This window comes from Litchfieldia salsa, from assembly GCF_900104555.1.
Taxonomy (GTDB): Bacteria; Bacillota; Bacilli; order Bacillales; family Bacillaceae_L; genus Litchfieldia; species Litchfieldia salsa.
Map to the genome: position 1 here is coordinate 1 of NZ_FNJU01000016.1, position 56,273 is coordinate 56,273.

General features: G+C 37.6%; 71 protein-coding genes and 2 other annotated features (1 of these 73 running past the window's edge). Of the genes, 3 read left to right on the top strand and 68 right to left on the bottom strand.

Annotation, left to right across the window (positions count from 1 at the left end; genetic code table 11):
* Window positions 1–166: 166 nt before the first annotated feature.
* Window positions 167–388, bottom strand: coding sequence for a hypothetical protein (locus BLQ56_RS20240; RefSeq protein ID WP_090858902.1), 222 nt, complete (start codon window positions 386–388; stop codon window positions 167–169).
* 147 nt (window positions 389–535) lie between these two features.
* On the opposite strand from BLQ56_RS20240, the gene pdaB reads away from it, so the two are divergent.
* Window positions 536–1,300, top strand: coding sequence for a polysaccharide deacetylase family sporulation protein PdaB (gene pdaB / locus BLQ56_RS20245; RefSeq protein ID WP_090858904.1), 765 nt, complete (start codon window positions 536–538; stop codon window positions 1,298–1,300).
* A gap of 102 nt (window positions 1,301–1,402) precedes the next feature.
* Here pdaB and BLQ56_RS20250 read toward each other — a convergent pair whose 3' ends face one another.
* The gene (locus BLQ56_RS20250) at window positions 1,403–2,002 is read right to left on the bottom strand and encodes a KinB-signaling pathway activation protein (RefSeq protein ID WP_090858907.1); all 600 of its coding nucleotides are present in this window, start codon (window positions 2,000–2,002) and stop codon (window positions 1,403–1,405) included.
* A gap of 170 nt (window positions 2,003–2,172) precedes the next feature.
* Between BLQ56_RS20250 and gerD the strand changes: the two genes are divergently transcribed.
* On the top strand, window positions 2,173–2,751 hold the full coding sequence (gene gerD / locus BLQ56_RS20255; protein WP_090858910.1) for a spore germination lipoprotein GerD: 579 nt from the start codon (window positions 2,173–2,175) through the stop codon (window positions 2,749–2,751).
* 203 nt (window positions 2,752–2,954) lie between these two features.
* Here the strand turns inward: gerD and BLQ56_RS20265 are convergent, their stop codons facing one another.
* The 4 genes from BLQ56_RS20265 to BLQ56_RS20280 all read right to left on the bottom strand — a co-directional run bounded on the left by BLQ56_RS20265 (window position 2,955) and on the right by BLQ56_RS20280 (window position 6,317).
* A complete protein-coding gene (locus tag BLQ56_RS20265; protein WP_090858915.1) occupies window positions 2,955–4,004 on the bottom strand; it encodes an Mrp/NBP35 family ATP-binding protein in 1,050 nt (349 codons plus the stop codon).
* 101 nt (window positions 4,005–4,105) lie between these two features.
* On the bottom strand, window positions 4,106–4,819 hold the full coding sequence (cwlD, locus tag BLQ56_RS20270) for an N-acetylmuramoyl-L-alanine amidase CwlD (protein ID WP_238457333.1): 714 nt from the start codon (window positions 4,817–4,819) through the stop codon (window positions 4,106–4,108).
* 92 nt (window positions 4,820–4,911) lie between these two features.
* Entirely contained in the window at window positions 4,912–5,355 is a 444-nt protein-coding gene (locus BLQ56_RS20275; protein WP_090858918.1) for a YbaK family protein, read from the bottom strand.
* A gap of 89 nt (window positions 5,356–5,444) precedes the next feature.
* Entirely contained in the window at window positions 5,445–6,317 is an 873-nt protein-coding gene (locus BLQ56_RS20280; protein ID WP_090858921.1) for an AraC family transcriptional regulator, read from the bottom strand.
* A 158-nt stretch (window positions 6,318–6,475) separates the two neighbouring features.
* Between BLQ56_RS20280 and BLQ56_RS20285 the strand changes: the two genes are divergently transcribed.
* Window positions 6,476–8,749, top strand: a complete 2,274-nt coding sequence (locus tag BLQ56_RS20285; protein WP_090858924.1) for a glycoside hydrolase family 127 protein — start codon at window positions 6,476–6,478, stop codon at window positions 8,747–8,749.
* Between the two features lie 80 nt (window positions 8,750–8,829).
* On the opposite strand, the gene BLQ56_RS20290 is transcribed toward BLQ56_RS20285, so the two are convergent.
* The 62 genes from BLQ56_RS20290 to ispD form a co-directional block, all read right to left on the bottom strand.
* Entirely contained in the window at window positions 8,830–11,391 is a 2,562-nt protein-coding gene (locus BLQ56_RS20290) for a LamG-like jellyroll fold domain-containing protein (protein WP_090858927.1), read from the bottom strand.
* Between the two features lie 495 nt (window positions 11,392–11,886).
* On the bottom strand, window positions 11,887–12,279 hold the full coding sequence (rpsI, locus tag BLQ56_RS20295) for a 30S ribosomal protein S9 (protein WP_090858930.1): 393 nt from the start codon (window positions 12,277–12,279) through the stop codon (window positions 11,887–11,889).
* Between the two features lie 23 nt (window positions 12,280–12,302).
* On the bottom strand, window positions 12,303–12,740 hold the full coding sequence (gene rplM / locus BLQ56_RS20300) for a 50S ribosomal protein L13 (protein ID WP_090858933.1): 438 nt from the start codon (window positions 12,738–12,740) through the stop codon (window positions 12,303–12,305).
* A gap of 151 nt (window positions 12,741–12,891) precedes the next feature.
* Window positions 12,892–13,632, bottom strand: coding sequence for a tRNA pseudouridine(38-40) synthase TruA (gene truA, locus BLQ56_RS20305; protein WP_090858936.1), 741 nt, complete (start codon window positions 13,630–13,632; stop codon window positions 12,892–12,894).
* A 14-nt stretch (window positions 13,633–13,646) separates the two neighbouring features.
* On the bottom strand, window positions 13,647–14,444 hold the full coding sequence (locus BLQ56_RS20310) for an energy-coupling factor transporter transmembrane component T family protein (protein ID WP_090858939.1): 798 nt from the start codon (window positions 14,442–14,444) through the stop codon (window positions 13,647–13,649).
* Window positions 14,429–15,310, bottom strand: coding sequence for an energy-coupling factor ABC transporter ATP-binding protein (locus tag BLQ56_RS20315; protein ID WP_090858942.1), 882 nt, complete (start codon window positions 15,308–15,310; stop codon window positions 14,429–14,431). The genes BLQ56_RS20310 and BLQ56_RS20315 overlap by 16 nt, the downstream gene beginning before the upstream one ends.
* Window positions 15,286–16,128 carry an energy-coupling factor ABC transporter ATP-binding protein gene (locus BLQ56_RS20320; protein WP_090858945.1) on the bottom strand — a complete coding sequence of 281 codons (843 nt, stop codon included), beginning with the start codon at window positions 16,126–16,128 and terminating at the stop codon, window positions 15,286–15,288. Before BLQ56_RS20320 ends, BLQ56_RS20315 begins: the two co-directional genes overlap by 25 nt.
* A 164-nt stretch (window positions 16,129–16,292) precedes the next feature.
* Window positions 16,293–16,655: a 50S ribosomal protein L17 gene (rplQ, locus tag BLQ56_RS20325; RefSeq protein WP_090858948.1), complete on the bottom strand. Its 363-nt coding sequence runs from the start codon at window positions 16,653–16,655 to the stop codon at window positions 16,293–16,295.
* A gap of 86 nt (window positions 16,656–16,741) precedes the next feature.
* On the bottom strand, window positions 16,742–17,686 hold the full coding sequence (locus BLQ56_RS20330; protein ID WP_090858951.1) for a DNA-directed RNA polymerase subunit alpha: 945 nt from the start codon (window positions 17,684–17,686) through the stop codon (window positions 16,742–16,744).
* 187 nt (window positions 17,687–17,873) lie between these two features.
* On the bottom strand, window positions 17,874–18,263 hold the full coding sequence (gene rpsK, locus BLQ56_RS20335) for a 30S ribosomal protein S11 (RefSeq protein ID WP_090858954.1): 390 nt from the start codon (window positions 18,261–18,263) through the stop codon (window positions 17,874–17,876).
* Window positions 18,264–18,281: 18 nt separating this feature from the next.
* Window positions 18,282–18,647, bottom strand: coding sequence for a 30S ribosomal protein S13 (rpsM, locus tag BLQ56_RS20340; RefSeq protein WP_090858958.1), 366 nt, complete (start codon window positions 18,645–18,647; stop codon window positions 18,282–18,284).
* 23 nt (window positions 18,648–18,670) lie between these two features.
* The gene (gene rpmJ, locus BLQ56_RS20345) at window positions 18,671–18,784 is read right to left on the bottom strand and encodes a 50S ribosomal protein L36 (RefSeq protein WP_003156543.1); all 114 of its coding nucleotides are present in this window, start codon (window positions 18,782–18,784) and stop codon (window positions 18,671–18,673) included.
* Window positions 18,785–18,816: 32 nt separating this feature from the next.
* Window positions 18,817–19,035 carry a translation initiation factor IF-1 gene (gene infA, locus BLQ56_RS20350; RefSeq protein ID WP_009791305.1) on the bottom strand — a complete coding sequence of 73 codons (219 nt, stop codon included), beginning with the start codon at window positions 19,033–19,035 and terminating at the stop codon, window positions 18,817–18,819.
* Window positions 19,013–19,348: a KOW domain-containing RNA-binding protein gene (locus BLQ56_RS20355; RefSeq protein ID WP_090858961.1), complete on the bottom strand. Its 336-nt coding sequence runs from the start codon at window positions 19,346–19,348 to the stop codon at window positions 19,013–19,015. The genes infA and BLQ56_RS20355 overlap by 23 nt, the downstream gene beginning before the upstream one ends.
* 17 nt (window positions 19,349–19,365) lie before the next feature.
* The gene (map, locus tag BLQ56_RS20360; RefSeq protein WP_090858964.1) at window positions 19,366–20,112 is read right to left on the bottom strand and encodes a type I methionyl aminopeptidase; all 747 of its coding nucleotides are present in this window, start codon (window positions 20,110–20,112) and stop codon (window positions 19,366–19,368) included.
* Window positions 20,109–20,762, bottom strand: a complete 654-nt coding sequence (locus tag BLQ56_RS20365; RefSeq protein WP_090858967.1) for an adenylate kinase — start codon at window positions 20,760–20,762, stop codon at window positions 20,109–20,111. Before BLQ56_RS20365 ends, map begins: the two co-directional genes overlap by 4 nt.
* Window positions 20,763–20,818: 56 nt before the next feature.
* A complete protein-coding gene (gene secY / locus BLQ56_RS20370) occupies window positions 20,819–22,111 on the bottom strand; it encodes a preprotein translocase subunit SecY (RefSeq protein ID WP_090858970.1) in 1,293 nt (430 codons plus the stop codon).
* Window positions 22,111–22,551 (bottom strand): 50S ribosomal protein L15, encoded by a 441-nt coding sequence (rplO, locus tag BLQ56_RS20375; protein WP_090858973.1) that lies wholly within the window; start codon window positions 22,549–22,551, stop codon window positions 22,111–22,113. Before rplO ends, secY begins: the two co-directional genes overlap by 1 nt.
* Window positions 22,552–22,584: 33 nt before the next feature.
* Window positions 22,585–22,767, bottom strand: coding sequence for a 50S ribosomal protein L30 (gene rpmD, locus BLQ56_RS20380; RefSeq protein WP_090858976.1), 183 nt, complete (start codon window positions 22,765–22,767; stop codon window positions 22,585–22,587).
* A gap of 12 nt (window positions 22,768–22,779) precedes the next feature.
* Window positions 22,780–23,277, bottom strand: coding sequence for a 30S ribosomal protein S5 (rpsE, locus tag BLQ56_RS20385; RefSeq protein WP_090858980.1), 498 nt, complete (start codon window positions 23,275–23,277; stop codon window positions 22,780–22,782).
* 21 nt (window positions 23,278–23,298) lie between these two features.
* Window positions 23,299–23,661 (bottom strand): 50S ribosomal protein L18, encoded by a 363-nt coding sequence (rplR, locus tag BLQ56_RS20390; protein WP_090858983.1) that lies wholly within the window; start codon window positions 23,659–23,661, stop codon window positions 23,299–23,301.
* Between the two features lie 33 nt (window positions 23,662–23,694).
* Window positions 23,695–24,231 carry a 50S ribosomal protein L6 gene (gene rplF / locus BLQ56_RS20395; protein WP_090858986.1) on the bottom strand — a complete coding sequence of 179 codons (537 nt, stop codon included), beginning with the start codon at window positions 24,229–24,231 and terminating at the stop codon, window positions 23,695–23,697.
* 29 nt (window positions 24,232–24,260) lie between these two features.
* Window positions 24,261–24,659: a 30S ribosomal protein S8 gene (rpsH, locus tag BLQ56_RS20400; RefSeq protein ID WP_090858989.1), complete on the bottom strand. Its 399-nt coding sequence runs from the start codon at window positions 24,657–24,659 to the stop codon at window positions 24,261–24,263.
* A 31-nt stretch (window positions 24,660–24,690) separates the two neighbouring features.
* Window positions 24,691–24,876: a type Z 30S ribosomal protein S14 gene (locus BLQ56_RS20405; RefSeq protein WP_025909738.1), complete on the bottom strand. Its 186-nt coding sequence runs from the start codon at window positions 24,874–24,876 to the stop codon at window positions 24,691–24,693.
* A 13-nt stretch (window positions 24,877–24,889) separates the two neighbouring features.
* On the bottom strand, window positions 24,890–25,429 hold the full coding sequence (gene rplE, locus BLQ56_RS20410) for a 50S ribosomal protein L5 (protein WP_090858991.1): 540 nt from the start codon (window positions 25,427–25,429) through the stop codon (window positions 24,890–24,892).
* A gap of 24 nt (window positions 25,430–25,453) precedes the next feature.
* Window positions 25,454–25,765 (bottom strand): 50S ribosomal protein L24, encoded by a 312-nt coding sequence (gene rplX, locus BLQ56_RS20415; RefSeq protein WP_090858994.1) that lies wholly within the window; start codon window positions 25,763–25,765, stop codon window positions 25,454–25,456.
* Between the two features lie 38 nt (window positions 25,766–25,803).
* Complete coding sequence (gene rplN, locus BLQ56_RS20420; protein WP_090858997.1) at window positions 25,804–26,172, bottom strand: 50S ribosomal protein L14; 369 nt, start codon at window positions 26,170–26,172, stop codon at window positions 25,804–25,806.
* 43 nt (window positions 26,173–26,215) lie between these two features.
* Window positions 26,216–26,479, bottom strand: a complete 264-nt coding sequence (gene rpsQ / locus BLQ56_RS20425; protein ID WP_090858999.1) for a 30S ribosomal protein S17 — start codon at window positions 26,477–26,479, stop codon at window positions 26,216–26,218.
* 29 nt (window positions 26,480–26,508) lie between these two features.
* Window positions 26,509–26,703 (bottom strand): 50S ribosomal protein L29, encoded by a 195-nt coding sequence (rpmC, locus tag BLQ56_RS20430; protein WP_090859002.1) that lies wholly within the window; start codon window positions 26,701–26,703, stop codon window positions 26,509–26,511.
* Window positions 26,693–27,127, bottom strand: coding sequence for a 50S ribosomal protein L16 (rplP, locus tag BLQ56_RS20435; protein WP_090859005.1), 435 nt, complete (start codon window positions 27,125–27,127; stop codon window positions 26,693–26,695). Before rplP ends, rpmC begins: the two co-directional genes overlap by 11 nt.
* 2 nt (window positions 27,128–27,129) lie before the next feature.
* The gene (rpsC, locus tag BLQ56_RS20440; protein ID WP_090859008.1) at window positions 27,130–27,786 is read right to left on the bottom strand and encodes a 30S ribosomal protein S3; all 657 of its coding nucleotides are present in this window, start codon (window positions 27,784–27,786) and stop codon (window positions 27,130–27,132) included.
* A 3-nt stretch (window positions 27,787–27,789) separates the two neighbouring features.
* Window positions 27,790–28,131 (bottom strand): 50S ribosomal protein L22, encoded by a 342-nt coding sequence (rplV, locus tag BLQ56_RS20445; protein ID WP_090859011.1) that lies wholly within the window; start codon window positions 28,129–28,131, stop codon window positions 27,790–27,792.
* 17 nt (window positions 28,132–28,148) lie between these two features.
* A complete protein-coding gene (rpsS, locus tag BLQ56_RS20450; RefSeq protein ID WP_090859014.1) occupies window positions 28,149–28,427 on the bottom strand; it encodes a 30S ribosomal protein S19 in 279 nt (92 codons plus the stop codon).
* Between the two features lie 57 nt (window positions 28,428–28,484).
* The gene (rplB, locus tag BLQ56_RS20455) at window positions 28,485–29,315 is read right to left on the bottom strand and encodes a 50S ribosomal protein L2 (protein WP_090859017.1); all 831 of its coding nucleotides are present in this window, start codon (window positions 29,313–29,315) and stop codon (window positions 28,485–28,487) included.
* A gap of 27 nt (window positions 29,316–29,342) precedes the next feature.
* Window positions 29,343–29,630: a 50S ribosomal protein L23 gene (gene rplW / locus BLQ56_RS20460; RefSeq protein WP_090859020.1), complete on the bottom strand. Its 288-nt coding sequence runs from the start codon at window positions 29,628–29,630 to the stop codon at window positions 29,343–29,345.
* Window positions 29,630–30,253 carry a 50S ribosomal protein L4 gene (gene rplD, locus BLQ56_RS20465; protein ID WP_090859022.1) on the bottom strand — a complete coding sequence of 208 codons (624 nt, stop codon included), beginning with the start codon at window positions 30,251–30,253 and terminating at the stop codon, window positions 29,630–29,632. The genes rplW and rplD overlap by 1 nt, the downstream gene beginning before the upstream one ends.
* A 26-nt stretch (window positions 30,254–30,279) precedes the next feature.
* Entirely contained in the window at window positions 30,280–30,909 is a 630-nt protein-coding gene (gene rplC / locus BLQ56_RS20470) for a 50S ribosomal protein L3 (protein WP_090859025.1), read from the bottom strand.
* Window positions 30,910–30,945: 36 nt separating this feature from the next.
* Window positions 30,946–31,254 (bottom strand): 30S ribosomal protein S10, encoded by a 309-nt coding sequence (gene rpsJ, locus BLQ56_RS20475; protein WP_034676072.1) that lies wholly within the window; start codon window positions 31,252–31,254, stop codon window positions 30,946–30,948.
* 730 nt (window positions 31,255–31,984) lie between these two features.
* The gene (tuf, locus tag BLQ56_RS20490) at window positions 31,985–33,175 is read right to left on the bottom strand and encodes an elongation factor Tu (protein WP_090859033.1); all 1,191 of its coding nucleotides are present in this window, start codon (window positions 33,173–33,175) and stop codon (window positions 31,985–31,987) included.
* Window positions 33,176–33,309: 134 nt separating this feature from the next.
* Complete coding sequence (gene fusA / locus BLQ56_RS20495; protein WP_090859036.1) at window positions 33,310–35,388, bottom strand: elongation factor G; 2,079 nt, start codon at window positions 35,386–35,388, stop codon at window positions 33,310–33,312.
* Window positions 35,389–35,480: 92 nt separating this feature from the next.
* Window positions 35,481–35,951 (bottom strand): 30S ribosomal protein S7, encoded by a 471-nt coding sequence (gene rpsG, locus BLQ56_RS20500; RefSeq protein WP_090859039.1) that lies wholly within the window; start codon window positions 35,949–35,951, stop codon window positions 35,481–35,483.
* Window positions 35,952–35,992: 41 nt separating this feature from the next.
* On the bottom strand, window positions 35,993–36,415 hold the full coding sequence (gene rpsL / locus BLQ56_RS20505; RefSeq protein WP_090859042.1) for a 30S ribosomal protein S12: 423 nt from the start codon (window positions 36,413–36,415) through the stop codon (window positions 35,993–35,995).
* 104 nt (window positions 36,416–36,519) lie between these two features.
* Entirely contained in the window at window positions 36,520–36,768 is a 249-nt protein-coding gene (locus BLQ56_RS20510; RefSeq protein ID WP_090859045.1) for a 50S ribosomal protein L7ae-like protein, read from the bottom strand.
* Window positions 36,769–36,898: 130 nt separating this feature from the next.
* Entirely contained in the window at window positions 36,899–40,498 is a 3,600-nt protein-coding gene (rpoC, locus tag BLQ56_RS20515) for a DNA-directed RNA polymerase subunit beta' (RefSeq protein WP_090859048.1), read from the bottom strand.
* A gap of 63 nt (window positions 40,499–40,561) precedes the next feature.
* Window positions 40,562–44,128: a DNA-directed RNA polymerase subunit beta gene (rpoB, locus tag BLQ56_RS20520; RefSeq protein ID WP_090859050.1), complete on the bottom strand. Its 3,567-nt coding sequence runs from the start codon at window positions 44,126–44,128 to the stop codon at window positions 40,562–40,564.
* Between the two features lie 247 nt (window positions 44,129–44,375).
* On the bottom strand, window positions 44,376–44,978 hold the full coding sequence (locus tag BLQ56_RS20525) for a class I SAM-dependent methyltransferase (RefSeq protein ID WP_090859052.1): 603 nt from the start codon (window positions 44,976–44,978) through the stop codon (window positions 44,376–44,378).
* A 232-nt stretch (window positions 44,979–45,210) separates the two neighbouring features.
* Window positions 45,211–45,570: a 50S ribosomal protein L7/L12 gene (rplL, locus tag BLQ56_RS20530; RefSeq protein ID WP_090859055.1), complete on the bottom strand. Its 360-nt coding sequence runs from the start codon at window positions 45,568–45,570 to the stop codon at window positions 45,211–45,213.
* 64 nt (window positions 45,571–45,634) lie between these two features.
* Window positions 45,635–46,135 carry a 50S ribosomal protein L10 gene (gene rplJ / locus BLQ56_RS20535; protein WP_090859058.1) on the bottom strand — a complete coding sequence of 167 codons (501 nt, stop codon included), beginning with the start codon at window positions 46,133–46,135 and terminating at the stop codon, window positions 45,635–45,637.
* A 46-nt stretch (window positions 46,136–46,181) separates the two neighbouring features.
* Window positions 46,182–46,331, bottom strand: a sequence feature (ribosomal protein L10 leader region).
* Window positions 46,332–46,379: 48 nt separating this feature from the next.
* Entirely contained in the window at window positions 46,380–47,081 is a 702-nt protein-coding gene (rplA, locus tag BLQ56_RS20540; protein ID WP_090859060.1) for a 50S ribosomal protein L1, read from the bottom strand.
* 113 nt (window positions 47,082–47,194) lie between these two features.
* Window positions 47,195–47,620: a 50S ribosomal protein L11 gene (gene rplK, locus BLQ56_RS20545; RefSeq protein ID WP_090859062.1), complete on the bottom strand. Its 426-nt coding sequence runs from the start codon at window positions 47,618–47,620 to the stop codon at window positions 47,195–47,197.
* Window positions 47,621–47,851: 231 nt separating this feature from the next.
* The gene (gene nusG / locus BLQ56_RS20550; RefSeq protein ID WP_090859065.1) at window positions 47,852–48,385 is read right to left on the bottom strand and encodes a transcription termination/antitermination protein NusG; all 534 of its coding nucleotides are present in this window, start codon (window positions 48,383–48,385) and stop codon (window positions 47,852–47,854) included.
* A gap of 128 nt (window positions 48,386–48,513) precedes the next feature.
* Window positions 48,514–48,696 carry a preprotein translocase subunit SecE gene (gene secE / locus BLQ56_RS20555; RefSeq protein ID WP_090859068.1) on the bottom strand — a complete coding sequence of 61 codons (183 nt, stop codon included), beginning with the start codon at window positions 48,694–48,696 and terminating at the stop codon, window positions 48,514–48,516.
* 29 nt (window positions 48,697–48,725) lie between these two features.
* Window positions 48,726–48,875 carry a 50S ribosomal protein L33 gene (gene rpmG, locus BLQ56_RS20560; RefSeq protein ID WP_090859071.1) on the bottom strand — a complete coding sequence of 50 codons (150 nt, stop codon included), beginning with the start codon at window positions 48,873–48,875 and terminating at the stop codon, window positions 48,726–48,728.
* A 128-nt stretch (window positions 48,876–49,003) separates the two neighbouring features.
* Complete coding sequence (sigH, locus tag BLQ56_RS20565) at window positions 49,004–49,660, bottom strand: RNA polymerase sporulation sigma factor SigH (protein WP_175490402.1); 657 nt, start codon at window positions 49,658–49,660, stop codon at window positions 49,004–49,006.
* A 62-nt stretch (window positions 49,661–49,722) separates the two neighbouring features.
* Window positions 49,723–50,232 carry an NYN domain-containing protein gene (locus BLQ56_RS20570; protein ID WP_090859077.1) on the bottom strand — a complete coding sequence of 170 codons (510 nt, stop codon included), beginning with the start codon at window positions 50,230–50,232 and terminating at the stop codon, window positions 49,723–49,725.
* Window positions 50,233–50,237: 5 nt separating this feature from the next.
* On the bottom strand, window positions 50,238–50,981 hold the full coding sequence (rlmB, locus tag BLQ56_RS20575) for a 23S rRNA (guanosine(2251)-2'-O)-methyltransferase RlmB (protein ID WP_090859080.1): 744 nt from the start codon (window positions 50,979–50,981) through the stop codon (window positions 50,238–50,240).
* Window positions 50,982–51,016: 35 nt separating this feature from the next.
* Window positions 51,017–51,421 (bottom strand): Mini-ribonuclease 3, encoded by a 405-nt coding sequence (locus BLQ56_RS20580; RefSeq protein WP_238457334.1) that lies wholly within the window; start codon window positions 51,419–51,421, stop codon window positions 51,017–51,019.
* Entirely contained in the window at window positions 51,421–52,824 is a 1,404-nt protein-coding gene (gene cysS / locus BLQ56_RS20585) for a cysteine--tRNA ligase (protein ID WP_090859085.1), read from the bottom strand. Before cysS ends, BLQ56_RS20580 begins: the two co-directional genes overlap by 1 nt.
* Window positions 52,805–53,458 carry a serine O-acetyltransferase gene (cysE, locus tag BLQ56_RS20590; RefSeq protein ID WP_090859088.1) on the bottom strand — a complete coding sequence of 218 codons (654 nt, stop codon included), beginning with the start codon at window positions 53,456–53,458 and terminating at the stop codon, window positions 52,805–52,807. The genes cysS and cysE overlap by 20 nt, the downstream gene beginning before the upstream one ends.
* A gap of 49 nt (window positions 53,459–53,507) precedes the next feature.
* Window positions 53,508–53,748 (bottom strand) — a binding site (T-box leader).
* 81 nt (window positions 53,749–53,829) lie between these two features.
* Window positions 53,830–55,287, bottom strand: a complete 1,458-nt coding sequence (gene gltX / locus BLQ56_RS20595; protein WP_090859091.1) for a glutamate--tRNA ligase — start codon at window positions 55,285–55,287, stop codon at window positions 53,830–53,832.
* Between the two features lie 26 nt (window positions 55,288–55,313).
* Window positions 55,314–55,793 carry a 2-C-methyl-D-erythritol 2,4-cyclodiphosphate synthase gene (gene ispF, locus BLQ56_RS20600; RefSeq protein WP_090859094.1) on the bottom strand — a complete coding sequence of 160 codons (480 nt, stop codon included), beginning with the start codon at window positions 55,791–55,793 and terminating at the stop codon, window positions 55,314–55,316.
* 16 nt (window positions 55,794–55,809) lie between these two features.
* Window positions 55,810–56,273: the 3' portion of a 2-C-methyl-D-erythritol 4-phosphate cytidylyltransferase gene (gene ispD / locus BLQ56_RS20605; RefSeq protein ID WP_090859098.1), read on the bottom strand. The gene runs 226 nt beyond the window's last position; only the last 464 of its 690 coding nucleotides appear in the window; its start codon lies off the right edge, out of view — the gene reads right to left on this strand; it ends in the stop codon at window positions 55,810–55,812.

The following is a 56,273-nucleotide window of genomic DNA, read 5'->3' on the forward strand; positions in this document are numbered from 1 at the left end:
AGCCCCGACAGGCATAAGGCAAAGCACGTAGGAAATCTTGTTTTCCGTAGTGATTTGACTTATGACCCCGAGGGGCTAGGCGCTGGAGCTAGACACTAAACCAGAGTACGAAATTTTTATACTTTCTTATCTTTTAAAAAAAGATAGAGCATCTGCTCTATCCCTTTTAAACCTTTATTGATTTAGTTCTGATGTATTTTGTACATTCAGAGGGTTCAGCAATTCGTTTAAATAGTTGAAATAACAATTTATATCTTTCGTCCATCGCTTTTTTTACAACATGATCAATTCTCGAATCATCCATATCAAGGAGTATTTCCTCTAGCTCTCGTTTTATTAAGTATTCTATTTCCTTCACTTCTCTATTATTTATAAGTAAACCTATCATCATTTCACCCCAAGTTTATCTTTAGTTCTAGTTATTTCCACTATTAGAGAAATTATGAAATATTTTTTCAATCTAAAATTTCTCATATATTGAGTTGACAAGCATATTATGTAGACAAGGAGTTCACTATGTTTTGGGGGGATATACATGAATTTTTTCTTCATACTAAATGGAAAAAAAGTTAAGCAAACATTAATTGTTATTGTAGCAGCCTTTTTTACCGCCGGGGTCTTATATATTGAGAATGGAGCGTTAAGTCCAGTATTCTCTTCCGAAGATGGACCAAAGGCCATTTATAAGGGAGAAGAAAAAGAAAAAAAGGTTGCACTTACTTTTAACATTTCATGGGGAGATACGAAAGCTATACCGATTTTAGATGAGTTGAAAAACGCTAAAGTTAGAAATGCTACCTTCTTCTTATCTGCATCATGGGCTGAGAGACATCCTGATGTTGTTGAACGTATTATAGAAGACGGCCATGAAATTGGAAGTATGGGCTATAACTACGACAATTATACTGATATGGAAGAAACTAAAATTAAAAGAGATATTTTACGTGCTCAAGAGGTATTTGTTAGTTTAGGTGTAAAGAAAGTAAATCTACTTAGACCTCCAAATGGAAATTTTGATAAAAAGGTGTTAAAAATTGCTGAGTCTATTGGTTACACAGTTATTCATTGGAGTATTGATTCCAAAGATTGGAAAAATCCAGGTACAGAAGCAATCATCAAGAATGTCGTAAAAGACTTAAACGGTGGGGATATCATTTTACTACATGCGTCAGATTCGGTAAAACAAACACAAAAAGCCCTATCCCCTATGATAAAAGAAATTAAGAGCAAGGGTTATGAAAATGCTTCAGTTTCTGCCCTGCTTTCGAATGCGGAAGCAGAAGAACAAGAAATTAAATAAGTTATTTAGAGGAGTTAAGAGCCCGCCGGTACGAACCTACCTTAGGGGAAAGGTAAGGGAATTACCTCAGTTTTCACACCAAAAAAGCTGATCGGCAATCGATCAGCTTTTTTCATTTGCTATTTTAGGAAGAATTAAAAGTTGATATGCATTACATATTAATAAAGGAATGATCATTAAGTATAGCCAACTTGCTTCATTCACTCGCAATGCCGGAAACCATTCAATTATTGATATAACATACATAAAAAACAATGCTGGAACAAACGCATGTTTGTTTGTCATCTTAGTTTTAATGAGAGCAATTACGATACAATAAATAAAAATGACTAACGCAATTGTTATGTATGATATAAGAGAATCGCCTCGATCTGCAGCAAAGGCTTGGTATCGGAAATAAATTAAGTCAAAAAAAACAAATGCAATAATGACCAGTTGAACAGGATTCCACAACTTCCTGAATATTCCCAAACCAAAGCGATGTACTGTTAGATAAGCAAAAAAGCCCATTTGGCTAATAATACTAAAAATAAATCCTACGCCAATAAGCCAAAGTAAGATTGAAAGGATTTCAATCACATCAACATTTAAAAATAATGGCTTATATTCACTCCATTTAAGAGCAAAACCTACAATCGAGGTACTTATGGCACCTACAAGTAATGTAGTGAGAAACAATTTAACCCAGTTACGGCTTTTCACAAGAATATCCTCCAGATTCTATTTACTTGAGCATGAACAAGTAAGCTTTACGTTTTGATTTTAACAATGGTTCCTTACTATTTCCATAGCTATATTATAACTAAACGTATATTTTTTTGCGATAGTTCCATATTAAAGATAGGGATGATTCTTGAAAGGAGCTCAAAAAAATGAAACAATTTAAGGTACTCCTACTTATTACTCCTTTTCTCCTGATCATAGGCTGTGCCCCAGCGGAGCAGGGCAGTAATCAAATGGATTATGACCAAACAAAGAAAATGGTCGTTGATATATTAAAGACTGATGAAGGTAAAAGTGCGATTGAAGAAATATTGGCAGATGAAAGTATGAAACAAAAGTTAATTATGGATCAAGCAATTGTTTCAAAGTCGATTCAAACAACACTGACTTCGGACGAAGCAATTGCATTCTGGAAGAAAACCTTTGAAGATCCAAAATTTGTTGAAACCTTTGCAAAAAGTATGCAAGCAGAGCACGAAAAAATGATTAAGGGGCTCATGAAGGATCCCGAATACCAAGCGATGATGATTGATATCATGAAAGATCCTGAATTAGAAAAAAGATTGCTTGAAACCTTAAAAAGTCAAGAGTATCGTGGTTATTTACAAACCGTAATGAGCGAAACCTTCGAAAGTCCTTTATACAAGGCGAAGATACAAGATATCCTTATTAAAGCAGCTGAAGAACAACAGGCGTTAAATTCCGCTGAGAAGAAGGAAGAAGAATAAATCAAAAGAAGAACTGACCTCAAAAGGCCAGTTCTTTTTTTGCAAGATAATAAGAAAGCATATAAATTTCGAACTGGTTTTGGTGTCTAGCTCCAGCGCCTAGCCCCTCGGGGTCATAAGTCAAATCACTCCAGAAATCAAGATTTCCTGCATGATTCGCCTTATGCCTGTTGGGGCTAAACAAGGCGCTTGCGCTTTTCTTATTATATAGTATCAATTAATTTCTGAGCAATGTCCATATAGACTTTACCTACTCGGTGATCCTTCGTATAAACTGAAGGTGCAAAGTCGTCATCATTCCAATCTGGCTGTTGTAAAGGTAGTTGGCCTAGTAGTGTTGTTTGAAGCTCCTCAGATAGCTTTTCTCCCCCACCTTGTCCAAATACATACTCTTTTTCACCTGTTAGCTTACTTTCGAAATAAGACATATTTTCAATTACACCAATTACTTCATGATTCGTTTTTATTGCCATGGCACCCGCTCTTGCAGCAACAAAAGCTGCTGTTGGATGTGGTGTCGTAACGATTACTTCTTTACATGATGGAAGCATGTTATGAACATCTAAAGCAACATCCCCTGTTCCAGGTGGTAGGTCTAATAGTAGATAATCCAATTTGCCCCACTCTACATCATTGAAGAAATTGCCTAGCATTTTCCCGAGCATCGGACCTCTCCAAATGACAGGTGAATTATCCTCTACGAAAAAGCCCATTGAGATCACTTTTACACCAAACCGTTCAACAGGTATAATCTTTTCTCCCTTGACTACTGGTCTTTTAGTTATACCCATCATATCTGGAACACTGAATCCATAGATATCCGCATCAACCAGACCAACCTTTTTCCCTAGCCTAGCTAATGAAACTGCTAAATTAACAGAAACAGTTGATTTCCCTACCCCACCTTTACCACTAGCAATTGCGATAAAAGTTGTTTGACTTCCTGGTGATAGTAAAGATGTAGCTTCAGACTCATCCTCTTTACTAAATTCCTTTACGATATCTGGTGACAGGTCTGTGAAACGCAAGCCTACTGATTCTGCCCCAGCTTCTTTTAATGCGTTTACAATTCGATTCTGTAAATGAAGTTGCTCAGAAGTACCTGTCTTTGAAAGGGCAATTTTGACACTGACATGTCCTTTTTCTTCTTTAATTTTAATCTCTTCAATTGCGTTTGTTTCTTCGAATGTTGTATGTAAAAATGGATCCTTTAGCTTTGATAATAAATTCATTACTTTTTCTTCAGTTATCATTATACACACCGCCTATTGTTAGTATCTAAATTTAGTATAGCATAAACATCCTTTATTATTATGTGAGATAACTCATACTAAAACAAAAAATACCCGCCTTATTAATTAGGTGGGTTCGTTTCATTTGAAAAATACCTAAGAATACCAAGGTACATTGATTCTGCAATTTTTGCCTGATATTCATCCTGTGTTAGCTTCTTTCTTTCTTCTGGATTTGATAAAAAGCCAACTTCGACTAATGCACCAGGTTTTTTTACATTCTTTAATAAATAGACACCCTTAATCTTTTTAGCTTTACGATCGGTGTTCGCAAGATTAATTCGAAGTTCATCTTGTATAAATTTTGCCGCTCTTTCATTCTCACTGTAAGAGCCATAATAAAAAGTTTGGGCTCCATTCCATTTCGGAGACGGGATTGCATTTAAGTGGATGCTAAGGAATAACTCCGAATCCGAAGAATTTATCATTTCAACACGATTTCTTAAATCTTCTGATTTCCGGCGACTATACCCAGACGTATCCTCTGCAGCCAAATCTATATCACTCGTTCTTGTCATTTGAACCAGTGCCCCTTGTTCTTGAAGATAGTCTCTAAGCTTTAGACTAATTTCCAAAGCAATATCTTTTTCTAGGATGTCACCACTATTTGCTCCTCCATCTACGCCACCATGACCAGGGTCTAGAATAATGATCTTCCCTGATAGTGGCAAATTCCAAGGATTCAAAGATGGTTTATCTAGAAATTTAACTTGAAGTGCTGAAAATAGTGCAATAATAACAATGATTAATCCGCCTAGCATTAGTTTTTTTCTCACATTGTCCCCTCCTGCATGTCCCCTCAATAAACTATATGGGACAAGAGAAAGGAATATGAGTAATTATTGACAATCTATTCTCAACCAAAAAGTTAATGCAACTTGAGCCGATACCGTTTCTCGCCTTTGATAAAACCTTCATTCCACCAAGTACCCACATAATGTTCGCAAGTATAATAAAGACCTTCACTAACCATGTCATAATCACCCGCGTGCGTCCAGTACGTAATAAAGTCATATAAGTTGTCAATTAGATATTTCTCATCATAATAGCTTCTTTGTTTTACACTTTCTACTGATTCACCATAGTAGCCAAACCTACTGTATCTTGCACCCAATAAGAAAGCTTCAATCGCTATATCCATACACCCTTCTTCTATAGAAGAAACAAATAAAGTCTTAGAACGCAAGTAGCTTCCAAAGTTATGATTAATATTATTTTTTAAATCCTCTAATGAGATTTCACGTAACATCTTCCGTTCATAGCTTAATTGTTTTTGGACCTTTTTCTCTTTAAACGTTGTAATTACATTCATAATTGGAAACCCCCTTATCTCTAGTTTCCGTTATGTGTACTAATTCATTCCCAATTCACAAACTACCACATCTACCAATATTAGTTAACCTATTGTCTTTTGCTTTGGTATTGTTCTTTTAAATACAAACTGGGAGATAACCCTGTCACTCTTTTGAAGACGCGGCTAAAATAAAAGGGATTAGAGAAACCTAAAGCATCACTCACCTCAGAAACATTAGAGTTAGAATGAATTAATAGATCAATTGCTTGTTCAATCAGTAATTCATTTTGAAATCTCTTTACACTTTTACCTGTATGCTCTTTAAACAATGTACATAAATAGGCATAATTCATGCCTAGCTCATTTGCTAATTGTTCTCCGGTGATTCTTTTTTCTTTCGAGTCACGAAGGATAGCTATCATCTGATTCACTATATGGTGTCTATTTGAATTCTCATTTTCTAAATGGTTCCCATACAGTTCAACAAAGAACTGATGAGCCAAAATACTTAATTGAATAGGTCGTAATGGATTTGGATTTTTATAACAAGCTAGCAGTGCTTTAAGTTTTGAGATGATATATGCAGGATTATTAACTTGCCCGTACTTAGGCAGTACCAACTGTGAGAGATATACTTCTTCCAAAATCATTGATGACTCCGAAAAATGCTTATAATCTGAAAGGGTTGAATGATATTGCGGAGGCTCATAAAAATGGATATAGTACCATTTTGTCCCCTTTTCATAGGTTTTTGTTCCTGCATGAGCAATATTTCTTCTAAGAAAAAGATATGAACCCGCTTCAATTTGATAATTCTGACCATCTTCATTTACATAAATGCACCCTTCTTCAACAAAGACAAACACATTTACCCTTTCCATTTTTCTTGCTGGATGTAGTTGTGTTCCTGACATATCTTTCATGTATCCCATGTCTCTTACTAACGGTAAACTATATGAGTTTAATTTCACTTGATTCATTTTTAGTCACCCTTATCAATTGTTATCTATAATCTATCATAAAAATCTAAAAAAAAGATATGTATTCTGTTAATATGTGAATTCCTATCTTGTTTTATTTTCATCATAATAAGAATGACTACAAAACTTGAATTAAAATGACAGAGGAGTAGATAAAGATGAATAATACTACACTTTTAGATGGGCTATTCAAACAATCCCAAGAAAAGGGAAAAGAATACCTTATATATCTTGATGTTGATCGATTAATTGCACCTTGCTATGACGCTGTATCACAAACACCTAAAAAGCCACGATATGGTGGATGGGAATCGACGGGTATTAGTGGACATTCAATTGGGCATTGGCTATCAGCTGCCGCGACGATGTATACAGTAACAGGTGATGAACGACTTAAAGAAAAAGTAGAATATGCGATAGATGAACTGGCACATGTTCAATCATTTGATGAAACAGGTTATGTTAGTGGATTTCCACGTGAGTGCTATGATAAAGCATTTTCTGGGGAATTTGAAGTTTCGAACTTTAGCCTAGGCGGTTCATGGGTACCTTGGTATAGTCACCACAAAATTTTTGCTGGCCTAATTGATGTATATCAACTACTTGGAAATCAAAAAGCATTGGACACAGTCATTAAATTGTCAGATTGGGCAGTTAACGGCTCTAAAAATATGACGGATGAACAATTTCAGCGCATGTTAATTTGCGAACATGGTGGGATGAATGAAGCAATGGCAGACCTTTATCTCATTACTAATAATCGTTCTTATCTTGATCTAGCGATTCGTTTTTGTCACAAAGCAGTCCTTGATCCACTTTCTAAGGGACAAGATGAATTAGAGGGTAAGCATGCTAATACACAAATTCCGAAAGTAGTAGGTGCTGCTAAATTATTTAATATTACTGGGGAACAGCACTATAGAGACACCGCTATCTATTTTTGGAACCGCGTAACAAATAATCGTTCTTATGTAATAGGGGGAAATAGTAAGGGTGAACATTTTGGTCCAGAAAACACTGAGGATTTAGGAATTACTACTACTGAAACGTGTAATACCTATAATATGTTGAAACTAACTGAATTACTTTTTGCTTGGGAAAAGAAAGCTGAGTATATGGACTATTACGAGCGCGCTTTATATAACCATATTCTAGCTTCTCAAGATCCCGATACAGGAATGAAGACGTATTTTGTTTCAACCGAGCCTGGACATTTTAAAGTGTACTGCTCACATGATAATTCATTCTGGTGTTGTACAGGAACAGGAATGGAAAACCCTGCACGTTACACTCGTAGTATTTTCACTCATGATGAGCAAAATTTATTCGTGAACTTATTTATCGCATCTACATTTTCAAGTGAGGATGACCAAATTATTATCAAACAAGAAACATCCTTTCCTGAGAGTAACACCTCAAAGTTAGTCTTAGAAAAAGCAAGTGAAGACCACTTTGATATCCACATTCGAATTCCTTACTGGGCTCAAGGAGATGTAACTGTTCTTGTGAATGGAAACACGATTCAAACAAGTAACCAAAACGGTTATTTAACAATTTCTAACCAATGGAATGCTGGTGATATGATCGATATAACGCTCCCTATGGGCTTACATATCTACCAGTCAAAAGACGAAAAGAGTAAAGTCGCTTTCATGTATGGTCCTGTTGTACTAGCAGGTGCATTAGGAAGAGAGCAATTTCCTGAAACTGATATATTAGATGATCACCAAACACTTAATAATCATCCATTAATTAATGTCCCAACGCTTGTTACAGAGAAAGATCTCACTGAATGGTTAAAACCGGTTGAAGGGTCTCCTTTGACATTTCAAACAGAAGCAATTGGGCAACCAGGAAATGTATCTGTTACAATGATTCCTTTCTATGCTCTACATCATCAACGTTACACTTTATACTGGAATCTGATGAATGAAGAAGCTTACAAAGTGAAACTAGAACAAACAAGCACCGAAGTTGACCGACTGAAGAAAATTACCATAGATTCACTTCAACCAAATGAACAACAGCCTGAGGTAGATCATGCTATTAAAATGGACAATTCAAACTCAGATTACTTCAATATCGTAAGAACTGGATGGCGTGATGCTAGAGATGGTGGTTTCTTCAGCTATGAAATGAAAGTTGAGCCTGATAAGGAAATGTATTTAGTGGTCACTTATTTCGGCGGAGATCGCGAATTGTGGATTGATGGAAAAGCATATCCTCGAGACTTTGATATTTTGGTTGAGAATACTAACATAGCCCATCAATTTCTTGAAGGTAAAAACCCAGATACACTAATGGACATTGTCTATCCAATCCCTTATGAATTAACTAAAGACAAGGATAAGATAGAAGTAAAATTTGAATCGACTGAAGGCAAAATTGCAGGTGGGGTATACGGAGTAAAAATTGTAAACGAGCACGTCTAACGAAGTGACTTATAGATAAATATAAAAAAAGACGAGACACTTAAGGATCAATCACACTTAAGCATTCTCGTCTTTTTCTTCTATTTTACCCCTGCTAAATCAGAAACCTGTTGAGGTGATAATGGCCCTTCATATACTTTCAATTCATCCATTTGACCTTTATAAGGAATGTCCCAATAGTTAACTCCTAAGCTAAAGTTTGCATTAGTCGTAGTAAAGACATTAGAGAAGTTTGTACCTTCAAATTCAACTGCACCATTCACATAAATAATAATTTTTCCGTTATCGACGGTTATTGCTAAATGCGTCCACTCATTCTGTGCAATCGTAAGGTCTGTTGTTGCATCATACCAAGCACCACTATTATTAGACCAAACCATTGTTTTTCCATTCCAAGCATTTGGGACTAGACTGATCCAACTTGCGTCACTTCTAGCACCAAAAAAGGTTGTTGTATGAGTTGTTAATTGTTCTGGCTTTAACCAAAGTGAGACTGAGTATGAATTGCTTGAGATTAACCCATTTGGCAAACGTACTCCGGATTGGCCATCGAAAATAGCCGACTTACCAATCTGTCCCTCACCATAACTAATAGAACCACCTGTATTGTCGATTCTATTTCCTGTAACTGTTCCCTCACCAAATTGATTGTTAGAATCACTTAAATTATCTTCAAAAGCGTAATACGCAACTAGCCCATTTTCTTTATATGGTAAGATGGTAATATCAAAGGTTTTAGTTGCTGACACATCACCCTTTGTGATCGTTGCAGTAAGTGTTGCTGATACACTGTCTGATCCGGGTTCTGGTCGAGTAATCTCACCCTTATTAGTGATGATATGATCATCAGATGTTTCCCAAGTAATCAGTGAATGTCTTGTACCTTCAACTGGAAGTGCTAGATTCGCAATAACTTGACTAGTATCACCTAGAGTTAAATCGTTTTTCACATCTTCTACAATTTCTTCATCAGTTTTTGTCAGAAGCTTGCTTCCCCAAACAGTCACACCTTCTTCCGACATCGCAGTAAATGTCATCACAGTACGCTCAGATACCGGATCCCATTGACGGACAAAGACGCCATCGTACGTGTTACCATCAATCGTAATGATTGCACGGTTATGACTTTCTTTTTCCCATGTCCCCTGAACATCTCCTGTTACGAGTCCATCCTTTGTCAACGTAATGAAGACCGACTTTTCATAGGCACCAGAATAAGCCTTTCCATGATTAATAAATTTATAATCACCAATTAAATCTTGTCTGTTCACTTTTTCGAGTGTTTCACCAGTATAACGGTATGGAGCAGCTACTGGCCATCCATCACTATTCATAAACATTTGATGTACACGAACTTCATGCATTTCACCAGTTTCCTGGAAACGTGAGTGGAACACTAAGAAGTGCTCACCTGTTTCAGGATCGATATACGCCGAGTTATGACCAGGAGACATATAGCCGACTCCAATACCTGTTCCTGGGTCTCCGACTTTTCGTTCAAACAGGAAGTTCCCCATTACTTTATTTCCGTAAGGCGTATGGTCTACATTTCCTGGTAATACTGCATCTTGACCTTTCGCATCTAAATATGGACCTTCAGGCGATGTTGATCTAAATAATCGCATATTGTAACCACCATCAACACCTAACCAGCCATAAGTTACATACAGATAATAATAACCAGTATTTTTATCATAGACGACATAAGGTCCTTCTCCAGATTTAGTGTATCCTCCTGCAATCTTCGTTCCGAAATAACGATCAATCATCCGACCATCAGCAGTTGTTCCATCTTCTCCAGGATAAATGGCCTCCCCTGTTGATTTATCGATTTCAAGTAAGAAGATTCCGCCTGACCATGAACCATAAGTCATCCATAACTTGCCGTCAGTGTCGTAAAACATATTGGCATCAATGGCATTAGGGTACATACTATTCTTAAATGAACCGTTATTATTAAACCAATTAGAATTAGGTCCTTCTAAGTCCCCATTCTCAATTAATTCTTTTATATTAGTATTATCCCATTTCTTGTTAACTTTACTATTGGCATCGTAAGCTTCATCTCTAGTAAAACCAGAATAAACGATTGTCCCTCCATATTCATAGGGCCCTTCAATGTTTTGAGAGACCGCAAAGCCGATAGCTGAACGAATATAAGTCGAAGATGCACTATAATAAGTCATGTATGCACCTTTTGTTCCATCATCATTTATATAGTCCTTATTCCAGAAAACATCTGGAGCCCAAACAGCAAAGCCTCCCCTGCTATCTGAATCATTTTCCCCTGCCCATTCAAATGAACCGGCTAAGTTCTTTGATAAATCTCCATAGATTTTATTATTAGGAGTCGTATAACCATTTGTGAATGTCTCCCAATTAATTAAATCCTTCGATTTCGCAGCATCTATATGTGACCCGAACACATAATAAGTATCACCATCTTTTATAATCGATGGGTCATGGACTGATGCATTTTGAAACTCAGGATTTTCACCTTGATAATCAAGATGTGGTTTATTACTATTTTCACTCGGCTGAGTAGATTGTTTATCATTACCTTTTGCTAATACAAAGCTTGGAATCATTAAAATGAGCATTAAAAATACAAGAGTGGATTTTTGAATCAAACGTCTATTCATTTGACATCTCCTTTTCACTACATAGTTTGTAAGCGTATCCATTTTTTTACTCTCTAACAGATCTACCCTTAATTTTCTGTAAGTAATAGATAATAGTGATGTTTTGAATATGTACTCTAGAGTAAAAAATGGATAATAAATGAATAATGTTGTTTCATCTGAGGTAAGTTGTTGTAGGCCTTTATTAAATCTACTTGATGTTAATAGCTTTACGATACCTCCTTTATAGGAATACTTTGAGAGAAACCGCTTACAAAGTTGTAAAATTGTTAACGGATTCACCTATATATTAATAATACTATGTAGTATATTCTTGCAAAATAGCACAATATACTTATTTTACATTTAAAGCTATAGCACTTTTCTCCCTAATTTCTACAATTCTTTTAACAGGGCATTTCTTTGGAAGATAACAAACAATCTTTTAGAAGAGTCTTTTATTATTAAGCATAAAAAACCCCCAACCATAGGTTGAGAGTCTTGGAAACGTAAAGATTAACGTTTTGAGAACTGAGGTGCACGACGAGCGCCTTTAAGTCCGTATTTTTTACGTTCTTTCATACGAGCGTCACGAGTTAATAGACCAGCGCGCTTTAAAGTTCCACGGAATTCTGGATCAGCTTGAAGTAACGCACGAGCGATACCGTGACGAATTGCACCAGCTTGACCAGTGTATCCACCACCATTTACATTTACAAGAACATTGTAGTTTCCTACAGTTTCAGTAGCAGCAAGTGGTTGTTTAACTACTTCTCTTAAAGCTTCGAATGGGATATATTCTGAGATGTCACGACCGTTGATGATGATGCTTCCGTCGCCAGGAACTAAGCGTACACGTGCAACAGAGCTCTTACGACGACCAGTGCCATAATATTGTACCTGTGCCAAATTAAATTACCTCCTCTTATTAATTAACCGCGAAGTTCGTAAACTTCAGGTTGTTGTGCTTGATGTGGATGTTCAGCTCCAACATATACATGAAGCTTTTTGATCATTTGACGACCAAGAGAACCTTTTGGTAACATGCCTTTGATAGCAAGCTCTAACATTTTCTCTGAGTAGTTTGTACGCATTTCTAAAGCCGTTCTTTGCTTCAATCCACCAGGGAATTGGCTGTGACGGTAGTAGATTTTATCAGTTAGTTTTTTACCAGTTAATTCGATTTTCTCAGCATTGATGATGATAACATAATCACCAGTGTCAACATTTGGTGTGAAAGTTGGCTTGTGTTTACCACGTAATACAGAAGCAACTTCACTTGCAAGACGACCTAAAGTTTTACCTTCAGCGTCTACAACGTACCATTTACGCTCTATGTTATTAGCTTTCGCCATAAACGTTGTACGCATGTGTTTCCCTCCTAATAAGTAAAAAATACTTGGTTTATTTTATTCTAACACGATTAAAGACTTTCCGGGGCTTTATCGTGGGGTTAAAATACCATACCTATGATATGATATAACTTTGTTACTACAATGTCAAGGAAATGTTACACCAGGATTAGTTGTCATATGATACTTTCCATAAATATAGTCCATGACCAGGTGCTGTCTTTCCTGAAAGGGTGCGATCCTGCTTCTCAAGTATAGTCTGAATCTCCTGCGGCTGTGTCTTGCCTTGTCCGACTTCCAGAAGCGTGCCTACAAGAATTCGAACCATATTATATAAAAAGCCATTTCCGACGAAACGAAAAATCAATTCATCATCTTTTTCTATTAGTTCTACATGATACAACGTTCTTATCTTATCTTTTACTTCTGTCTTTGCTGAACAGAAGCTAGTAAAATCATGTGTTCCGATTAATAGGTTCATTGCTTCCTGTATTTTAAGAAGATCAAGAGGGTATGGATAATGATATGAATAATGTCTTTTAAAAACATCTCTACCAGGAGTACGCGATACTTTATAGCGGTATTCTTTTTTAATCACATCAAACCTCGCATGAAACTCATTACTAACCTCTTCTACTCTCTGTACAACTATATCTGTGGGTAACAGTGCATTTAGTGCCTTTTCCCACTTCAAAACAGGAATGTTTAATGACGTGTCAAAGTGAATAACCTGACCTACTGCATGTACCTTCGCATCGGTCCTCCCTGACCCCACAACAAGAACCGGTTTTTTATGCATGTGGGTTAATGTAGCCTCTAATGTTTCTTGAACAGAACGTTGATTTGGCTGTATCTGATAGCCATGAAAGTTTGTCCCATCATACGATATGGTACATTTTAATCGTTTCATATTGTTAGCTCCATTTATGTTCTTAGAATGAAGAGTCCTATTGTAACGAGAACAAGGAAGAGTAGCATCATGGAGTCTATCCATTTCCATCTTAATACTCTTAACTTAGTTCGTCCTTCCCCTCCACGATATCCACGTGCCTCCATCGCAGTAGCCAGCTCCTCAGCCCTTTTAAAGGCACTTATGAATAATGGGATCAATAGAGGAATAATCGCGTTAATTCGATCCTTGATAGGGCCTGATCTAAAATCCATTCCTCTAGCAGTTTGAGCTTTTACAATTTTCTCTGTCTCTTGCATGAGTGTCGGTATAAACCTTAATGAAATGGACATCATCAATGATAACTCATGGACAGGGAAATTAAATTTCTTCAATGGATGCAATAGGCTCTCCATTCCGTCTGTAACCTCAATCGGGGTTGTCGTTAATGTTAACAGTGTGGTCATCAATACAAGAAATAATAACCTAAGAGAAATATATATACCTTGTATGATTCCACCTTCATAAATTTCTAAAGTGCCAAAGCTATATAATAGGTCACCCTCTTTTGTCATGAATAAATGAATCAAAAATGTGAACGCAACCACTAATAGAATCGGTTTTAATCCTGTTAAAATATAATATAGGGGAATTTTTGTAAGAACGATATTTAATAAAATAAAAAAGCTTAAAAGAGCATATGAATATGGATTATTTGCTAAAAACACAACAAATACGAAGAGAGATACAATTATTAATTTGGATCTTGGATCCATTTGATGAATAATTGATTTTCCTGGAACATATCTTCCGATAATTAATCCTTGCATAATGGTTTTTCACTCTTTCTTATTCTCTCGTTAACCTGTTTAACAAGCTCCTCCATCGTTAAGCATGTAGCTGGAATCGTCATATTAAATCGTTTTTCTAACTTATGCTTAAATCTGACTGTCTCAGGAACATCCAATCCTAAACGGTGTAGAGCTTCTGGATCTGAGAAAATGGTTTCTACTGTTCCCTTTTTAAAAATTGTCCCCTTATCCATCACAATAATTTCGTCTGCATACTTTGCTGCATCCTCCATACTATGTGTAACAAGTATGGTTGTAAGGTTCTTTTCATTGTGTAGATTAAAAAACATATCCATGATTTCTTTTCGACCTCGAGGATCCAAACCAGCAGTCGGTTCATCTAATACAATGATTTCTGGATTCATTGCAAGAATTCCCGCAATCGCCACTCTCCTCATTTGACCACCGCTTAGGTCAAAGGGTGAACGTGTTAAGTAATCCTCTGATAATCCTACTAGTCTAATGGCTTCCCTTGCTCTTTGCTTACTCTGTTCTAAAGATACCCCAAAATTCAAAGGCCCGTAGCATATATCTTTTTCAATTGTTTCTTCAAATAATTGATGCTCTGGAAATTGAAAGACAATGCCTACCTTTTTCCGGAGAGATTTTAAATCTTTCTCCTTTTTATGGGATGTGATTGTACGATCTCCAATCTCCATCTTCCCTGAAGTTGGTTTTAATAAACCATTAAGGTGCTGAATAATGGTAGACTTGCCTGACCCAGTATGACCTATAATCGCAATAAATGAGCCAGATTTTATCGATGTATTGATATCATATAATGCCCGACGTTCAAAAGGAGTACGGACTTGATATCGATATTCTAATTCTTCAAACCTAATGTCCATAATTCTTCAATTAACTCCTCTTCAGTCACATGATTTTTAGAAAGTGAAATTCCCTTTTTAGCCAACTCTTTTGATAACTTCACAGGAAAAGGGATGTCTAAACCAATCGAGACTAATTCTTCGTCCAGCTTAAATATTTCACGTGGTGTACCTTCAGCAAAAATGACGCCCTCTTTCATAACAATCATCCGATCTGCTCGAGCAGCCTCTTCAAGATCGTGGGTAATCGATAAAACTGTAAGATTAAGATCTTTTTTAAGCTTCCAAATTGTTTCTATTACTTCTTCTCTCCCTTTAGGATCTAACATTGAAGTTGCTTCATCAAGAATGATTAATTGAGGATGTAGGGCAATCACCCCTGCGATAGCGACCCTTTGTTTTTGTCCACCAGATAGTTGATGAGGCTCAGACTCAAGATAGTCTTCCATCTTCACTTGCTTAACAGCAAACTCAATTCTCTTTAGCATTTCATCACGATGTATACCATTATTCTCAAGTCCAAAAGCGATATCATCATTGACTGTTGAACCTACGAATTGATTATCTGGATTTTGAAAAACCATTCCTACCTTTTTACGTATATCCCATATTGTATCTTCGTTAAGGTCGAATTCACGGAATGATACTTTACCCTTTGAGGGAAATAGAATACCAGTTAATATTTTAGCAAGTGTGGATTTACCTGAACCATTATGACCAACAATAGCTAACCATTCACCATTACGTACAGAAAATGAAACATCCTTTAATACATCATTGCTTTCCTCATTATATTTAAAGGAAACATAGTTCACCTGGAGTATATCCTTATCTACCATTTTACCCTCCCAAGATCTAAAAGCCATATAGTAATAGAATCAATTATATATGAAACATTATGCTTTTAAAAACAAGTCGTTATGTATAGCGCTATTTTTTTGCAAATAAAAAAGGGCATAGATCCAGTTAGAAACTGCCCCGCCCTTAATATTTGTAAATTGAATTAAACTAATTCGATGATAACCATTGGTGCGCCATCCCCACGACGAGGTCCAAGTTTCATGATACGAGTGTATCCACCTTGGCGTTCTTCATAGCGAGTTGCAATATCACTAAATAGCTTTTGAATTGCGTATTGACCTGACTCTTCATTAGCTACTTCGTTACGGATATATGCTGCAGCTTGACGACGTGCATGCAAGTCCCCACGTTTACCTAAAGTGATCATTTTTTCTACAACAGACTTTAATTCTTTAGCACGAGCTTCTGTAGTTTCAATACGCTCATTGATAATTAAATCAGTCGTTAAATCACGTAGTAACGCTTTACGTTGAGCACTTGTACGTCCTAGTTTTTGATATCCCATTCGATGTCCCCTCCTTTGTTAAGCTTGAATTGGAAGATGAAACAATCATTAGGCAAGAAAATGCCTAGTTATTAAGAAATAACTAGTCAGTCATCTTTGCGTAAGCCTAAGCCTAGTTCCTCTAATTTAGCTTTAACTTCTTCTAAAGATTTACGACCAAGGTTACGTACCTTCATCATATCTTCTTCTGTTTTATGAGCAAGTTCTTGAACTGTGTTAATGCCAGCTCGTTTTAAGCAGTTATATGAGCGAACAGAAAGATCTAGTTCTTCGATCGTCATCTCCAGAACCTTTTCTTTTTGGTCTTCTTCTTTCTCTACCATAATCTCTGCATTTTGAGCTTCATCAGTCAGACCAACAAAAATGTTTAAATGCTCAGTCAAAATTTTTGAACCTAGAGCAATAGCTTCTTTCGGACCAGTACTACCATCTGTCCAGACATCAAGTGTCAACTTATCAAAGTTCGATACTTGTCCTACACGTGTATTTTCAACTTGATATGATACACGCGAAACCGGTGTAAAGATTGAGTCGATAGGAATAACACCTATTGGTTGATCTTCACGTTTGTTAGAATCAGCTGGAGTATATCCGCGTCCGCGTCTTGCAGTTAATCTCATGCGTAAATGTGCATCCTTTGCAAGTGTTGCAATATGAAGATCAGGATTTAGTATTTCCACATCACTATCATGAGTAATATCTCCTGCAGTCACTGCCCCTTCACCCTGTATATCAATCTCGAGCGTCTTCTCTTCATCAGAGTAGATTTTAAGTGCTAGTTTCTTAACATTTAAAATAATAGATGTTACATCCTCTACGACGCCTTCAATTGTTGAGAACTCATGCAGTACACCATCTATTTGAATAGATGTTACAGCAGCACCAGGGAGAGAAGATAATAAGATACGACGTAGGGAATTCCCCAAAGTAGTACCATATCCACGCTCAAGTGGCTCGACCACGAATTTACCGTATTTGGTATCTTCGCTGATTTCAACCGTTTCGATTTTTGGTTTTTCAATTTCGATCATTTATAAACCCTCCTTCAAAACGTCGAAACCTCGGCTAGACGATTACGATTGTATATCTAACCGAAATTCCCCAAAGTTAAGTTCCCGAATGTGCACAACAACTGGAATAATTATTCTGTAAGAACTTATAAATTTTTTGTTTATCATAACCCATTATAGACATGGATACAAAATCTATACAGAAAAATTAAACACGGCGACGTTTTGGTGGACGGCATCCGTTATGTGGGACAGGAGTAACATCTTTAATAGCTGTAACTTCTAAGCCAGCAGCTTGTAGTGAACGGATTGCAGCTTCACGACCAGCACCTGGACCTTTAACAGTTACTTCAAGAGTTTTTAAACCATGTTCCTGAGAAGCTTTACCAGCTGTTTCAGCAGCCATTTGAGCAGCGAAAGGAGTAGATTTACGAGAACCTCTGAAACCTAACGCACCAGCACTTGACCATGCAATCGCATTACCGTGTACATCTGTAATTGTTACAATTGTGTTATTGAATGTTGAACGGATATGAGCAATACCAGCTTCAATATTCTTTTTCACACGACGTTTACGAGTATTCGTTTTACGTGCCATTATCTAGTACCTCCTTTACTATTTTTTCTTGTTAGCTACAGTACGACGTGGACCTTTACGTGTACGAGCGTTGTTTTTCGTATTTTGACCACGAACAGGTAGTCCGCGACGATGACGAAGACCACGATATGAACCGATTTCGATTAGACGTTTAATGTTAAGTGAAACTTCACGACGAAGATCTCCCTCAACCTTAAGACGATCAATAAGATCACGGATTTTTCCTAATTCTTCTTCTGTTAAATCACGAACGCGAGTATCTTCAGAAACACCAGCTTCAGCTAGTACTTTTTCCGCTGTAGGGCGGCCGATACCAAAAATGTATGTTAAAGAAATAACAATACGTTTATCGCGAGGAATATCTACACCAGCAATACGTGCCATTTAAACGTACACCTCCTTGTATATTAACCTTGTTTTTGTTTATGTTTTGGGTTTTCACATATAACCATTACTTTGCCTTTTCTACGGATAACTTTACATTTTTCGCAGATTGGCTTTACGGATGGTCTCACTTTCATCTTTTAAACCTCCTTGATATATCGGAGTGAATTTATTTAAATCGATACGTAATTCTACCACGCGTTAAGTCATAAGGTGATAATTCAACCGTAACTTTATCGCCAGGTAAAATACGAATAAAATGCATTCGAATTTTTCCAGATACATGGGCTAATACTGTATGCCCGTTTTCTAATTCTACTTTAAACATAGCATTAGGTAATGTTTCTATGACAGTACCTTCAATTTCAATTACATCGTCTTTCGCCATCGAAAAGTTCTCCCTTCTTCAAATCAGTAACTTGTTCATTGACAAACTTCGTTAATGCAAAGCGCAATTTTCCGTTTGTCACACGACCAGTTTCATTAATACTGCTCTGAACTTCCGGAGATACGAAATCAAAAAATTCAAGGTGATTAACATTCTTCTTTTTAGGATTTTTAAACTTCCGCTTATCCCCATCTGCAAGTAATACGAAGCGATCATCGAGAATATCTACAATGACTGCAAACTGCCCAACATCTCTGCCTTGTTTAATCAAGACAAACTGACCTATGCGCGGACTCGAATCAGAATCATTCAATACATAATCACCTTCACTTAGGCTTTTGTTAGAATTTCATATCCTGTTTCAGTGATAGCAATTGTATGCTCAAAATGAGCACATGTTTTGTTATCAACTGTTACAACTGTCCAGTCATCAGCTAAAGTCTTCACATATCGACTACCTGCATTCACCATAGGTTCAATGGCAAGTACCATGCCTGGTTTTAAACGAGGCCCTTTGTTTGGTGGACCATAATGCGGAATTTGTGGGTCTTCATGCAAGTCTTGCCCAACTCCATGCCCTACATACTCACGTACGACTGAAAATTGGTTAGCTTCAACAAATGTTTGAATTGCATGAGAGATATTTGAAAGACGCTCACCAGGTTTTGCTTCCTGTAATCCTTTAAAAAGTGACTCCTCAGTTACCTCAAGAAGTTTTTGATTTTCAAGAGAAATAGTACCAACTGGATAAGTCCAAGCAGAATCTCCATGATAGCCATTAAAATATGCACCGATATCGATACTTATAATATCACCATCTTGCAGCTTACGTTCACCAGGAATTCCATGTACTAATTCTTCATTAACAGAAGCGCATATACTCCCGCGAAAACCATTATACCCTTTAAAGGATGGAATTGCACCTAACCCGCGTATGGTTTTTTCTGCAATGGCATCCAATTCTAAAGTAGTGATTCCTGGAGTTATATGATTGACTAATTCTTGGTGGGTTAAAGCTACAATTTTACCAGCTTCACGCATGATTTCGATCTCACGCGGAGTCTTGCAAATAATCATCTATTTAATCCCCCAAGTAATTGCTCAATATCCTCATAAACTTTGCCAATTTCTTGTTGACCATTAATATTACGTAGATATCCCTTATCTTCATAAAAGCTTAATAGAGGCTGGGATTGCTTTAAGTTTACTTCAAGACGAGTTCCAACTGTCTCCTCGTTATCATCTGCACGTTGGTAAAGCTCTCCACCACACTTATCACATACACCAGAATCAGCTGGTGGATTAAATACAAGATGGTATGTTGCCCCACAACTTTTACAAATGCGTCGACCTGTCAATCTTTCCATCAAGATATCTTGATCAACATAGATATTAATAACATAATCTATTTTACGATTCAAATCAGAAAGGATTTGTTCGAGTGCATCAGCTTGAGGAACTGTTCGTGGAAATCCATCAAGAAGAAAGCCTTTTAGACAATCATCCTTACTTAGTCTCTCACGTACAATCCCGATCGTCACTTCATCAGGAACAAGTTCGCCTTTATCCATAAAGGATTTTGCTTTTAACCCTAATTCTGTTTCTTCCTTCATTGCAGCTCTGAACATATCTCCTGTTGAGATATGAGGGATTTGATAATCTTCTACAATACGCTCTGCCTGAGTACCTTTACCAGCACCAGGTAGACCCATTAAAACTAAATTCATCATATGACTCCCCTCAGTCCCCTATTTTAAGACCTGGGAAAGAAACTTCCCAGATTCTATTTAATAAATCCTTTATAGTGACGCTTAACTAACTGACTTTCAAGCTGTTTCATTGTCTCTAACGCAACACCAACAACGATTAACAAACTTGTTCCACCAATCTGGGCAGATTGAGGCAGGTCAGCAATCTTTATAAAGATAACAGGAAGAATTGAAATCGCTGATAGGAAAATAGCTCCTACGAAGGTAAGACGATAAAGAATTTTTGTTACATATTCTTGTGTATTTCTTCCTGGTCGTATACCAGGTATATAACCACCTTGTTTCTTCAAGTTTTCTGCCATTTGTTCTGGATTAACCTGAACAAATGTATAGAAGTAAGTGAAGGCAACAATAAGTGCAACATACAGGATCATACCAACAGGCTGTGTGTAATCAAATGTTCTTTGTATCCACATTGTCACATCATTTTGACCAAAAAAGGATGCAATAGTTGGTGGTGTTATTATAAATGATACTGCAAAGATTACTGGAATAACACCTGCAGCATTTACTTTAAGAGGTAAATGTGTGGAATGACCACCGACAGGGCTGTTCGCAACTAATCTCTTTGCATATTGAATTGGTATTTTACGTAATGCTTGTTGTACGAAGATAACTCCAACAACAATTGCTATTACAGCAAGGACAATAAGTAATACTGTAACAATACGTAAAAATAATTGATCACCAACATCCTCAAACTGCTGAGCATAGATTTGGTTCACAGTAGTAGGAATTCCTGCAGCAATTCCGGCAAAGATAATAATTGAAATACCATTTCCTACACCCTTTGATGTAATTAGTTCACCTAACCACATTAAGAAAGCAGTACCAGCAGTAAGTACAACAGCAATCAGTAGGTAAGTAGGAATTCCTGGATTTTCAATCAACATGCCTCCTGCCATACTATTAAAACCATATGACATTCCAAGCGCTTGTATGAATCCTAATCCAATTGTACCATAACGAGTAAACTGGGCTAATTTACGACGGCCAACTTCACCTTGCTTCGACCATTCAGTAAACTTAGGAACAACGTCCATCTGTAATAACTGTATGATAATTGAAGCCGTGATATAAGGCATAATCCCCATAGCAAGTATAGAGAAATTGCTTAAAGCACCGCCCCCAAATGTATTTAAGATACCAAATACATTTAGTTCATCATTCAACCTTAATACTTCAGCATTTACATTAGGAACTGGGATAAACGTACCAATTCTAAATACAACTAACATGAGTAAGGTGAATATAATCTTGTTTCTTATATCACCAACGCGCATAAAATTGGAGATTGTCTGAAACATTAGATCACCTCAACTGTTCCGCCAGCCGCTTCAATAGCATCTTTAGCAGTAGAGGAGAATTTGTGAGCTCTAACAGTAAGTTTTTTTTCAAGAGTTCCATTTCCAAGAACTTTTACACCAGCTTTAACGTTACTTACTACACCAGTTTCAAGTAATAATTCTGGAGTAACTTCAGTACCGTTATCAAAGCGGTTAAGAGTTTCAAGATTCACAATAGCAAAGTCCTTACGGTTAATGTTTGTGAATCCACGCTTAGGCAAACGTTGGAATAATGGTGTTTGACCACCTTCAAAACCTGGACGAACACCTCCGCCAGAACGTGCGTTTTGACCTTTATGTCCTCTTCCAGCTGTTTTACCATTACCAGAACCAGTTCCACGTCCTACACGGTTGCGTTCTTTTCGAGAACCTTCCGTTGGTTTCAATTCATGTAGTTTCATTTGGGCACCTCCTTATTTAAGAAGAAAATCTCTTTATTGTTCTTTAACCGTAACAAGATGAGCAACTTTATTAATCATACCGCGGATCGCAGCATTATCATCATGAACAACAGTTTGATGCATCTTTTTTAATCCTAGTGTACGAACAGTTACACGTTGGTCTTCAGGGCGTCCAATGACACTGCGAGTGAGGGTAATTGCTAATTGTTTTGACATGTCTTTCCCTCCTTATCCTAACAGTTCTTCTACTGATTTACCACGTAACTTTGCAACATCTTCAGCACGCTTTAATTGTTTAAGTCCTTCTAATGTAGCACGAACCATGTTAATTGGAGTGTTAGTTCCTAAAGATTTAGATAGGATATCTGCAACACCAGCTAATTCAAGCACCGCACGTACAGGTCCACCTGCGATTACTCCAGTACCTTCTGAAGCAGGCTTCAGTAAGATATTTCCTGCACCAAATTGTCCGATTACTTGGTGAGGAATAGTTGTTCCTACCATAGGAACTTCAATAAGGTTTTTCTTTGCATCTTCGATTGCTTTACGGATAGCATCCGGAACTTCTTGTGCTTTACCAGTTCCAAAACCTACATGACCGTTTTTATCACCGACTACAACTAGAGCAGCAAAGCGGAAACGACGTCCACCTTTAACAACTTTAGCTACACGGTTAACGGTAACAACGCGTTCTTCAAGTTCTAATTTGTTTGGATCAATACGCATCTCATGTCCCTCCTTTTACTATTAAAATTCTAATCCAGCTTCACGAGCAGCATCAGCTAAAGCTTTTACACGACCATGATATAAATATCCTCCGCGGTCAAATACTACAGTTTTTACACCCTTTTCGATCGCACGTTTTGCTACAAGTTCTCCAACCTTTTGAGCAGCATCAACGTTTCCTGCAGATTCAAGGTTAAGTTCTTTATCTAAAGTAGATGCACTTACAAGAGTTACAGAATTCGTATCATCGATCACTTGAGCATAAATGTGTTGATTTGAACGGAACACATTTAGACGAGGGCGAGCAGCAGTTCCTGATAGTTTAGCACGAACACGGCCATGTCTTTTCTTACGAACTGCATTTTTATCCTTTTTCGTAATCATTTACGTCACTCCTTTCTTTAAGCTAGAAGGCTATTACTTCGCAGTTTTACCTTCTTTACGACGTACTTTTTCGCCTTCATAGCGAATACCTTTTCCTTTATAAGGCTCAGGTGGACGTACATCACGAATGTTAGCAGCTAATGCGCCAACACGTTCTTTATCAATACCTTTAACAATAACTTTAGTATTTGATGGTACTTCGACTTCAACGCCAGTTTCAGGTGTCATTTCTACTGGATGAGAGTAACCAACATTCAGTACAAGCTTGTTTCCAGATTTAGAAGCACGGTAACCTACCCCGATTAATTCTAATCCTCTTTCAAAACCTTTTGAAACACCTTCAATCATGTTAGCAAGAATACTACGAGTTGTGCCATGAAGTGCACGATGTTCTTTATTATCAGTTGGGCGGACAACGTTAATTACGTTTTCCTCAACATTAATTTTGATATCTGAGTGGAAATTACGTGTTAATTCACCTTTAGGTCCTTTTACAGTAACTTCAGTGCCATTTAGAGTAATAGTAACTCCAGCAGGAATTTCGATTGGTTTCTTACCAATACGTGACATATAGTACACCTCCATTCATTTAAAAAATATTACCAAACGTAAGCTAATACTTCTCCACCAGCTTGTTTTTGACGAGCTTCTTTGTCAGTTAAAACACCTTGAGAAGTTGATACTAATGCGATCCCTAGACCGTTTAATACGCGTGGAACTTCGTCAGCTTTCGCATAAACACGAAGACCAGGCTTACTAATACGCTTAAGACCAGTAATAACACGCTCATTATTTGAACCGTACTTCAAGAAGATACGGATAATACCTTGTTTGTTATCTTCGATAAATTCAACATCACGCACGAAACCTTCACGCTTTAAAATATCAGCAATATCTTTCTTGATTTTTGAAGCAGGGATTTCAAGTTTTTCGTGACGTACCATATTCGCATTACGGATGCGAGTAAGCATATCTGCAATTGGATCTGTCAATACCATTGTATATTTACCTCCTTCCCATATATGTGGATTACCAACTTGCTTTCTTTACACCAGGGATTTGACCCTTGTACGCTAATTCACGGAAACAAATACGGCATAATTTAAATTTGCGAAGTACAGAGTGAGGACGACCACAACGCTCACAACGTGTATACTCTTGCACTTTAAATTTTTGTTGGCGCTTTTGTTTCGCAATCATAGATTTTTTAGCCACGATTTCGCCTCCTTTATTTTTGGAACGGCATTCCGAACCCTGTTAATAGCTCACGAGCTTCCTCGTCAGTATTTGCAGTAGTTACGATAACGATATCCATACCACGAACTTTACTTACTTTATCGTAATCAATTTCAGGGAAAATTAATTGCTCTTTAACACCAAGAGTGTAGTTACCGCGACCATCAAAAGATTTCTTAGAAATCCCACGGAAGTCACGTACACGTGGTAATGAAACTGCAATTAATTTATCGAAGAATTCGTACATACGCTCTCCACGTAATGTAACCTTTGCACCGATTGGCATACCTTCACGTAAGCGGAAACCTGCGATTGATTTTTTAGCACGAGTTACTACAGGCTTTTGTCCTGTGATAGCAGCTAATTCCTCAACAGCATTGTCTAATGCTTTAGAGTTAGCAACAGCATCACCAACACCCATATTAATTACGATTTTATCAAGCTTAGGAGCCTGCATTACTGAAGTATAGTTAAACTTGCTCATTAGAGCAGGAGTAATTTCTGTTTGATATTTTTCTTTTAGGCGGTTCATCTAAAGTACCTCCTTTCTTCTATACTATTTATCTAGAGTTTCACCTGATTTTTTTGCAACACGTACCTTTTTACCATCAACCACTCCGTATCCAACTCTAGTCGGTTCACCAGATTTCGGATCTAATGGCATAACGTTTGACACATGAATTGCTGCCTCTTTCGTGATAATACCACCTTGGGGATTATCTTGAGACGGTTTTGAGTGTTTTTTAACAATATTTACGCCTTCAACTAGTACACGATCTTTCTTTGGGAAAGCTTCAAGAATAACACCTTGTTTTCCTTTGTCTTTACCTGAGATCACTTGTACCTTGTCACCCTTTTTAACATGCATCGATTTCGCACCTCCTTAAAAGGTAAATCAAATTTCAATTATAGTACTTCTGGAGCTAAAGAAACAATTTTCATAAAATTATTATCGCGTAGTTCACGAGCAACTGGTCCAAAGATACGAGTTCCACGTGGGCCCTTATCATCACGGATAATAACGCAAGCATTTTCATCAAATTTAATGTATGTTCCGTCATTACGACGAACACCGCGTTTCGTACGTACGATTACGGCTTTAACAACATCACCTTTTTTAACAACGCCTCCTGGTGTTGCTTGTTTCACTGTACAAACGATTACGTCACCAATATTAGCAGTTTTACGGCCTGAACCACCTAGTACTTTAATAGTTAGTACTTCACGAGCACCAGAGTTGTCAGCAACCTTCAAACGAGATTCTTGTTGAATCATTCATGAAACCTCCCTTCGGATTTGTGATTGATCCGAACCTTAATTATATAATAACCGCTTTTTCTACAACTTCTAAAACACGGAAGCGTTTAGTTGCAGATAATGGGCGAGTCTCCATAATTTTTACGATGTCACCAGCTTTAACTGTATTGTTTTCATCGTGTGCTTTTAATTTCTTTGAATACTTTACGCGCTTCCCGTAAAGAGAATGTTTCTTATAGGTCTCTACAAGTACGGTTACTGTTTTATCCATCTTGTCAGAAACCACACGTCCTGTGTAGACTTTGCGTTGGTTGCGTTCACTCACTTAGCAAACCTCCTCTCAGGTTATCAATTCTATCGGCTGATCTCTCTTTCACGAACTACTGTCTTCATACGAGCGATAGCTTTACGAACTTCACGGATACGTGCAGTGTTTTCAAGCTGGCCAGTAGCTAATTGAAAGCGTAGGTTAAATAATTCTTCTTTTAGTGATTTTACTTTTTGTTCGATTTCTGCAGTGGTTAAGTCTTTGATTTCATTAGCTTTCATTTGATTCACCACCAATTTCTTCGCGTTTTACAAACTTAGTTTTGATAGGTAATTTGTGAGACGCTAAACGTAATGCTTCACGTGCAACTTCTTCAGATACACCTGAAATTTCGAACAATACTTTACCTGGTTTTACAACAGCTACCCAACCTTCAGGTGCTCCTTTACCAGATCCCATACGTACTTCTAGAGGTTTTGCAGTAAACGGCTTAGAAGGGAAGATTTTAATCCAAACTTTACCGCCACGTTTCATGTAACGAGTCATTGCAATACGAGCAGCTTCGATTTGACGGTTTGTAATCCATGAAGCTTCAAGAGCTTGGATACCAAATTCACCAAAATGTACCTCAGTACCACCCTTTGCACGACCACGCATTTTTCCGCGGTGTTCTCTGCGATATTTAACGCGTTTTGGCAATAACATAATTAATTTCCTCCTTCCTCTTTTTTCTTCTTAGTAGGAAGAACCTCTCCACGATAAATCCATACTTTAACTCCGATTTTACCGTACGTAGTATCAGCTTCAGCTGTGCCATAATCGATATCAGCACGAAGAGTATGAAGTGGAACAGTTCCTTCACTGTAGTGTTCAGCACGAGCGATATCAGCTCCACCAAGACGACCAGAAGTCATTGTCTTGATCCCTTGAGCACCAGAACGCATAGTACGTTGGATCGCTTGTTTTTGAGCACGACGGAAAGATACACGGTTCTCTAATTGACGTGCAATATTTTCAGCTACAAGAATAGCGTCTAAATCAGCTCTTTTAATTTCTAAAATATTGATGTGAATGCGTTTCCCAGTTAATTGGTTAAGTGCTTTACGAAGTGCTTCAACTTCAGTACCGCCTTTACCGATTACCATACCTGGTTTAGCTGTGTGAACAGTGATGTTAACACGGTTAGCAGCACGTTCAATTTCAACTTTTGATACAGAAGCATCACTTAAACGTTTCGAGATATACTCACGAATTTTAAGGTCTTCATGTAATAAATCTGCATAATCTTTTCCTGCGTACCACTTAGAATCCCAATCACGGATAATTCCGATACGCAAACCGATTGGATTGACTTTTTGACCCACTGCTTATCCCTCCTTCTTTTCAGATAGCACGATAGTAATGTGACTAGTGCGTTTATTAATCGCGCTTGCGCGTCCCATTGCACGTGGACGGAAACGTTTTAGTGTTGGACCTTCATCAACGAATACTTGTGTAACAACTAAGCTATTAGCATCCATTTCATAATTATGTTCAGCATTTGCGATTGCAGAGTTTAAAAGCTTCTCAACAATAGGAGATGCTGCTTTTGGTGTATGTTTAAGAATTGCAACAGCTTCACCTACTTGCTTACCTCGAATTAAATCAACTACCAAACGGGCTTTACGAGGAGCAATACGTACTGTTCTAACGACAGCTTTAGCTTGCATAGTTAAGCCTCCTCTCATTAACGTCTTGTTTTCTTATCGTCATTTGCGTGACCTTTATAAGTACGTGATGGTGCGAACTCACCTAATTTGTGACCTACCATATCTTCAGTAACATATACTGGAACATGCTTACGACCATCATAAACTGCAATTGTGTGACCAATGAATTGTGGAAAAATTGTTGAACGACGAGACCAAGTTTTTACAACTTGTTTTTTCTCTGTTCCATTCAAAGTCTCAACTTTCTTCATTAAATGATCATCTACAAAAGGTCCTTTTTTCAGACTGCGACCCATAAATGAACCTCCCTTCGTGATTGATCTACGGTTCTATGGAACCGTAGTACAACCCCGTTATTTTTTACGTCGACGAACGATAAATTTGTCTGACTTACTTTTCTTTTTACGAGTCTTAGCACCAAGAGTTGGTTTACCCCAAGGTGACATTGGTGATTTACGTCCGATTGGAGCTTTACCTTCACCACCACCGTGTGGGTGATCGTTAGGGTTCATTACAGATCCACGTACAGTCGGGCGAATACCTAACCAACGAGAACGTCCAGCTTTACCAATGTTAATTAGTTCGTGTTGTTCGTTTCCAACTTGACCAACTGTCGCACGACATGTTGCAAGAATCATTCGAACTTCACCAGAGTTTAGACGTACTAATACATATTTACCTTCTTTACCAAGTACTTGAGCAGAAGTACCTGCTGAACGGACTAATTGTCCACCCTTACCTGGCTTAAGTTCGATATTATGAATAACAGTACCTACTGGGATGTTTGCTAATGGTAATGTATTACCTACTTTAATGTCTGCTTCAGGACCTGACATAACTTCTAAGCCCACTTGAAGATTTTTAGGAGCTAAGATATATCGCTTTTCTCCATCAACATAGTTAATTAATGCAATATTAGCAGAACGGTTTGGATCATACTCAATTGTAGCAACGCGTCCTGGTATACCATCTTTGTCACGCTTAAAATCGATAACACGGTATTGACGCTTATGTCCGCCACCTTGGTGACGTACAGTTAATTTACCTTGGTTGTTACGCCCACCTTTGCGATGTAACGGCGCAAGTAATGATTTTTCTGGTGTGTCAGTTGTGATTTCAGCAAAATCAGAAACTGTCATACCACGACGACCATTAGAGGTTGGTTTATACTTTTTAATCGCCATGTCTATTTCCCTCCTTCACTATAAAACTTAAACTTCAAAGAATTCTATTTCTTTACTATCAGCAGTTAATTTAACAATTGCTTTTCTACGACGGTTTGTATATCCGCTATGACGTCCCATACGCTTGAATTTACCTTTGTAGTTCATAACGTTGACTTGCTCAACCTTAACTCCGAAGATTTGTTCGATAGCGTCTTTTACTTCAGTCTTATTAGCTTTAACATCTACATCAAAAGTGTATTTCTTTTCAGCCATTAAGTCTGTAGTACGTTCTGTAATAACGGGGCGCTTAATAATATCACGAGGATCTTTCATTATGCAAGCACCTCCTCTACTTTTTCCACCGCACCTTTAGTAATCACTAACTTATCGTGATTTAATACATCAAGAACGTTAATTCCATCAGCAGCAACAACCGTTACTCCTTGGATATTACGTGCAGATAACGCAACAGCTTCATTTGTATCAGCAGTTACGATTAGTGCTTTACGCTCGATGTTTAATCCAGTTAAAATCGAAACCATTTCTTTTGTTTTTGGAGTATTTAATTCTAAATTCTCCAATACTAGGATGTTGTTTTCGATAACCTTTGTTGATAAAGCTGATTTGATTGCTAAACGGCGTACTTTTTTAGGTAATTTATAGCTATAGCTTCTAGGTGTAGGTCCGAATACGGTACCACCACCACGCCATTGTGGTGAACGGATAGATCCTTGACGTGCACGACCTGTCCCTTTTTGACGCCAAGGTTTACGTCCTCCGCCAGCTACTTCTGAACGAATTTTTGTTTTATGAGTTCCTTGACGTAAGGATGCTCTTTGCATAACAACAGCATCAAATAATACGTGCTGATTTGGTTCGATACCAAAAACGGAATCATTCAGTTCGATTTCTCCAACTGTAGAACCGGTTTGGCTATACAATGCTACTTTAGGCATTGGCTTATTCCTCCTTTCCTATTGTATTACTTCGCTTTAACAGCAGTTTTCACTGTGATTAGAGATTTTCTAGCACCTGGTACATTTCCTTTTACTAATAAAAGGTTACGTTCAGTGTCAACCTTAACGATTTGTAAGTTTTGAACTGTAGTACGTTCTCCACCCATACGTCCAGGTAGTAATTTGTTTTTGAATACACGGTTAGGTGCTACAGGTCCCATTGAACCAGGGCGACGGTGGTAACGTGAACCATGTGACATTGGTCCGCGAGATTGTCCGTGGCGCTTGATTGAACCTTGAAAACCTTTACCTTTTGATATTCCTGTTACATCTACGATATCTCCTTCTGTGAAGATATCAACTTTGACTTCCTGACCAACTTCATACTCATCTAAGCTTACTCCACGTAATTCACGTACGAAGCGCTTAGGTGCAGTATTAGCTTTTGCTACATGTCCTTTTAATGGCTTGTTAGCAAGTTTGTCTCTAAGATCTTCAAATCCAACTTGTACTGCTTCGTAACCATCTGTTTCAGATGATTTCTTTTGAAGTACTACGTTTGGAGAAGCTTCGATAACAGTTACTGGAACTAGCTCGCCATTTCCAACGAACACTTGCGTCATACCTACTTTTCTTCCTAAGATTCCTTTGGTCATTAGTCACACCTCCTATAGTAATTTAAAATTTATTTATTATAATTTGATTTCGATATCTACGCCTGATGGTAAATCTAATCTCATTAATGCATCAACAGTTTGTGGTGTTGGATTAACAATATCGATTAAGCGCTTGTGTGTACGCATTTCAAATTGCTCGCGAGAGTCTTTGTATTTGTGTACAGCACGAAGGATCGTGTAAATTGACTTTTCAGTCGGAAGTGGAATTGGACCTGATACTGCAGCTCCAGAACGCTTCGCTGTTTCAACGATCTTCTCAGCAGATTGATCAAGAATTCTATGATCATATGCTTTTAAACGAATACGAATTTTTTGTTTTGCCATTATTTTCCCTCCTTTATCGCCTACTTTTTTAAAATAGACCTTCTCCGTGAAAATTTCCTCACACTCGCCATGGCAAAGCGGCCGGGTGTGTCAGCAACCTTTCACTTCATCGCAGTCAAAGACCAACATTGTCTATTATATAAAAAACAAAACACAATTGCAACACAAATGTTTATATTATGCATGTTTTTCGCACTTTTCCTATTATACATATGTATTAGGTACATTTCAACTCTGTGAGAGATTTATTTTTAAGTTATATAATGGAAGGCAACTATATTATTAGATATGTCTTGTTATTCTAGTTTCTTCTATATATATAGAACGTTTTGAGTAATAGTTTACTTTAAACCATTATGTCCTTCTTCAACCTCATGTAAGACTTTTTCTTCTAACTCTTCGCTATTTTGTCTTTCATCAACCTTATAAAGCACATTTTATTTGTTTTCTTCTCCATTTTGTCTTTCATCACCTTATGAAGGACATTTTACCTGTCTCTTCCCCATTTTGTCTTTCATCAACCTTATGAAGGACATTTTACCTGATCTTTTCTCCATTTTGTCTTTCATTAACCTCATGAAAGACAAAACTTCTACTTCTCCCTGATAATGTCCTTCAAACCTCATAATATATAAAATTTTCTTAGTCTTAAACTCTATAATATAAATAAGCACAAGAAAAAACCAGATGAGCAAAAGCCCATCTGGTTTTTATAAGTTAAGAGTAGAAATTACTCTTGGATTGTAGCAACAACGCCAGCGCCTACTGTACGTCCACCTTCACGAATAGAGAACTTAGTTCCTTCTTCGATCGCAACTGGAGCGATAAGCTCAACTGTCATTTCGATGTTGTCTCCAGGCATAACCATTTCTACGCCTTCTGGAAGATTACAAATACCAGTTACATCAGTTGTACGGAAGTAGAACTGTGGACGGTAGTTTGTGAAGAATGGAGTGTGACGTCCACCTTCTTCTTTTGATAAAACATAAACTTCAGCTTTGAACTTTGTGTGTGGGTTAATTGTACCTGGTTTAGCAAGTACTTGACCACGTTGGATATCTTCACGAGCTACTCCACGAAGAAGTGCACCAATGTTGTCTCCAGCTTGAGCAAAGTCAAGAAGTTTACGGAACATTTCAACACCAGTAACAGTAGTTGATTTTGGCTCTTCAGTTAAACCAACAATCTCAATTACGTCACCAACTTTAATTTGTCCACGCTCAACACGACCTGTAGCAACCGTACCACGACCAGTGATTGAGAATACGTCCTCAACTGGCATCATGAATGGCTTTTCAACATCACGTTGTGGAGTTGGGATGTACTCATCAACAGCTGCCATTAATTCAACAACTTTCTCTTCCCACTCAGCATCTCCTTCAAGAGCTTTAAGAGCAGAACCTTTGATTACAGGTACATCGTCACCAGGGAATTCATAGTCAGTCAGTAAGTCACGAACTTCCATTTCTACTAACTCAAGTAACTCTTCGTCATCTACCATATCACATTTGTTTAAGAATACAACTAGGTATGGAACACCTACTTGACGTGAAAGAAGGATGTGCTCACGAGTTTGTGGCATTGGGCCATCAGCTGCAGAAACAACTAGGATCCCACCATCCATTTGAGCAGCACCAGTGATCATGTTCTTAACATAGTCAGCATGTCCTGGGCAGTCAACGTGTGCATAGTGACGTGTGTCAGTTTCGTACTCAACGTGTGCTGTTGAGATTGTGATACCACGCTCACGCTCTTCAGGTGCACCATCGATTTGATCATATGCCATTGCAGTACCTTTACCAGAACGTCTAGCAAGAACTGAAGTGATAGCTGCAGTTAAAGTTGTTTTACCATGGTCAACGTGTCCAATAGTACCGATGTTAGCATGCGGCTTGGAACGGTCAAATTTTTCTTTACCCATTATAAAATCCTCCTTAAGTATTAAACCTATTATTATTTTAGTAATTAAGTATGAAATGCTTTGAAAGTGAAATCTACTGTTCCACTTTCATAGCTTACATAAGTAGTTATACTTGATAAAAGTGAGAAAATCAATTATTCACCTTTATTTTTTTTGATAATTTCTTCTGCAACTGATTTTGGAACTTCTTCATAGTGATCAAAGTGCATTGTGAATACTCCGCGACCTTGAGTGTTTGAACGTAAAGAAGTTGCATAACCAAACATTTCAGAAAGAGGAACCATTGAACGTACTACTTGCGCGTTTCCACGAGCTTCCATACCTTCAACACGTCCACGACGAGCAGTAATTTGTCCCATGATATCACCCATGTATTCTTCAGGTACAACAACTTCTACTCTCATCATTGGCTCTAAGATTACAGGTTTACATTTTGATGCAGCGTTCTTAAGTGCCATTGAAGCGGCAATTTTAAACGCCATTTCACTAGAGTCAACATCATGGTAAGACCCATCATATAACTTAGCTTTAATATCTACTAATGGATATCCAGCAAGTACACCTCTATCAAGTGAATCTTCTAGACCAGCTTGAACAGCAGGAATGTATTCACGAGGTACTACCCCACCAACAATCGCATTTTCGAATTCAAAACCTTTACCTTCTTCGTTTGGTGCGAATTCGATCCAAACGTGACCGAATTGTCCACGACCACCTGATTGACGCGCAAATTTCCCTTCAACTTTAGCAGAATCACGGAATGTTTCACGGTAAGCAACCTGTGGCGCACCTACGTTAGCTTCTACCTTAAATTCGCGTCTCATACGGTCAACGATGATATCAAGGTGAAGTTCACCCATTCCAGCGATGATTGTTTGACCAGTTTCTTGGTCAGTATGTGCGCGGAAAGTAGGATCTTCTTCTTGAAGCTTTTGAAGCGCAGTAGTCATTTTATCTTGGTCAGCCTTAGACTTAGGCTCAACAGATAATTGGATAACTGGCTCTGGGAAATTCATTGATTCTAAGATTACAGGTGATTTATCGTCACATAGAGTATCACCAGTTGTAGTATCTTTTAAACCTACAGCTGCTGCAATATCCCCTGAGTGAACAACTGAAATTTCTTCACGACTGTTAGCATGCATTTGCAGGATACGTCCTACACGTTCACGCTTACCTTTAGTAGAGTTTTGAACATATGATCCAGAGCTTAATGTACCAGAGTACACACGGAAGAATGTTAGTTTCCCTACATATGGGTCAGTCATAACTTTAAATGCTAATGCCGCAAATGGAGCGTCATCATCAGAAGGACGTGTAACTTCTTCTTCAGAATCAGGTAAATGACCTTTAATAGCTTCAACATCTAATGGAGATGGAAGATAATCAATTACTGCATCAAGCATCTTTTGTACACCTTTGTTTTTAAATGCAGATCCACAGATAACTGGATAGAATTCAACATTACATGTACCTTGACGAATACCAGCTTTTAATTCTTCATTAGTGATTTCTTCGCCACCAAGGTATTTTTCCATAAGTGCTTCATCTAATTCAGCTACTGCTTCTACTAGCTTTTCACGGTACTCTTCAGCTTGAGCCATATATTCCTCAGGAATTTCAATCTCTTGAATATCTGTACCAAGGTCATTTCCGTAGTAAGTAGCTTTCATTTCAACTAGATCAATAATTCCTTCGAATTGATCTTCAGCACCAATTGGTAATTGGATTGGGTGTGCATTTGCTTGTAAACGATCGTGAATAGTTCCTACAGAGTATAGGAAATCAGCACCGATTTTGTCCATTTTGTTTACGAAAACAACACGTGGAACACCGTAAGTTGTAGCTTGACGCCAAACTGTTTCAGTTTGTGGTTCAACCCCTGATTGTGCGTCAAGAACAGCTACAGCACCATCAAGTACACGTAAAGAACGTTCAACTTCAACTGTGAAGTCTACGTGTCCTGGTGTATCAATGATGTTAACGCGGTGACCTTTCCATTGTGCAGTTGTTGCTGCAGATGTAATTGTAATTCCGCGCTCTTGCTCTTGTTCCATCCAGTCCATCTGAGAAGCACCTTCATGTGTTTCACCAATCTTATGAATACGACCAGTGTAGTAAAGGACACGTTCAGTAGTAGTGGTTTTACCAGCATCAATATGTGCCATGATACCGATGTTACGAGTGTTGTTTAAGGAGAACTCTCTTGCCATTGGGTCTTTCTCCTTCCATTGATTAAGTATTTTTTTGGAAAAAGCTCTGCTAAAAGCATATTACTATTTTAACAGAGCCATTTATTTTTATTCTACCAACGGTAGTGAGCAAACGCTTTGTTAGCTTCTGCCATTTTATGTGTGTCTTCACGTTTCTTAACAGCAGCTCCAGTATTGTTAGCTGCATCTAAGATTTCGTTAGCTAGACGCTCTTCCATCGTTTTTTCTCCACGAAGACGAGCATAGTTAACTAACCAACGTAAACCAAGAGTAGTACGACGGTCAGGGCGAACTTCAACTGGTACTTGATAGTTAGCACCCCCAACACGACGTGCTCTTACTTCAAGTACTGGCATGATGTTTTTGATTGCTTGTTCAAAAACTTCCATTGCTTCTTTACCAGAACGTTGTTGTACTAAATCAAAAGCATTATATAAAATAGCTTGAGATTTACCTCTCTTACCATCTACCATCATCTTGTTAATTAGACGACTTACAAGTTTAGAATTATAAATTGGATCTGGTAATACATCTCTTTTTGCTACAGGTCCTTTACGAGGCATTCTAATTTCCTCCTTTCAGTCATATTAATAGTTTTAAACTATTATTTTTTAGGTGCTTTAGGTCTCTTAGTTCCGTATTTAGAACGACCTTGCATACGATTGTTAACTCCAGCAGTATCAAGTGCTCCACGAACGATGTGGTAACGTACCCCTGGTAAATCCTTTACACGTCCGCCACGGATTAACACTACACTGTGCTCTTGTAGGTTATGTCCGATTCCAGGAATGTAAGCTGTAACCTCGATTCCGTTTGTTAAACGAACACGTGCATATTTACGTAATGCTGAGTTCGGCTTCTTCGGAGTCATTGTACCAACACGTGTACAAACACCACGCTTTTGCGGTGAAGACTGGTTAGTTTGTGATTTTTTGAAGCTGTTGTAACCTTTGTTTAATGCTGGTGAATCAGACTTTTGAATTTTTGATTCACGACCTTTGCGTACTAATTGATTAATTGTAGGCATGTTTTTTCCTCCTTTCGAACTTTCTTTAAGACCACACATCCAGGTGGTTCATTTTTTAACAAAAAACAATGTCTTTGCAGAACATTTTATCTACAAAAACAGTTTTAATTGATAATAGCAACTGTTGCTGCACCTACTTCTATACCACAAGCTTTTCCAAGCTTTTTCATAGATTCAACTTTTATGACAGGAACGTTCTTTTCTTCAGCAACCTGAATGACTTTGTTTAAAACACGTCGATCAGCGTCATCTGCGATAATAACCTCCAGCACATTCGTTGTTTGAAGTGCTTTAACTGTTTGCTTAGTTCCAATAATTATTTTACTTGCCTGTAATACTTTTTCATAAGACATTCGAACCTATCCTCCAAAGTATCAGGTTATAGGAGCACCTTGGATATATTAACATTGATAGTGGGTTTGTGTCAACAATATTCAAGAAAATATTTTCCGTTGATCACAAACCCACTTATTCAACTATTTATTACTCAACACCAACTACATCTTCATCTGTTTCTTCTTGCATGATTAGCTCTGCTTTACGGTAACGGTTCATACCTGTTCCAGCTGGAACCAACTTACCGATAATAACATTTTCTTTCAGACCAAGAAGCTCATCACGTTTACCTTTAATTGCTGCATCTGTAAGTACACGTGTTGTTTCTTGGAATGAAGCAGCAGATAAGAACGAATCTGTCTCAAGTGATGCTTTAGTAATACCAAGTAAGACTGGTCTTCCTGTTGCTGGAGCTCTGCCATCAAGTAATACTTTTGCATTTGCATCTGTAAATTGATGAACATCTAGCAGTGATCCTGGTAATACATCTGTTTCACCTGCATCAATAACTCTTACCTTACGAAGCATTTGTCGTACCATAACCTCAACGTGCTTATCTCCAATTTCAACACCTTGCATACGGTATACCTTTTGAACTTCACGTAATAAGTATTCTTGAACAGCTTGCATATCTTTTACTTTTAATAATTCTTTAGGATCGATTGACCCTTCCGTTAATTCTTGACCACGTTCAACCTCTTGACCCTCTTTTACCTTAACCCTAGCGCTGTATGGTGCAGTATAAGAACGGCTTTCGACATTTCCTTGAACGACAATCTCTTGCTGACGATCTTTAACCTCAGTAATAGAAGCAACAACACCATCAATTTCTGTTATTACAGCTTGACCTTTAGGATTACGCGCTTCAAATAATTCTTGAATACGTGGTAAACCTTGTGTGATATCGTCTCCCGCAACCCCACCTGTATGGAAAGTACGCATCGTTAACTGTGTTCCAGGCTCACCAATTGATTGTGCAGCAATGATACCTACTGCTTCACCAACTTCAACTTCAGATCCTGTTGCTAAGTTACGGCCATAACATTTCTTACATACACCGTGTCTTGTATTACAAGTAAATGCGGAACGAATTGTTACTTCTTCTATTCCTGCCTCGATAATTACTCGAGCAAGATCTTCAGTAATCAGATCATTTTCCTTAACGATTATTTCTTTCGTTTCAGGATGTTTTACTGATCTCCTAGCATAACGTCCTATTAAACGTTCTTCTAGAGGTTCAATTACTTCTGTTCCATCCTTTAGAGATTTAACTAATAAGCCTCTGTCTGTACCACAATCATTATCACGAACAATAACATCTTGTGCTACATCAACTAGACGACGAGTTAAATAACCTGAGTCAGCTGTTTTTAATGCTGTATCCGCTAGACCTTTACGAGCACCGTGGGTAGAAATAAAGTATTCTAATACTGTTAGTCCTTCACGGAAACTTGATTTGATCGGAAGTTCAATAATACGTCCAGATGGATTGGCCATCAGACCACGCATACCTGCTAACTGAGTGAAGTTTGATGCGTTACCACGGGCACCTGAATCACTCATCATAAAGATCGGGTTGCTCTTATCCAGGGTTTTCATTAACTTCCCTTGAATTGTATCCTTAGCAGCACTCCAAATAGAGATAACACGATCATAACGCTCTTCTTCAGTAATTAGACCACGTCTAAACTGTTTCAAAACGTTATCGACTTTCGATTGTGCTTCCTTAAGAATTTCTTCTTTTTCAGCAAGTACAACGATGTCTGATACCCCTACTGTTATACCAGCTTTTGTAGAATATCTGAATCCAAGGTTTTTCATGCGATCTAGCATTTTTGAAGTTTCAGTAATCTTAAACTTCTTAAATACTTCAGCAATGACGTTTCCGAGGATTTTCTTCTTGAATGGTTCGATTAGTTCTTGGCTTGTAATTGCTTCAAGAACATTCGCTCCTTTTTCAATGAAATATCGCTCAGGTGTTTTTTCTTCAAGATTAGTTCTTGTTGGTTCATTAATATATGGGAACGTTTTTGGTAAGATTTCATTAAAAATTAGCTTACCAACCGTTGTAATTAATAGTTTATTATTTTGCTCTTCTGTAAATGTTTCGTTCTTAAGAGAACCAGCATGTACAGCAACTCTCGTATGAAGATGTGCATAGCCATTTTGGTAAGCAATCAATGCTTCATCAGTATCTTTGAATACCATTCCTTCTCCAACAGCACCATTACGCTCTAATGTTAAATAATAGTTACCCAAAACCATATCCTGAGAAGGTGTAACTACTGGCTTCCCATCCTTAGGATTAAGAATGTTTTGTGCCGCTAACATAAGTATACGCGCTTCTGCTTGTGCCTCAGCTGAAAGTGGTACATGGACAGCCATTTGGTCACCGTCGAAATCCGCATTGTATGCAGTACATACAAGTGGATGAAGACGAATTGCTCTTCCTTCAACAAGTGTCGGCTCAAACGCTTGAATACCAAGTCTATGTAGAGTCGGGGCACGGTTTAAAAGAACTGGATGCTCCCTGATAACTGATTCAAGTACATCCCATACTTCAGGTTGGACTCTTTCAATCTTTCTCTTTGCACTCTTAATATTATGAGCTAAGCCTTTTTCAACTAATTCTTTCATAACAAATGGCTTAAATAATTCTAATGCCATTTCTTTTGGTAATCCACACTGATACATCTTTAAGTTAGGTCCTACAACGATAACCGAACGCCCAGAGTAATCAACACGTTTACCTAGTAAGTTTTGACGGAAACGTCCTTGCTTCCCTTTTAACATATGTGAAAGGGATTTAAGTGGACGGTTACCCGGTCCAGTAACAGGTCTTCCTCTTCTTCCGTTATCGATTAATGCGTCTACCGCCTCTTGAAGCATACGTTTCTCATTTTGAACAATGATACTTGGTGCTCCTAGATCAAGAAGACGTTTTAAACGATTATTACGGTTGATTACACGTCTATATAAATCATTCAAATCAGATGTTGCAAAACGACCACCATCTAATTGAACCATAGGACGTAATTCAGGAGGAATTACAGGAAGAACATCTAGGACCATCCAAGATGGTTCATTTCCTGAGTTTCTAAATGCTTCTAATACTTCAAGCCTTTTAATTGCTCTTGTACGTCTTTGTCCTTGTGAAGTCTTAAGCTCTTCTTTTAATCCTAATACTTCTTTTTCAAGCTCAATATCATGTAAAAGCTTTTTAATCGCTTCTGCACCCATTGCAGCTTGGAAGGTGTTTCCGTATTTCTCACGGTATGCACGATATTCTTTCTCAGACAATAATTGCTTTTTGTCTAATGGAGTATCGCCAACCTCTGTTACAACATATGATGCAAAATAAATGACTTCCTCTAAGGCACGCGGGGACATGTCTAAGACAAGTCCCATACGGCTAGGGATTCCTTTAAAGTACCATATATGAGAAACAGGTGCGGCTAATTCAATGTGACCCATACGTTCACGACGTACTTTTGCTCGTGTTACTTCAACGCCACAGCGATCACAAACTACACCTTTATAACGGACACGTTTGTATTTACCGCAATGACATTCCCAGTCCTTTGTTGGTCCGAAAATACGTTCACAGAACAAACCGTCTTTTTCAGGTTTTAATGTACGATAATTAATCGTTTCAGGTTTCTTTACTTCACCAAACGACCAAGAACGAATCTTATCTGGTGAAGCGAGTCCTATATTCATATACTCAAAGTTATTTACATCGAGCAAGGGGCCTACCTCCCTTTTAATCTCCAGGTTTTACCCTAATTGCCTAACAAGTGGATTATTTGATTACTCTTTAGTCACTGTATCCTTAAGTACTTCTTCTTCAACTACTTCGTTATCTAATGCAACACCTTCAGATTGGTTTGGTACTTCATCATCTTCAGTATCACGCATTTCTATTTCCTTCTCATCCTCTGATAGGATCTTCACATCCATACCAAGAGATTGAAGTTCTTTCATTAATACTTTAAATGACTCTGGTACGCCAGGCTGAGGAACATTTTCACCTTTAACGATGGCTTCATATGTTTTCACACGACCGACAACATCATCTGATTTAACTGTAAGAATTTCTTGAAGTGTATATGCAGCACCATAAGCCTCAAGTGCCCATACTTCCATCTCTCCGAAACGCTGACCACCGAATTGTGCTTTACCACCTAGTGGTTGTTGTGTAACAAGTGAGTAAGGTCCAGTAGAACGTGCATGAAGCTTATCGTCAACCATGTGAGCAAGCTTAATCATATACATAACTCCTACAGATACACGGTTATCAAAAGGTTCGCCTGTTCTTCCATCATATAATACTGTCTTAGCATCACGTGACATTCCAGCCTCTTGAAGAGTACCCCATACATCTTCCTCACGAGCACCATCAAATACTGGTGATGCAACATGAATACCTAACTTTCTTGCAGCCATCCCTAAATGAAGCTCAAGCACTTGCCCGATATTCATACGTGATGGAACTCCAAGTGGGTTTAACATGATATCAATTGGTGTGCCATCTGGTAGATATGGCATATCTTCTTCTGGAAGAATTCTTGAGATAACCCCTTTGTTACCATGTCGTCCAGCCATTTTATCCCCTTCAGAAATTTTTCGTTTCTGAACGATATAAGCACGAACTAATTGGTTAACACCTGGTGGTAACTCGTCACCATCTTCACGATTAAACACTTTTACATCTAATACAATACCGCCTCCACCATGTGGAACACGAAGTGATGTATCACGTACTTCACGTGCCTTTTCACCGAATATTGCATGTAATAGTCGCTCTTCAGCAGTTAGTTCAGTTACTCCCTTTGGTGTAACCTTACCTACTAGAAGATCACCGTCTTTTACTTCCGCACCAACGCGGATAATTCCACGCTCATCAAGATTCCTTAGTGCATCTTCACCAACGTTTGGAATATCTCTAGTAATCTCTTCTGGTCCAAGCTTTGTATCACGAGACTCTGATTCATATTCTTCAATATGAATAGATGTGTATACATCTTCTTTTACAAGTCTTTGACTCATGATGATAGCATCCTCATAGTTATAACCGTCCCATGTCATGAACCCAACAAGAACGTTTCTACCTAATGCTAATTCACCTTTTTCCATCGAAGGACCATCCGCTAAGATTTCACCTTTTACCACATTGTCTCCTACAGAAACAATCGGTCGTTGGTTATAGCACATTCCTTGGTTAGAACGAATGAATTTCATCATGCGATATTTATCTAAGTCACCTTTGACTTGCTGACCATCAACCTCAGTGTAGCGTCTAACCCATACTTGTTTTGCTTCAACACGCTCAACAATTCCTGGATGCTTACAAATAACAGCAGCACCTGAATCTCTTGCAGAAACATGTTCCATACCAGTTCCTACGATTGGAGATTCTGGTTGCAATAACGGAACAGCTTGACGTTGCATGTTTGCTCCCATTAGTGCACGGTTAGAGTCATCATTTTCTAAGAACGGAATACACGCAGTCGCTGCAGATACAACCTGCTTTGGAGATACATCCATATAATCTACACGGTCACGATTAACAACTGTATTTTCTCCACGGAAACGAGCGATAATATCTTCTTCAACAAATGATCCATCATCAGATAATTTCACATTTGCTTGTGCAACAACATAGTTATCTTCTTCATCAGCAGTTAAGTAATCAATTCGAGTTGTTACTTTTCCTGTTTCTGGGTCTACACGTCGGTAAGGCGTTTCAATAAATCCGAAACGATTAACCTTAGCGAACGAAGATAGTGAGTTAATTAAGCCGATATTCGGTCCCTCTGGCGTTTCAATCGGACACATACGACCATAGTGAGAGTAGTGAACGTCACGAACTTCAAAACCAGCACGTTCTCTCGTTAAACCACCAGGTCCAAGGGCAGATAATCTACGCTTATGTGTTAATTCACCAAGTGGATTTGTTTGATCCATGAATTGCGATAATTGAGAACTTCCAAAGAACTCTTTCATCGATGCAATTACTGGACGAATATTAATCAGCTGCTGTGGTGTAATCGTGTTTGTGTCTTGGATCGACATTCTTTCACGTACCACACGCTCCATTCTAGATAGACCGATACGGAATTGGTTTTGCAATAGTTCACCAACAGAACGTAAACGACGATTACCTAGGTGATCAATATCATCTGTATCTCCAACTTGATGTAACAGGTTAAAGAAGTAGCTTATTGAAGCTAATATATCAGATTGTGAAATATTCTTAACAGATTCATCCGTAAAAGCATTTCCTATTACATTAATGACCAGTTCGCCATCTGGGTCACTAGGTGCGAAAATTTTAATAGATTGTACAGTTGTTTCTTCATTCAATACTCCACCAGATGGAGTGACCTTTTTAAATCCAATTCCATTTTCTAAATTAGGTAGAATTCGATCTAAAGTTCTACGATCTAATAGAGTGCCTTTTTCAGCAATAATCTCCCCTGTTTCTCCATCTACTAACGTTTCTGCTAGTTTTTGATTAAACAGACGATTTTTTATATGAAGTTTTTTGTTTATTTTATAACGCCCTACATTAGCTAAATCATAGCGTTTCGGGTCAAAGAATCTTGATTCTAGTAAGCTTTTTGCGTTTTCTACTGTAGGTGGTTCACCCGGACGTAGTCTTTCATATATTTCAAGCAAAGCTTTTTCTGTAGTTTCAGTATTGTCTTTTTCGAGTGTATTTCTTAAATATTCATTTTCACCAAAAAGATCAACAATCTCTTGGTCTGAACCAAAGCCAAGCGCACGCAAAAGAACCGTAACAGGTAATTTACGAGTACGATCGATACGGACATGAACTACATCCTTTGCATCTGTTTCATACTCAAGCCAAGCACCACGGTTTGGAATAACGGTTGCAGTATAGCCTCGTCTACCGTTTTTGTCTAATTTACCACTGAAATACACACTTGGAGATCTCACTAACTGTGAAACAATTACACGTTCAGCACCATTGATTACAAAGGTACCTGTTTCGGTCATTAATGGGAAGTCCCCCATAAAGACATCTTGATCTTTCACTTCGCCAGTTTCTTTGTTAATTAAGCGCACCTTTACACGTAATGGAGCAGAATACGTAACATCACGCTCTTTAGTTTCTTCCACTGAATATTTAGGTTCTCCTAAACTGTAATCAATGAATTCTAGCGATAGGTTACCTGTGAAATCCTCAATAGGAGAAATATCTTGGAACATCTCTCTTAATCCCTCATCAAGAAACCATTGGTAAGAAGAGGTTTGGATTTCGATAAGATTTGGTAATTCTAATACTTCACTAATGCGAGCATAACTTCTTCGTTGGCGGTGTCGTCCATACTGAACTAGTTGACCTGTCAACTCATTCACCTCTCAAATCAAGCGTTTTTTAAAATAAAGCTACTATTTTGTCGTCTATAGTAGAATAACCATAGACAAAAAGAAAAAGGGTTTCATTCAAGAAAACCACATTTTTCATCATAACGAACTATTGATTTTATTAGTCTTTCCATACTTACTAATATTATACATTTTAATAAAAAATTAGTTCTGCATGAAAAAATTACATATTGGCATTTTATAATGTTATCATAGGTAAAAATAACCGTCAACCTTTTTTTGATTTTATGATATAATACCCCTTTTTCTTTAAAACAACTTCTACATCAGAAAACATAGTTTCAAGCTTTTCAATTGCAGAAGGGGCACCTTGTTTCTTTTGTATGACGATCCAAAGCTCCCCACCAATCGCTAGTCGTTCGTAGCCTTCTGTCAATATTTCGTGAACAACTTTTTTTCCAGCACGTATCGGAGGGTTTGATACTATTGCAGCAAAGGATTTATTTTCTACATTAGCAAATAAATCACTTTTATAGATTAATACATTTTCCACTTCATTAATTAGCGCATTCTCTTTAGCTAGTGCAATTGCTCTCTCATTCACATCAATCATTTCAACTGTTCTTTCATCATACACTTTTGCAAGAGTCAATCCAATTGGACCATATCCACAACCTACATCAAGTAAAGACCCTTGAACTTCTGTTAATTGAAAAGTTTCAATTAACAGTTTTGAACCAAAATCTACTTCTTTCTTAGAAAATACACCACGATCGCTCGTAAATTGAAAAGATTGATTCCTTAATTCAAACGACCAACGCATCGGGTTACTAGCTACAGAAGGTTGACTAGTATAATAGTGATCACTCATTTATGTGTACCTCCTTTACGATAAAACTAGACTATTTTCTATATTTGGGAACCTATTATGTAGTGTCTCTTTTCCAGCATCATTTAAACAAGTTTTTTTGCATAGCAAATAATATAATTCTATCTTATATTCACCTTACTTATAAAATGTCATAGAACGCAGATTGTTGGGGCTAGTATATTTAGGGGTAAAAAAAAGCCCGCAAATAAGCGAGCTTTTGTTATTCATTTAATTACTTAACTTCTACTCCAGCTCCAACTTCTTCAAGTTTAGCTTTAACTTCTTCAGCTTCCTCTTTAGAAACGCCTTCTTTAACAGCTTTAGGAGTGTTATCTACTAATTCTTTAGCTTCTTTTAAGCCAAGACCAGTGATTTCACGTACAACTTTGATAACTTTGATTTTTTGTGCACCAGCAGATGCAAGTACAACTTCAAATTCTGTTTGCTCAGCAGCTTCAACAGCACCGCCAGCAGCTACAGCTACAGGAGCAGCAGCAGTTACACCGAATTCTTCTTCAATTGCTTTTACTAGGTCATTTAATTCTAAAACAGTCATGCTTTTAACTGCTTCAATGATTTGTTCTTGAGTCATTGTATTTTTCCTCCTTGGAATATTATCATTTAGATTATTTTTTTAGGTAAAGATTGGGTAAATATTAAGCGCCTTGTTCTTCTTTTTGATCTGCAACAGCTTTAGTTGCAAGAGCAAAGTTACGAATTGGAGCTTGAAGTACACTAAGCAACATTGAAAGTAAACCTTCGCGTGATGGAAGTTCAGCAAGAGCTTTAACTTCTTCAACAGTCGCAATGTTTCCTTCAATTACACCAGCTTTGATTTCTAACGCATCATGCTTTTTAGCAAAGTCGTTAAGAATTTTAGCAGGAGCAACAACATCTTCAGCACCGAAAGCAATAGCATTTGGTCCTGTTAACGCATCATTCAAACCTGTTAATCCAGCTGCTTCAGCCGCACGACGAGTCATAGTGTTTTTGTATACTTTAAAATCGATTCCTGCGTCACGAAGTTGTTTACGTAGTTCAGTTACTTCAGCAACTGTTAATCCACGATAATCAACAACGATTGTTGATTTACTCTCACGCAATTTAGTTTCGATCTCAGATACGATTTGTTTCTTTTGTTCTACCGCACTGCTCATTCTCACACCTCCTATAGTTTTATAAACACTTAATACCGATTCGGTGTAAAGATATAAAAAACCTCTACGCCAGTAGACGTAGAGGTGGTATATAGCAATTGCGCATTCAAAAATGCCCTTACTACACCTCGGCAGGCTACTCATTAAGCTTGTTTATGCAAGCACCTACTGTCTACGGTAAAAATGATATTATTTTAACAACAGTGTTTATTATATTTTAAACGTTATTAAAAGTCAACTTCCATTATTTTGTAGCAACAAATGTAGAAGCATCTACTTTTACGCCAGGTCCCATAGTTGAAGAAACAGCGATGTTCTTCATGTATGTTCCTTTTGCAGCAGCAGGTTTAACTTTTAATAGAGTTTCATAAATAGTTGTGAAGTTCTCGATTAATTTTTGATCATCGAAAGAAATTTTTCCAACTGGAACGTGAATGTTTCCAGCTTTGTCAACGCGGTATTCAACTTTACCAGCTTTGATTTCTTTAACAGCCTTATCAACATCGAATGTAACTGTTCCTGTTTTAGGGTTTGGCATTAAGCCTTTAGGTCCTAATACACGACCAAGCTTACCAACTTCACCCATCATGTCAGGTGTTGCTACGATTACATCAAAGTCAAACCAACCTTGAGTGATCTTTGTGATATAGTCGCTATCTCCAACATAGTCAGCTCCAGCAGCTTCTGCTTCTTTCGCTTTTTCACCTTTAGCAAACACTAATACTTTTTGTGTTTTACCAGTTCCGTTTGGAAGCACTACTGCTCCACGGATTTGTTGGTCAGCTTTCTTTGGATCTACACCTAAACGGAATGCAACTTCAACAGTCGCATCAAATTTAGCGATGCTTGTTTTTTTAGCTAATTCAACTGCTTCAGCAACTGAATATACCTTTGTACGGTCTACTAATTTAGCAGCTTCAACGTACTTTTTACCTCTTTTTGCCATGATATTTCCTCCTCGAATGTGGTTTTAACGGATTTACCTCCCACGAATAAAGGTTGCGAACAGGTATAACCCTAGTAACGCAACCCCCCAAACACTTGTGACAAAACACAGGATTAGTCTTCGATAACGATTCCCATGCTACGTGCAGTTCCTTCAACCATACGCATTGCAGATTCAACACTTGCCGCATTTAAGTCAGGCATTTTTGTTTCTGCGATTTCGCGTACTTTATCACGCTTAACTGTCGCTACTTTATTACGGTTTGGTTCACCAGAACCTGACTCAATTCCAGCCGCCTTCTTAAGAAGAACTGCAGCAGGTGGAGTTTTCGTAATAAATGTAAATGAACGGTCTTCAAATACCGTGATTTCAACAGGGATGATCAATCCAGCTTGCTCTGCTGTACGTGCGTTAAATTCTTTACAGAATCCCATGATATTAACACCGGCTTGACCTAAAGCTGGTCCAACTGGTGGCGCTGGGTTAGCTTTTCCAGCAGGGATTTGTAATTTAACCATTTTAATTACTTTTTTAGCCACGGTACACACCTCCTTAAAGTCCGTGATGTGGTAATAGGGATATTCCCTCCCACTCATCATTCTTTATATAAAGATATTTATATCCTTACATGTCTAGTCCATGTCTTCTGCAGACATACTGACCTTTGAAATTTTAACACTATACTAAATAGATTTCAAGTTTTTTCTAGAGTTTTTTTAAAATTACTCCGAACCGGATCATTTTTAGGCTATTTTCATAGCTTTTTTGTCTTAAAGCTTCTCAATTTGAGCAAAGTCTAGTTCAACCGGTGTTTCTCTACCGAACATGTTAACATGGACTTTTATCTTGTGCTTGTCCAAGTCAATATCTTCAATCGTTCCTGTGAAATTAGCAAACGGTCCTTCATTTACTCGTACTGTTTCTTTTAATTCAAAATCAATTTCAACTGACTTTTCATCTACACCCATTCTCTTAAGTAGACTTGTTACCTCATCTGGTAATAGTGGTGTTGGTTTTGAACCTGATCCTGCTGACCCTACAAATCCAGTTACTCCTGGTGTATTACGAACAACATACCAAGAATCATCTGTCATGATAATCTCAACTAAAACGTAACCAGGGAATACCTTTTTCTTTACCACTTTCTTTTTTCCGTTCTTAATTTCTGTTTCTTCCTCTTCTGGAACAACTACACGGAAAATCTTATCTTGCATACCCATTGATTCTACACGTTTTTCTAAATTTGCTTTTACCTTATTTTCATAACCTGAATACGTATGTACTACATACCAATTTTTCTCCATTAATTAGGACAACGAACTGTCCGTCCCTCCCCTTACTTATAGTTGAATTACCGCAACTAAAAAAACCCGTAAACGGGCTTCAAAGCAACTTCATTATTTACCATCATTATACCATGACTTTGTATGACTTATTCAATAACTAAACGAATTAATTCTGAAATACCTGTATCAATCAGTGCAAAGAAAACAGACACGAAGGTAATAGTTGATAAAACGATAATTGTATATCGAGTTAACTCTTTCCTTTTAGGCCAGCTAACTTTCTTCATTTCTCGAGCAACACTTTGGAAAAATTTTACTAGACGCTGCATTATGTTACCTCCAACATTATTAGAAAAATCTATTTTGTTTGCCGATGTAGAGAGTGTGTATTACAAGTTGTACAAAACTTCTTTAATTCAAGGCGCTCTTCTGCTTTTTCGGTATTCAACATCGTTGTATAATTTCGACTTCCACATTCATTACAGGCCAAAACTATTTTTTTTCGCATTCAAGACACCTTCCAATGAAATCTTGATTTTATAAAAAATATTTGTATAAATTTCCTTAAAAATGTAACATATGCTTGTTCTAGATGTCAATACTCACAAAGGTGCTTTACGACTTTGTGTTCTCTTGCTAAAGACTTATTTCCCTAATTTCTAGGTAACGCTCAAGCTTCCGTTTAACCCGCTGAAGTGCATTGTCTATTGATTTAACATGTCGATTTAAATCTTCTGAAATCTCCTGATATGAACGTCCATCAAGATAAAGCGCCAAAACTTTCCTCTCTAAGTCACTTAAAAGCTCGGCCATCTTGATTTCAATGTCATCGAATTTCTCTTGATTAATTATAAGCTCTTCCGGATCCAGCACCTTAGCACCTGATATAACATCCATTAATGTGCGATCCGACTCTTCATCATAAATAGGCTTGTCCAATGAAACATACGAGTTTAATGGTATGTGCTTTTGTCGTGTCGCTGTTTTAATTGCTGTTATAATTTGTCTTGTGATACATAACTCTGCAAACGCTTTGAAGGAAGTAAGCTTGTCCTCCTTAAAATCACGAATTGCTTTGTATAGACCAATCATACCTTCTTGAACAATATCTTCTCGATCTGCACCTATTAGGAAATAAGATCGAGCTTTTGCTCTCACAAAATTCTTATACTTATTAATTAGGTAATCGAGTGCATCGCTTTCACCAGAATGAACCAATTCTACGACTTCTTCATCTTCTAATCGTTCATACACTGTGTTGACTTTTCCATTGAAGTTTGAAATCACGTCGATCCCTCCGACCGGACTTGTAGATAGAAATATTATACAGGACTTTTTTTCAAGGCGTCAACAGGTCACTTTTCTCCTCTGCGCCATTTTTCGAATATTTCTGCCATTTCATCTGTTAAAGGAATCTTAGTTAAGCTCTTTTTTTGGTATGTTTTCTTCACTTTTTTTTCTATCCCTTTTTCTATTAAACCCATCTCTGTCAATAGTTCTCTTGCTGACTTTCTTAGTGCACCTTGTCCGAAAATTGCCCATTGTTCTGTATAGTCAGATGTCGCAACATGAATTTGTGTCCGTCTATCATTTAATTCTTTGGCAAGTTTTTCTATCCGTTCATCTGCCGTCTCATTCTCTCTTGTAAAAATCACTTCAACCTTATGATTTTTACTTTTCTTTTCTGTACCTTGTACAAGGTGGGCATCAAATACAACAATTACTCTATAACCAGTAATAGCTTGGTATTCTGCCATCTTTTCAATTAAGAGCTTTCTGGCCTCGGCAAAATCAACCGTTTTAAGCTTACGCAACTCTGGCCAAGCTCCGATGATGTTATATCCGTCAACAATGAGGATATCCATTTTAGCTATTTACCTATGGGGTTTCGTTTACGATATACCTCATACATTAAGAGACTAGCTGCGACAGATGCATTTAAAGAAGTAACTTTTCCTTTCATTGGAAGACGAATTAAGAAATCGCATTTATCTCTGATTAATCTACCGATTCCTTTTCCTTCACTGCCAATAACTAGGCCTAAAGGTAGTTCTCCATCCATGTTTCGGTAATCATCTTTACCAGAGGCATCTGTTCCAAAGATCCATACTCCCCGCTCTTTTAATTCATCAATTGCTCTCGCTAAATTAGTCACCCTTGCTACTGGAATATACTCAATTGCCCCAGTGGATGCTTTTGCAACCGTCGCAGTCAACCCGACCGCTCTTCTTTTAGGAATAATAACACCATGAGCACCAACGCTATCTGCTGTTCTAAGAATAGATCCCAAATTATGTGGGTCCTCTATTTCATCCAGCAATAAGAAAAAAGGTGATTCCCCTTTTTCCTCTGCTAATTTAAACAAATCATCAATCTCTGCATACTCATATGCTGCGACTTGTGCAATTACACCTTGATGATTTCCTTCAACCATTTGATCAATCTTCTTTTTAGGGACGATTTGAAGTAACACGCCTTTTTCATTAGCAAGATTTATGATGACACTCATTGATCCTTTTTGTGAACCTTCTGCTACAAGGATCTTGTTTATTTCCCTTTCTGACTTTAAAGCTTCTATAACAGGGTTTCTTCCGATAATAAAATCAGTTGACATGATACTCCTCCTTTCTGTATTTGAAAATGTATTCCTTAGTAAGTGATATAGGAAAGTGATGCCTTAATAATTTCTTCTAACCGTTCCTTATTGTTATGCAAATGATGATATCCTATTAATGCTTCAAAGGAAGTACTATATTTATATGTTTGCACATCCGTATTCTTAGGAGTAGTGCCACTCTTGGCATTTCTACCTCTCCTTAATACACCCTCTTCTTCTTCATTGAAAAATTCTTCAGAGGTCAAATGATGTAAGATCGATGCTTGCGCTTTTGCTGATACATAGCGTTTTGCTATTTTGTGTAATTCATTGGGTCTTACAGCCCCCTTGCCAAGAATGAAGTGACGCACATACATTTCGTATACGGCGTCACCCATATAAGCAAGTGCTAAACTATTCAATTGTTTTGCATCAATGTTAGTCGAATCAAGTAACATTATGATCCTCTTTTCCATCGTGTTCCTTGCGGAGTATCTTCTAATATCACATTCTTTTGCTTTAATTCATCTCGAATTTGATCTGATAATGCGAAATCACGATTCTTTCTTGCTTCAATTCTCTTCTGAATTAGTGCATCAATCTCTTCATCAAGTAATACTTCTTCAACATCTAGTTTTAAACCAAGCACTTGAAAAAGCTCCTCAAATTCCTTCAAAAATTTATTAATAATCTCTACAGACGTATTTTTTGACTGAAGATAATAATTCGCCTGTTTAGATAAGTCAAAAAGAATGGAGACTGCATTTGCTGTATTAAAATCATCATCCATAACTGTTATAAATTCTTCTCGTAATGAAGTGATTTTACTAATCCATTCTTGGTCATCTGATGTAAGATTTGTACTGTTATCTTTACGATGTTTTAAGTTCTGATACGAAGTCTTTATACGATCGAATCCATTTTTTGTACTTTCTAACAATTCTTCATTGTAGTTAATGGGATGTCTATAATGAACAGATAGCATAAAGAATCTAATCAATTGAGGATCATGCTGTTTAATAATGTCATGGACTAAAATAAAATTCCCTAGTGACTTAGACATTTTTTCATTGTCAATATTAATATAACCATTATGCATCCAATAATTAGCAAATGATTTCTCACTAATTGCCTCTGACTGCGCAATTTCATTTTCATGATGAGGAAATGCTAAATCCTGCCCACCGGCATGAATATCGATGGTTTCTCCTAAATATTTTTTCGCCATTGCCGAGCATTCAATATGCCAACCTGGTCTTCCTTCTCCCCAAGGACTGCTCCAAGAAATCTCTCCTTCTTTCGCATCCTTCCAAAGAACAAAATCAAGTGCATCTTCTTTTTTATCTCCAATGTCTATTCTTGCTCCTACTTTTAGCTCATCAATTGATTGATGTGATAGCTTTCCGTATTCTTTAAACGATCTTGTGCGATAATAAACATCACCACCCGCTTCATAAGCATATCCTTTCTCGATCAGTGCCTGTATGAAATCAATAATGATATCTATACTTTCAGTCACACGAGGGTGAACCGTTGCTTCCTTACATCCTAGCGAAGACACATCCTCGAAATACGCGTCAATGAATCGATCTGCTATAACAGGAACTTCTTCTCCAAGCTCGTTTGCTGCCTTTATTAACTTATCATCAACATCCGTAAAATTAGATACATAATTGACTTCATATCCACGGAATTCTAAATAACGTCGTACTGTATCAAATACAATTGCAGGTCTGGCATTACCTATGTGTATATAGTTATACACTGTAGGTCCACACACATACATCCTTACTTTGTTCTCTTCTAGCGTTTTGAACACTTCTTTTTGTCTTGTCAGTGTATTATATATTTGAATGGACATTGCTTTTTGCCCCTTTCTTTAACTCTTCTTTTAGCATACTAATTTCATGTTCAAGATCCTTTATACGGTCTGAAATAGGGTCTGGAACATCACAGTGATTCAACCTATTTACTTTAACACCATTCTGTATGACAACTCTTCCTTTTATTCCTACTACAGTTGAATTGGGAGGAACATCGTTAAGAACAACTGCACCAGCACCAACCTTTGAATTTTCTCCAATTGTTATAGAGCCTAGTACCTTAGCTCCTGTTGCTATTAGAGCATTATTCTCAATGGTGGGATGCCTTTTTCCCTTCTCTTTACCAGTTCCACCTAACGTAACTCCTTGAAAGACTGTCACATTATCACCAATTTCACAAGTTTCCCCAATTACTACACCCATCCCGTGATCAATAAAAAATCTACGTCCGATTTTGGCTCCAGGATGGATTTCGATTCCTGTGAAAAAGCGACTTATTTGAGAGACCACACGGGCTAAGAAGAACCCTCTCCGCTTATATATTCTATGGGCTAGACGATGAAACCAAATGGCGTGTAACCCTGAGTATGTTAAGATTACTTCAAAGCGTGTTCTTGCTGCAGGATCTTGCTCAAATACTACCTCTATATCTTCCTTCATCCTACGAAACATGTTCCATTATCCCCCTTCATCCCATAAAAAAAACGCCTCTGTGTCTATACACAGAGACGTTTTCACGCGGTTCCACTCTGTTTAGGCACCCTATATGATTAAGATACCTCAACTTTAGCTCTAGTAACGGTGAGCAACCGCTCTCGCCTACTCATACTGTGAGACTAGTACTTTCAACAAAAGACTCAAAGGTGCATTTCAAAAAACACTTTACTTAAACCACTTTCAGCCTGTTGATGGTTCTCTCTTTGAAGCAAATGTTTTTTTACTCTCCTTCTCAACACTTTTCATCTATTTAATTATTATCATTATCCATAAATTCATTGGTTATTCGAATACTAAGATAACTATATTATATTTTATAGAAAATGTTAACTAAAAACTCTTTTCACACGATTAATAACTGTCTCTACACCAAGTAAGTGAATCGCTTTTGGTAGATCTGGTCCATGCGTTTGACCTGTTGTAGCAACTCGAATAGGCATAAATAACTTCTTGCCTTTTTGACCAGTTGACTTTTGAACAGCCTTCATTGCTGCTTTAATATCATCAGTAGTAAAGCTATCCAGCGCATTAAGCTCATTTACAAAAGACTTAAGCACCTCATCTACCTGGTCTTCTGATAAAACCTCTTTTGCTTCTTCGTCATACACAAGCTCATCTTTGAAAAAGAGTTCTGTCAACTCAACAATTTCAGCCCCGAAATTCATCTTCTCTTGATGAAGTAAAATTAATTCCTTAGCCCAATCCTTCTCTTCATCACTCATTGTTTCACTTACTCGACCTGCAGCGATTAAATGTGGTAGTGCAATCTCAACTAATCTTTCTGAGTCAATACCTTTAATATATTGGTTATTCATCCATGTTAACTTTTGTGTATCAAATACAGCTGGTGATTTTGAAAGTCTTGCAGTATCAAAAATATCAATAAACTGTTCTTTTGTATATAACTCTTCTTCTCCCGCTGGAGACCATCCTAATAGTGTAATAAAGTTAAATAAAGCTTCTGGTAAATAGCCTAATTCTTTATATTGTTCAATGAACTGAATGATTGATTCATCTCTCTTGCTTAACTTTTTACGATTTTCATTCACAATTAATGTCATGTGTCCAAATTGAGGAACATCCCATCCCAAAGCTTCATAAACCATCAATTGCTTAGGTGTATTCGATATATGATCCTCACCACGAAGAACATGTGTAATTTGCATCAAATGATCATCAACAGCAACAGCAAAATTATAAGTTGGTGTCCCATCCTTTTTGACAATTACGTAATCGCCGATTCCATTTGATTCAAAAGAAATTTCACCTTTGACCATGTCATTGAATGCATACACTTTATTTTCAATTACTTTAAAACGAATGCTTGGTAGTCTACCTTGTTTGTCTAATGCCTCTTGCTCTTCAAGTGAAAGATGACGACATTTACCTGAATAGCCTGGCATTTCGCCTTTTGCAATTTGTTCTTCACGCTCTTGCTCAATCTCTTCCTCCGTACAATAACATTTATAAGCTAACCCTTTTTCTAACAGCGTTTCATAATGCTCTTGGTAGATATCATTTCGTTCTGATTGGCGATAAGGACCAAATTCTCCTCCCACATCAGTACTCTCATCCCAATCAATTCCTAACCATTTTAAATACTTTAATTGACTTTCTTCTCCGCCCTCGATATTTCGCTTCTTATCTGTATCCTCAATTCGGATAATAAATTTCCCATTTTGGTTACGAGCAAATAAATAATTAAATAAAGCTGTTCTAGCATTTCCAATATGTAGGTGTCCTGTAGGACTCGGTGCATAGCGAACTCTAACTTCTTTTGTCATATATGTTCCTCCGTTATTTATCTAATTTAACTATTTTTCACTAAAAGTACGACTGCTTGTGAAGCAATCCCCTCTTGTCTACCAGTAAAACCTAACTTTTCTGTTGTTGTTGCTTTTACATTTATTTGAGATGTTTTAGCCTCAAGTAGTTCAGCAATTCGCTCTTTCATTCTTTCAATATAAGGCGCCATTTTTGGCTTCTCGGCAATGATTGTACAATCAATATTTCCTAAGGAATACCCTTCCTCTTTGATTATGTTCCATACATGAGTTAATAGCTTGGCCGAGTCCGCATCCTTAAATGCAGGGTCCGTATCAGGAAAGTGCTTCCCAATATCTCCAGCAGCAATCGCTCCTAGACATGCATCAGCAATCGTATGTAGCAATACATCCGCATCAGAGTGTCCAAGTAATCCCTTTTCATGTGGAATCTCAATCCCTCCGATAATTAATGGCCTTCCTTCAACCAATTGATGAACATCATAGCCTTGTCCAATTCGAAACATACGTTCATCCCCTTTTCTATCGATTACTCCAATTTGAAAGAATCGCTTCAGCAAAAAGTAAATCCTCTGGAGTTGTTAATTTAATATTCTTATAATCACTTTCAACAATATACACATTTTTTCCTAATCGTTCAACTAAACTTGCATCATCTGTCCCAAGGAATTCCTCTTCAGCCGCTTTTTGATGTGCTTGCTTAATGATTTCTACTTTGAATGCCTGTGGAGTTTGGATCGACCACACATCTGAACGGTCAATCGTCTTAATAATAGCCGAATCTTCAGCTACTTGTTTAATAGTCTCCTTAACAGGAACTCCTAAAACGGCTGAACCGTGAGTATTTGCCATATCTACTAGCGAGTGGATAAAAGGGATCTTCACAAACGGTCTCGCTCCATCATGTACTAATACAATCTCTTCTCCACATAACGCCTTCAATCCATTATACACACTATCCTGCCTTTCCTTCCCACCTGCAACAA

Excerpts from the sequence above, each read along its gene's own strand:
- BLQ56_RS20510 (WP_090859045.1), bottom strand. The coding sequence starts at position 36,768 with ATGTCTTATGAAAAAGTATTACAGGCAAGTAAAATAATTATTGGAACT.
- rplO (WP_090858973.1), bottom strand. The coding sequence starts at position 22,551 with ATGAAACTACATGAATTGAAACCAACGGAAGGTTCTCGAAAAGAACGC.
- pdaB (WP_090858904.1), top strand. The coding sequence starts at position 536 with ATGAATTTTTTCTTCATACTAAATGGAAAAAAAGTTAAGCAAACATTA.
- rpmD (WP_090858976.1), bottom strand. The coding sequence starts at position 22,767 with ATGTCAAAACAATTAGCAATTACCCTCACTCGCAGTGTCATTGGACGC.
- rplM (WP_090858933.1), bottom strand. The coding sequence starts at position 12,740 with ATGCGTACAACGTTTATGGCGAAAGCTAATAACATAGAGCGTAAATGG.
- rplA (WP_090859060.1), bottom strand. The coding sequence starts at position 47,081 with ATGGCAAAAAGAGGTAAAAAGTACGTTGAAGCTGCTAAATTAGTAGAC.
- rpsS (WP_090859014.1), bottom strand. The coding sequence starts at position 28,427 with ATGGGTCGCAGTCTGAAAAAAGGACCTTTTGTAGATGATCATTTAATG.
- rplB (WP_090859017.1), bottom strand. The coding sequence starts at position 29,315 with ATGGCGATTAAAAAGTATAAACCAACCTCTAATGGTCGTCGTGGTATG.
- BLQ56_RS20280 (WP_090858921.1), bottom strand. The coding sequence starts at position 6,317 with ATGAATCAAGTGAAATTAAACTCATATAGTTTACCGTTAGTAAGAGAC.
- BLQ56_RS20330 (WP_090858951.1), bottom strand. The coding sequence starts at position 17,686 with ATGATCGAAATTGAAAAACCAAAAATCGAAACGGTTGAAATCAGCGAA.
- cysS (WP_090859085.1), bottom strand. The coding sequence starts at position 52,824 with ATGTCCATTCAAATATATAATACACTGACAAGACAAAAAGAAGTGTTC.
- BLQ56_RS20525 (WP_090859052.1), bottom strand. The coding sequence starts at position 44,978 with ATGAGTGATCACTATTATACTAGTCAACCTTCTGTAGCTAGTAACCCG.
- rplR (WP_090858983.1), bottom strand. The coding sequence starts at position 23,661 with ATGATTACGAAAAAGGATAAAAATGCAGTTCGTAAGAAAAGACATGGC.
- rplL (WP_090859055.1), bottom strand. The coding sequence starts at position 45,570 with ATGACTCAAGAACAAATCATTGAAGCAGTTAAAAGCATGACTGTTTTA.
- rpsJ (WP_034676072.1), bottom strand. The coding sequence starts at position 31,254 with ATGGCAAAACAAAAAATTCGTATTCGTTTAAAAGCATATGATCATAGA.
- BLQ56_RS20285 (WP_090858924.1), top strand. The coding sequence starts at position 6,476 with ATGAATAATACTACACTTTTAGATGGGCTATTCAAACAATCCCAAGAA.
- rplN (WP_090858997.1), bottom strand. The coding sequence starts at position 26,172 with ATGATTCAACAAGAATCTCGTTTGAAGGTTGCTGACAACTCTGGTGCT.
- rplF (WP_090858986.1), bottom strand. The coding sequence starts at position 24,231 with ATGTCACGTATTGGTAAGAAACCAATCGAAATTCCTGCTGGAGTTACT.
- BLQ56_RS20315 (WP_090858942.1), bottom strand. The coding sequence starts at position 15,310 with ATGGACATTAGGTTTGAAGAATTAGAATATCGATATCAAGTCCGTACT.
- rplE (WP_090858991.1), bottom strand. The coding sequence starts at position 25,429 with ATGAACCGCCTAAAAGAAAAATATCAAACAGAAATTACTCCTGCTCTA.
- secY (WP_090858970.1), bottom strand. The coding sequence starts at position 22,111 with ATGTTTCAGACAATCTCCAATTTTATGCGCGTTGGTGATATAAGAAAC.
- nusG (WP_090859065.1), bottom strand. The coding sequence starts at position 48,385 with ATGGAGAAAAATTGGTATGTAGTACATACGTATTCAGGTTATGAAAAT.
- rpmC (WP_090859002.1), bottom strand. The coding sequence starts at position 26,703 with ATGAAAGCTAATGAAATCAAAGACTTAACCACTGCAGAAATCGAACAA.
- BLQ56_RS20570 (WP_090859077.1), bottom strand. The coding sequence starts at position 50,232 with ATGGATATCCTCATTGTTGACGGATATAACATCATCGGAGCTTGGCCA.
- rpsK (WP_090858954.1), bottom strand. The coding sequence starts at position 18,263 with ATGGCACGTAAAACGAATACTCGTAAACGTCGTGTGAAAAAGAATATT.
- rplX (WP_090858994.1), bottom strand. The coding sequence starts at position 25,765 with ATGCATGTTAAAAAGGGTGACAAGGTACAAGTGATCTCAGGTAAAGAC.
- rplQ (WP_090858948.1), bottom strand. The coding sequence starts at position 16,655 with ATGGGATATCAAAAACTAGGACGTACAAGTGCTCAACGTAAAGCGTTA.
- BLQ56_RS20290 (WP_090858927.1), bottom strand. The coding sequence starts at position 11,391 with ATGAATAGACGTTTGATTCAAAAATCCACTCTTGTATTTTTAATGCTC.
- rplW (WP_090859020.1), bottom strand. The coding sequence starts at position 29,630 with ATGAAAGATCCTCGTGATATTATTAAGCGCCCCGTTATTACAGAACGT.
- rpsM (WP_090858958.1), bottom strand. The coding sequence starts at position 18,647 with ATGGCACGTATTGCTGGTGTAGATATTCCTCGCGATAAACGTATTGTT.
- fusA (WP_090859036.1), bottom strand. The coding sequence starts at position 35,388 with ATGGCAAGAGAGTTCTCCTTAAACAACACTCGTAACATCGGTATCATG.
- tuf (WP_090859033.1), bottom strand. The coding sequence starts at position 33,175 with ATGGGTAAAGAAAAATTTGACCGTTCCAAGCCGCATGCTAACATCGGT.
- ispF (WP_090859094.1), bottom strand. The coding sequence starts at position 55,793 with ATGTTTCGAATTGGACAAGGCTATGATGTTCATCAATTGGTTGAAGGA.
- rpmJ (WP_003156543.1), bottom strand. The coding sequence starts at position 18,784 with ATGAAAGTGAGACCATCCGTAAAGCCAATCTGCGAAAAATGTAAAGTT.
- rplD (WP_090859022.1), bottom strand. The coding sequence starts at position 30,253 with ATGCCTAAAGTAGCATTGTATAGCCAAACCGGTTCTACAGTTGGAGAA.
- rplC (WP_090859025.1), bottom strand. The coding sequence starts at position 30,909 with ATGACCAAAGGAATCTTAGGAAGAAAAGTAGGTATGACGCAAGTGTTC.
- rpsG (WP_090859039.1), bottom strand. The coding sequence starts at position 35,951 with ATGCCTCGTAAAGGACCTGTAGCAAAAAGAGATGTATTACCAGATCCA.
- gerD (WP_090858910.1), top strand. The coding sequence starts at position 2,173 with ATGAAACAATTTAAGGTACTCCTACTTATTACTCCTTTTCTCCTGATC.
- infA (WP_009791305.1), bottom strand. The coding sequence starts at position 19,035 with ATGGCGAAAGACGATGTAATTGAAATTGAAGGTACTGTCATAGAAACA.
- rplV (WP_090859011.1), bottom strand. The coding sequence starts at position 28,131 with ATGCAAGCTAAAGCTGTCGTTAGAACAGTACGTATTGCTCCTCGTAAA.
- gltX (WP_090859091.1), bottom strand. The coding sequence starts at position 55,287 with ATGACAAAAGAAGTTAGAGTTCGCTATGCACCGAGTCCTACAGGACAC.
- map (WP_090858964.1), bottom strand. The coding sequence starts at position 20,112 with ATGATTATTTGCAAGACTCCGCGTGAGATCGAAATCATGCGTGAAGCT.
- rpmG (WP_090859071.1), bottom strand. The coding sequence starts at position 48,875 with ATGCGAAAAAAAATAGTTTTGGCCTGTAATGAATGTGGAAGTCGAAAT.
- rplP (WP_090859005.1), bottom strand. The coding sequence starts at position 27,127 with ATGTTATTGCCAAAACGCGTTAAATATCGCAGAGAACACCGCGGAAAA.
- rpsH (WP_090858989.1), bottom strand. The coding sequence starts at position 24,659 with ATGGTATTGACAGATCCAATTGCAGATATGCTTACTCGCATCCGTAAT.
- BLQ56_RS20275 (WP_090858918.1), bottom strand. The coding sequence starts at position 5,355 with ATGAATGTAATTACAACGTTTAAAGAGAAAAAGGTCCAAAAACAATTA.
- BLQ56_RS20580 (WP_238457334.1), bottom strand. The coding sequence starts at position 51,421 with ATGTTACTTGATTCGACTAACATTGATGCAAAACAATTGAATAGTTTA.
- rlmB (WP_090859080.1), bottom strand. The coding sequence starts at position 50,981 with ATGTCAACTGATTTTATTATCGGAAGAAACCCTGTTATAGAAGCTTTA.
- rplJ (WP_090859058.1), bottom strand. The coding sequence starts at position 46,135 with ATGAGCAGTGCGGTAGAACAAAAGAAACAAATCGTATCTGAGATCGAA.
- rpsL (WP_090859042.1), bottom strand. The coding sequence starts at position 36,415 with ATGCCTACAATTAATCAATTAGTACGCAAAGGTCGTGAATCAAAAATT.
- BLQ56_RS20365 (WP_090858967.1), bottom strand. The coding sequence starts at position 20,762 with ATGAATTTAGTTTTAATGGGTCTACCTGGTGCTGGTAAAGGTACTCAG.
- BLQ56_RS20265 (WP_090858915.1), bottom strand. The coding sequence starts at position 4,004 with ATGATAACTGAAGAAAAAGTAATGAATTTATTATCAAAGCTAAAGGAT.
- BLQ56_RS20320 (WP_090858945.1), bottom strand. The coding sequence starts at position 16,128 with ATGGTAGATAAGGATATACTCCAGGTGAACTATGTTTCCTTTAAATAT.
- cysE (WP_090859088.1), bottom strand. The coding sequence starts at position 53,458 with ATGTTTCGTAGGATGAAGGAAGATATAGAGGTAGTATTTGAGCAAGAT.
- rpsE (WP_090858980.1), bottom strand. The coding sequence starts at position 23,277 with ATGCGTATTGATCCAAACAAATTAGAACTTGAAGAACGCGTTGTTACC.
- BLQ56_RS20240 (WP_090858902.1), bottom strand. The coding sequence starts at position 388 with ATGATAGGTTTACTTATAAATAATAGAGAAGTGAAGGAAATAGAATAC.
- truA (WP_090858936.1), bottom strand. The coding sequence starts at position 13,632 with ATGAAACGATTAAAATGTACCATATCGTATGATGGGACAAACTTTCAT.
- secE (WP_090859068.1), bottom strand. The coding sequence starts at position 48,696 with ATGCAGCGTCTAGTAAAATTTTTCCAAAGTGTTGCTCGAGAAATGAAG.